The 57,425-nt window shown below is 65.8% G+C and carries 52 protein-coding genes and 1 tRNA gene (2 of these 53 only partly in view); 26 read left to right on the forward strand and 27 right to left on the reverse strand.

Features of this window, described 5'->3' with window-relative positions:
• Positions 1-740, forward strand: the 3' portion of a protein-coding gene (locus HK353_RS08340) for a hypothetical protein (RefSeq protein ID WP_173155097.1). It extends 97 nt beyond the left edge of the window; only the last 740 of its 837 coding nucleotides appear in the window; its start codon lies off the left edge, out of view; it ends in the stop codon at positions 738-740.
• 97 nt (positions 741-837) lie between these two features.
• On the opposite strand, the gene HK353_RS08345 is transcribed toward HK353_RS08340, so the two are convergent.
• The 7 genes from HK353_RS08345 to eat all read right to left on the reverse strand — a co-directional run bounded on the left by HK353_RS08345 (position 838) and on the right by eat (position 9,268).
• Positions 838-2,490: an alanine/glycine:cation symporter family protein gene (locus tag HK353_RS08345; protein WP_173155098.1), complete on the reverse strand. Its 1,653-nt coding sequence runs from the start codon at positions 2,488-2,490 to the stop codon at positions 838-840.
• A gap of 86 nt (positions 2,491-2,576) precedes the next feature.
• On the reverse strand, positions 2,577-3,401 hold the full coding sequence (locus HK353_RS08350) for a type 1 glutamine amidotransferase (RefSeq protein ID WP_173155100.1): 825 nt from the start codon (positions 3,399-3,401) through the stop codon (positions 2,577-2,579).
• A gap of 29 nt (positions 3,402-3,430) precedes the next feature.
• A complete protein-coding gene (locus tag HK353_RS08355; protein ID WP_173155102.1) occupies positions 3,431-4,207 on the reverse strand; it encodes a 3-oxoacyl-ACP reductase in 777 nt (258 codons plus the stop codon).
• 43 nt (positions 4,208-4,250) lie between these two features.
• The gene (locus HK353_RS08360) at positions 4,251-5,618 is read right to left on the reverse strand and encodes an aldehyde dehydrogenase family protein (RefSeq protein ID WP_173155104.1); all 1,368 of its coding nucleotides are present in this window, start codon (positions 5,616-5,618) and stop codon (positions 4,251-4,253) included.
• Positions 5,615-6,385 carry a gamma-glutamyl-gamma-aminobutyrate hydrolase family protein gene (locus HK353_RS17030; RefSeq protein WP_173155106.1) on the reverse strand — a complete coding sequence of 257 codons (771 nt, stop codon included), beginning with the start codon at positions 6,383-6,385 and terminating at the stop codon, positions 5,615-5,617. The genes HK353_RS08360 and HK353_RS17030 overlap by 4 nt, the downstream gene beginning before the upstream one ends.
• Entirely contained in the window at positions 6,366-7,784 is a 1,419-nt protein-coding gene (locus HK353_RS17035; protein ID WP_173155108.1) for a glutamine synthetase family protein, read from the reverse strand. Before HK353_RS17035 ends, HK353_RS17030 begins: the two co-directional genes overlap by 20 nt.
• 47 nt (positions 7,785-7,831) lie before the next feature.
• Positions 7,832-9,268: an ethanolamine permease gene (gene eat, locus HK353_RS08375; RefSeq protein ID WP_173155110.1), complete on the reverse strand. Its 1,437-nt coding sequence runs from the start codon at positions 9,266-9,268 to the stop codon at positions 7,832-7,834.
• 272 nt (positions 9,269-9,540) lie between these two features.
• Here eat and HK353_RS17460 point away from each other — a divergent pair, with 272 nt between their 5' ends.
• Both HK353_RS17460 and HK353_RS08385 read left to right on the forward strand, forming a co-directional pair.
• Positions 9,541-10,203, forward strand: a complete 663-nt coding sequence (locus HK353_RS17460; protein ID WP_342589856.1) for a FadR/GntR family transcriptional regulator — start codon at positions 9,541-9,543, stop codon at positions 10,201-10,203.
• 75 nt (positions 10,204-10,278) lie between these two features.
• A complete protein-coding gene (locus HK353_RS08385) occupies positions 10,279-11,088 on the forward strand; it encodes a MerR family transcriptional regulator (RefSeq protein WP_173155112.1) in 810 nt (269 codons plus the stop codon).
• 70 nt (positions 11,089-11,158) lie between these two features.
• On the opposite strand, the gene HK353_RS08390 is transcribed toward HK353_RS08385, so the two are convergent.
• Complete coding sequence (locus tag HK353_RS08390) at positions 11,159-11,626, reverse strand: DUF2871 domain-containing protein (RefSeq protein ID WP_173155114.1); 468 nt, start codon at positions 11,624-11,626, stop codon at positions 11,159-11,161.
• 145 nt (positions 11,627-11,771) lie between these two features.
• Between HK353_RS08390 and HK353_RS08395 the strand changes: the two genes are divergently transcribed.
• A complete protein-coding gene (locus HK353_RS08395; RefSeq protein ID WP_173155116.1) occupies positions 11,772-12,257 on the forward strand; it encodes a hypothetical protein in 486 nt (161 codons plus the stop codon).
• Between the two features lie 77 nt (positions 12,258-12,334).
• On the opposite strand, the gene HK353_RS08400 is transcribed toward HK353_RS08395, so the two are convergent.
• Entirely contained in the window at positions 12,335-13,915 is a 1,581-nt protein-coding gene (locus HK353_RS08400) for an 8-oxoguanine deaminase (protein WP_173155118.1), read from the reverse strand.
• A 447-nt stretch (positions 13,916-14,362) separates the two neighbouring features.
• Between HK353_RS08400 and HK353_RS08405 the strand changes: the two genes are divergently transcribed.
• Positions 14,363-15,973 (forward strand): nucleobase:cation symporter-2 family protein, encoded by a 1,611-nt coding sequence (locus HK353_RS08405; protein ID WP_173155120.1) that lies wholly within the window; start codon positions 14,363-14,365, stop codon positions 15,971-15,973.
• Positions 15,974-16,105: 132 nt separating this feature from the next.
• On the opposite strand, the gene HK353_RS08410 is transcribed toward HK353_RS08405, so the two are convergent.
• The 4 genes from HK353_RS08410 to HK353_RS08425 form a co-directional block, all read right to left on the reverse strand.
• Positions 16,106-18,319, reverse strand: a complete 2,214-nt coding sequence (locus HK353_RS08410; RefSeq protein WP_173155122.1) for an HNH endonuclease signature motif containing protein — start codon at positions 18,317-18,319, stop codon at positions 16,106-16,108.
• A 325-nt stretch (positions 18,320-18,644) separates the two neighbouring features.
• On the reverse strand, positions 18,645-19,322 hold the full coding sequence (locus HK353_RS08415; RefSeq protein ID WP_173155124.1) for an HAD family hydrolase: 678 nt from the start codon (positions 19,320-19,322) through the stop codon (positions 18,645-18,647).
• A gap of 151 nt (positions 19,323-19,473) precedes the next feature.
• On the reverse strand, positions 19,474-20,223 hold the full coding sequence (locus HK353_RS08420; protein WP_173155126.1) for a M50 family metallopeptidase: 750 nt from the start codon (positions 20,221-20,223) through the stop codon (positions 19,474-19,476).
• Between the two features lie 73 nt (positions 20,224-20,296).
• Positions 20,297-21,403 carry a Gfo/Idh/MocA family protein gene (locus tag HK353_RS08425; protein ID WP_245395867.1) on the reverse strand — a complete coding sequence of 369 codons (1,107 nt, stop codon included), beginning with the start codon at positions 21,401-21,403 and terminating at the stop codon, positions 20,297-20,299.
• Between the two features lie 202 nt (positions 21,404-21,605).
• Between HK353_RS08425 and HK353_RS08430 the strand changes: the two genes are divergently transcribed.
• Genes HK353_RS08430 through HK353_RS08440 form a run of 3 tightly spaced genes read left to right on the forward strand, consistent with a single transcriptional unit; the run spans position 21,606 to position 23,656 of the window.
• On the forward strand, positions 21,606-22,484 hold the full coding sequence (locus tag HK353_RS08430; RefSeq protein ID WP_173155128.1) for a PhzF family phenazine biosynthesis protein: 879 nt from the start codon (positions 21,606-21,608) through the stop codon (positions 22,482-22,484).
• On the forward strand, positions 22,481-23,452 hold the full coding sequence (locus HK353_RS08435; RefSeq protein ID WP_173155130.1) for a methyltransferase family protein: 972 nt from the start codon (positions 22,481-22,483) through the stop codon (positions 23,450-23,452). Before HK353_RS08430 ends, HK353_RS08435 begins: the two co-directional genes overlap by 4 nt.
• A gap of 45 nt (positions 23,453-23,497) precedes the next feature.
• On the forward strand, positions 23,498-23,656 hold the full coding sequence (locus tag HK353_RS08440; RefSeq protein WP_173155132.1) for a DUF1905 domain-containing protein: 159 nt from the start codon (positions 23,498-23,500) through the stop codon (positions 23,654-23,656).
• Between the two features lie 66 nt (positions 23,657-23,722).
• Here the strand turns inward: HK353_RS08440 and HK353_RS08445 are convergent, their stop codons facing one another.
• The 5 genes from HK353_RS08445 to HK353_RS08465 form a co-directional block, all read right to left on the reverse strand.
• Complete coding sequence (locus HK353_RS08445) at positions 23,723-24,139, reverse strand: VOC family protein (protein ID WP_173155246.1); 417 nt, start codon at positions 24,137-24,139, stop codon at positions 23,723-23,725.
• A gap of 184 nt (positions 24,140-24,323) precedes the next feature.
• Positions 24,324-24,797, reverse strand: coding sequence for a VanZ family protein (locus tag HK353_RS08450; protein WP_173155134.1), 474 nt, complete (start codon positions 24,795-24,797; stop codon positions 24,324-24,326).
• Between the two features lie 80 nt (positions 24,798-24,877).
• Entirely contained in the window at positions 24,878-25,345 is a 468-nt protein-coding gene (locus HK353_RS08455; RefSeq protein WP_245395868.1) for a VanZ family protein, read from the reverse strand.
• A gap of 156 nt (positions 25,346-25,501) precedes the next feature.
• Complete coding sequence (locus tag HK353_RS08460; protein ID WP_173155136.1) at positions 25,502-26,581, reverse strand: NAD(P)-dependent alcohol dehydrogenase; 1,080 nt, start codon at positions 26,579-26,581, stop codon at positions 25,502-25,504.
• Between the two features lie 162 nt (positions 26,582-26,743).
• On the reverse strand, positions 26,744-28,534 hold the full coding sequence (locus HK353_RS08465) for a bifunctional 3'-5' exonuclease/DNA polymerase (RefSeq protein WP_173155138.1): 1,791 nt from the start codon (positions 28,532-28,534) through the stop codon (positions 26,744-26,746).
• Positions 28,535-28,693: 159 nt separating this feature from the next.
• Here HK353_RS08465 and HK353_RS08470 point away from each other — a divergent pair, with 159 nt between their 5' ends.
• From HK353_RS08470 to HK353_RS08510, 9 genes are all read left to right on the forward strand, one after another.
• The gene (locus tag HK353_RS08470) at positions 28,694-30,067 is read left to right on the forward strand and encodes an FAD-binding oxidoreductase (RefSeq protein ID WP_173155140.1); all 1,374 of its coding nucleotides are present in this window, start codon (positions 28,694-28,696) and stop codon (positions 30,065-30,067) included.
• Positions 30,068-30,253: 186 nt separating this feature from the next.
• Complete coding sequence (locus HK353_RS08475) at positions 30,254-30,685, forward strand: YciI family protein (RefSeq protein ID WP_173155142.1); 432 nt, start codon at positions 30,254-30,256, stop codon at positions 30,683-30,685.
• 13 nt (positions 30,686-30,698) lie between these two features.
• On the forward strand, positions 30,699-31,937 hold the full coding sequence (locus HK353_RS08480; RefSeq protein ID WP_173155144.1) for an RNA polymerase sigma factor: 1,239 nt from the start codon (positions 30,699-30,701) through the stop codon (positions 31,935-31,937).
• 84 nt (positions 31,938-32,021) lie between these two features.
• Positions 32,022-32,984, forward strand: coding sequence for a mevalonate kinase (gene mvk / locus HK353_RS08485; RefSeq protein WP_173155146.1), 963 nt, complete (start codon positions 32,022-32,024; stop codon positions 32,982-32,984).
• Positions 32,981-33,997 (forward strand): diphosphomevalonate decarboxylase, encoded by a 1,017-nt coding sequence (gene mvaD, locus HK353_RS08490; protein ID WP_173155148.1) that lies wholly within the window; start codon positions 32,981-32,983, stop codon positions 33,995-33,997. The genes mvk and mvaD overlap by 4 nt, the downstream gene beginning before the upstream one ends.
• A complete protein-coding gene (locus tag HK353_RS08495) occupies positions 33,994-35,124 on the forward strand; it encodes a phosphomevalonate kinase (protein ID WP_173155150.1) in 1,131 nt (376 codons plus the stop codon). Before mvaD ends, HK353_RS08495 begins: the two co-directional genes overlap by 4 nt.
• Entirely contained in the window at positions 35,114-36,274 is a 1,161-nt protein-coding gene (fni, locus tag HK353_RS08500) for a type 2 isopentenyl-diphosphate Delta-isomerase (protein ID WP_173155152.1), read from the forward strand. The genes HK353_RS08495 and fni overlap by 11 nt, the downstream gene beginning before the upstream one ends.
• Entirely contained in the window at positions 36,271-37,374 is a 1,104-nt protein-coding gene (locus HK353_RS08505) for a hydroxymethylglutaryl-CoA reductase (protein ID WP_173155154.1), read from the forward strand. Before fni ends, HK353_RS08505 begins: the two co-directional genes overlap by 4 nt.
• Entirely contained in the window at positions 37,371-38,672 is a 1,302-nt protein-coding gene (locus HK353_RS08510) for a hydroxymethylglutaryl-CoA synthase family protein (RefSeq protein ID WP_173155156.1), read from the forward strand. Before HK353_RS08505 ends, HK353_RS08510 begins: the two co-directional genes overlap by 4 nt.
• A gap of 271 nt (positions 38,673-38,943) precedes the next feature.
• On the opposite strand, the gene HK353_RS08515 is transcribed toward HK353_RS08510, so the two are convergent.
• Positions 38,944-39,027, reverse strand: a tRNA-Leu gene (locus HK353_RS08515).
• 512 nt (positions 39,028-39,539) lie between these two features.
• On the opposite strand from HK353_RS08515, the gene HK353_RS08520 reads away from it, so the two are divergent.
• From HK353_RS08520 to pknB, 7 genes are all read left to right on the forward strand, one after another.
• Positions 39,540-40,412 (forward strand): DUF3662 and FHA domain-containing protein, encoded by an 873-nt coding sequence (locus HK353_RS08520; protein WP_173155158.1) that lies wholly within the window; start codon positions 39,540-39,542, stop codon positions 40,410-40,412.
• The gene (locus HK353_RS08525) at positions 40,409-40,918 is read left to right on the forward strand and encodes an FHA domain-containing protein FhaB/FipA (protein WP_173155160.1); all 510 of its coding nucleotides are present in this window, start codon (positions 40,409-40,411) and stop codon (positions 40,916-40,918) included. The genes HK353_RS08520 and HK353_RS08525 overlap by 4 nt, the downstream gene beginning before the upstream one ends.
• 53 nt (positions 40,919-40,971) lie before the next feature.
• Positions 40,972-42,345, forward strand: a complete 1,374-nt coding sequence (locus HK353_RS08530; protein ID WP_342589857.1) for a PP2C family protein-serine/threonine phosphatase — start codon at positions 40,972-40,974, stop codon at positions 42,343-42,345.
• Positions 42,345-43,937 carry an FtsW/RodA/SpoVE family cell cycle protein gene (locus tag HK353_RS08535; RefSeq protein WP_173155164.1) on the forward strand — a complete coding sequence of 531 codons (1,593 nt, stop codon included), beginning with the start codon at positions 42,345-42,347 and terminating at the stop codon, positions 43,935-43,937. The genes HK353_RS08530 and HK353_RS08535 overlap by 1 nt, the downstream gene beginning before the upstream one ends.
• The gene (locus HK353_RS08540) at positions 43,934-45,403 is read left to right on the forward strand and encodes a peptidoglycan D,D-transpeptidase FtsI family protein (RefSeq protein WP_173155166.1); all 1,470 of its coding nucleotides are present in this window, start codon (positions 43,934-43,936) and stop codon (positions 45,401-45,403) included. The genes HK353_RS08535 and HK353_RS08540 overlap by 4 nt, the downstream gene beginning before the upstream one ends.
• Positions 45,400-47,241 (forward strand): protein kinase domain-containing protein, encoded by a 1,842-nt coding sequence (locus HK353_RS08545; protein ID WP_173155168.1) that lies wholly within the window; start codon positions 45,400-45,402, stop codon positions 47,239-47,241. Before HK353_RS08540 ends, HK353_RS08545 begins: the two co-directional genes overlap by 4 nt.
• A gap of 116 nt (positions 47,242-47,357) precedes the next feature.
• Entirely contained in the window at positions 47,358-49,235 is a 1,878-nt protein-coding gene (gene pknB, locus HK353_RS08550; protein WP_173155170.1) for a Stk1 family PASTA domain-containing Ser/Thr kinase, read from the forward strand.
• 91 nt (positions 49,236-49,326) lie between these two features.
• Here the strand turns inward: pknB and HK353_RS08555 are convergent, their stop codons facing one another.
• The 4 genes from HK353_RS08555 to HK353_RS08570 form a co-directional block, all read right to left on the reverse strand.
• Positions 49,327-49,839, reverse strand: coding sequence for a GyrI-like domain-containing protein (locus HK353_RS08555; RefSeq protein ID WP_173155172.1), 513 nt, complete (start codon positions 49,837-49,839; stop codon positions 49,327-49,329).
• Positions 49,840-49,998: 159 nt separating this feature from the next.
• Entirely contained in the window at positions 49,999-50,643 is a 645-nt protein-coding gene (locus HK353_RS08560) for an anthranilate synthase component II (RefSeq protein WP_173155174.1), read from the reverse strand.
• Positions 50,644-50,657: 14 nt separating this feature from the next.
• Entirely contained in the window at positions 50,658-50,825 is a 168-nt protein-coding gene (locus HK353_RS08565) for a hypothetical protein (RefSeq protein ID WP_167443994.1), read from the reverse strand.
• Position 50,826: 1 nt separating this feature from the next.
• Positions 50,827-51,990, reverse strand: coding sequence for a class E sortase (locus tag HK353_RS08570; protein ID WP_342589858.1), 1,164 nt, complete (start codon positions 51,988-51,990; stop codon positions 50,827-50,829).
• 264 nt (positions 51,991-52,254) lie between these two features.
• Between HK353_RS08570 and HK353_RS17040 the strand changes: the two genes are divergently transcribed.
• Positions 52,255-52,908 carry a cell division protein CrgA gene (locus HK353_RS17040; RefSeq protein WP_173155176.1) on the forward strand — a complete coding sequence of 218 codons (654 nt, stop codon included), beginning with the start codon at positions 52,255-52,257 and terminating at the stop codon, positions 52,906-52,908.
• Positions 52,909-53,340: 432 nt separating this feature from the next.
• On the opposite strand, the gene HK353_RS08580 is transcribed toward HK353_RS17040, so the two are convergent.
• Together HK353_RS08580 and HK353_RS08585 are read right to left on the reverse strand one after the other, a co-directional pair.
• A complete protein-coding gene (locus HK353_RS08580; RefSeq protein ID WP_173155178.1) occupies positions 53,341-54,042 on the reverse strand; it encodes a rhomboid family intramembrane serine protease in 702 nt (233 codons plus the stop codon).
• Positions 54,043-54,080: 38 nt separating this feature from the next.
• Entirely contained in the window at positions 54,081-54,623 is a 543-nt protein-coding gene (locus HK353_RS08585; protein ID WP_173155180.1) for a peptidylprolyl isomerase, read from the reverse strand.
• A 175-nt stretch (positions 54,624-54,798) separates the two neighbouring features.
• On the opposite strand from HK353_RS08585, the gene HK353_RS08590 reads away from it, so the two are divergent.
• On the forward strand, positions 54,799-55,539 hold the full coding sequence (locus HK353_RS08590) for a hypothetical protein (RefSeq protein WP_245395869.1): 741 nt from the start codon (positions 54,799-54,801) through the stop codon (positions 55,537-55,539).
• A 149-nt stretch (positions 55,540-55,688) separates the two neighbouring features.
• Here HK353_RS08590 and HK353_RS08595 read toward each other — a convergent pair whose 3' ends face one another.
• Both HK353_RS08595 and argS read right to left on the reverse strand, forming a co-directional pair.
• Positions 55,689-56,945, reverse strand: coding sequence for an MFS transporter (locus HK353_RS08595; protein ID WP_173155182.1), 1,257 nt, complete (start codon positions 56,943-56,945; stop codon positions 55,689-55,691).
• 29 nt (positions 56,946-56,974) lie between these two features.
• Positions 56,975-57,425, reverse strand: partial view of an arginine--tRNA ligase gene (gene argS / locus HK353_RS08600; RefSeq protein ID WP_173155184.1) — the 3' portion only. 1,289 nt of this gene lie beyond the right edge of the window; the window shows 451 of its 1,740 coding nt (coding positions 1,290-1,740); its start codon lies beyond the right edge, outside the window; its stop codon occupies positions 56,975-56,977.

Raw genomic sequence — 57,425 nt, forward strand, 5'->3', positions numbered from 1 at the left:
CGTCACCGCTGTGCTCACTTGTGGGCACATGCGATGACGATGATTCCACCAAATCCAAGGACCGCGCACCTGCGGACGATGTGTCGCCCGGAATGCCGGTGAAGCCCAGTGATCCACCGACCTCGGATCCCACGGAGCCCGCACCGGGCCCCACGGACGAACCGAGCGATGAGCCGACGGAAGAACCTTCCGAAGAACCCACCGATCCGGGCGGTCTGGGCCTCGATGAGCCCAGCGATGATCCGACCGAGGACGAGGATTCGGAGGAAGAGGGCAACGGCGAGTTCCCGTCCGACGCACAGATGGATGAGAACGCGCCGATCTTCACGAAGACTCCGGCCGCAATGGGCTCAGAGGGCCTTTCGTTCAAAGGGCTGAAGAGCATCTCCTTCGTCTCGGTGCCCACCGCCGACGACGGCAGCATCGTGGTGCTGAAGATCCGAGCCGATGAGATCAAGATCACCGGCTTCTCACTCACGGTTCGGCCCCCCAAGGAGCACGAAGGGCTGGTGACGAAGGCCGACACGATGACGCTCAGTGGCGATGTCACTACCTACATCGGTTCGATCACCGCCACGACGAAGGACGGAAAGTCGCTGACCATCGGGCCGGAGACCCCTCCGCCCATGGACGAGGTCGAGCCCGGACTGCTGCGCGTGACGATGGGGCTCGTCGGATCCACCGCCGATTCGATCGCCTACTCGAACACCGATCAGAAGCTCAAGGAAGTCGAAGACTGATCCTCCCTCTCCGAGGCGGCTCCTCCCTCACCATGAAGAGGAACCACCCGACGGGGCCGGGCTCAGCCCAGAAAGGCCAGGCCCGAAGGCCGCGGACTCAGTCCGCGGCCTTCTCGCGTGCCCGCTTCTTCCGACGGAGGGTGTCGCGGACTTCGCGCAGCTTGTCGCGTTTGCGTTTGCGCCCAGCCTCGGCGGCCCTGATCTGCTCCGGGGTGGGCTCGTGGTCGCCCATTCCGACCTGGAGTTCGACGGGGCTGATCTCCCGCATGACGCCGACATCGATCTTCGTGCGCAGACGCAGGATCTCGAGGCGGAGGATGCGGGCCAGGAAGTAGATGCCGAGCAGGTTCGGGAAGGCCATGAGGAAGAAGATCGCATCGGAGAAGGCGATGACCGAATCCAGCGACATCGAGGCGCCGACGATGACGGCGAGGATCCAGAACACCTGGTAGGCCTTGTCTGCGACCTTCGAGTTCTTCGTCAGGTACCCCAGCGCCTGCTGGCCGTAGTATCCGTAGGCGAGGATCGTCGAGAAGGCGAAGAGCACCACCGCGATCGTGAGCAGGATCGGGAACCAGCCCGACACTGAGGCGAACGCCTGCGCAGTCAGGCCGATGCCGTCCTCGGTGCTCTCGGCGTAGAGACCGGTGGTGATGATCGCCAGCGAGGTCAGGGTGCAGATGATGACGGAGTCGATGAGGGGCTCCCACATCGCCACGAATCCTTCCGTTGCCGGCTTCGTCGTCTTCGATGCGGCATGGGCCATGCCTGCCGATCCGATTCCGGCGGCGTTGGAGAACAGCGCGCGCTGGATGCCGACGATCGCCACGCCCACGGCACCTCCGGCGATTCCGCTGGGGCTGAAAGCTCCGGTGAACATGAGCGCGAAGGCGTGTGGGATCTGCCCGGCGTTGAGGATGAGGATGACGATGATCGAGAAGAAGTAGAGGATCGCCATGAGCGGTGTCAGCCTCGACGTCCACTGTCCGATCTTCTTGATCCCACCGAGGATGACCAGGGCGGTGAGGGCAGCGATGATCGCGCCGATGAGCCAGAGTTTGTCGGCGAAGAAGCTGTCCTGGCTGCCGGTGGCCTGAACGATGATCGCGGCCGCCTGGTTCGCCTGGAACAGGTTGCCGGCGCCGATGACGCCGAGCACGGCAGTGAGTGCATAGAACCCGGCGAGGAACTTCCCGAGCTTGGGCCGTCCGATCTCGGCCAGCCCGGCCCGCAGGTAGTACATGGGACCGCCGGAGACGGTGCCGTCTTCGTTGATCTGCCGGTATTTCACGCCGAGGGTCGCCTCGGCCATCTTCACGGTCATGGCGAAGAAGCCGAAGATGATGATCCACAGGGCGGCACCGGGGCCGCCGATGGTGATCGCCACGGCCACGCCCGCGATATTGCCCAGCCCGACGGTGCCGGAGAGTTCGGTGGCGAGCGCTTGGAAGCTCGAGACCTGGCCCGGGTCGGTCTTGCGGGTGAAGCGGCCGCGGATGATGCCGACGGAGTAGCGGAGTCCGGTGATCGGCTGGAAGCGGAGGTAGAAGGTGAGGAAGACGGCCGCGGCCATGAGCCACACGACGATGAGCGGGATCCCGAGCGAGCCGATCTGCAGCTCGAAGAAGACGATATTGCTGAAGGTCTGCGCCGCGGGTCCGAGGAAGGACTCGATGGCCTCGTCGACTCCTGCGGCGGCAAGATCGGGCTCAGCGGCGGTCTGGACGAGATGTTCAGTTATTGAGGTCATATCTGCGGGCGCGAGATTGCGTTTCGTCCGGAGGATTGGTCCGGGACCGGCACCCGTGATCAACGTAACAATCGTTGGACTGATTTTCAGCTTTCGCTCAGGTAAAGCGCCTTTTTCACATGCTTCTCACATATTGAGGGCGCCTCCGGTCTGGACACCTCGGCCGCACGTCGGCCTTCGAGTAATGCGACGAACGACCGAGCCAGCCGCTTCCCATTGTCGACGAGTGCGGAATCGTGAGCCTCGACCTCGGCGATGATCGAGTCCTGGGTCTTGCCGGCCGGCAGGGTCAGGTCATTGCCGTCCAGCCACCGAGAGATCTGCGTGGCATCGGTTTCCGGGTGGAACTGGGTGCCCCACGCGAATTCGCCGAGACGGAAGGCCTGGACCGGAGCGTCGGAACCGGTGATGAGGAGTTCGGCTCCGGGCGGCAGCGCCATCTCCTCCTGATGGAAGAGCACGGAGGGCAGCGACTCCCCTTCAGTCTCCCCAGCACCGGTTGACCCACCACCGGCCAGCGCCCCGAAGACCGGGTCGGATGCCCCAGCCGAAGTGACACCCAGTTCGTAGATCCCGATCTGCGGGTGCGCCCGCCGGGTGATCGGAGCATCGCCTGCCACGGCAAGCATCTCCCCGCCGAGGCAGATGTTGAGGCTAGGGAACTCCCCCGCGATCGACCGGCGAAGCAGATCCCTGACCTCGGGGAACCAGGGATTCTCATCGTCCTCGGTGGGCCCTGCGGATCCGCCGAGGACGATGAGGGCGTCGAACGAACCGAGCTGCGGTATCACCTCGCCGAGGTACGGACGGGCCACGACCACCTCGGCGCCGGCTTCGATCAGCCATTCACCGAACCTCTGCGGTCCGGTGCCACGTTCGTGTTCGATGGCAAGGATTCTCACGGAAGTCATGGCCCCATCTTCTCACCCTCCGTGCGCCTCTATTCGGCGGTGACGTAAGCCGAGGAGATGCCTCCGTCGACCGTGAAGGTCGAGGCGTTGACGAAGGAGGAGTCGTCGCTGCCGAGGAAGGCCACGGCGGCAGCGATCTCCTCAGGTTCGGCGAAGCGCCCACCGGGGCAGTGGACAAGCCTGCGCTGCGCCTGCACGGGGTCCGAGGCGAAGAGCTCACGCAGCAAGGGGGTGTTCACCGGTCCCGGGCACAGTGCGTTGACGCGGATGCCATCCTTCGCGAACTGGACGCCGAGCTCACGGCTCATCGACAGAACTCCGCCTTTCGACGCCGAGTAGGAGATCTGCGAAGTCGCCGCTCCCATGAGCGCGACGAACGACGCCGTATTGATGACCGACCCCGATCCCTGCTTGACCATGTGCTCGAGGGCGTACTTGCTGCAGAGATAGACGGAGGTGAGGTTGACCGTCTGCACCCTCGCCCAAGCCTCGATGTCGGTGGTGAGGATCGAATTGTCGTCGGTCGGGTTGATGCCCGCGTTGTTGAAGGCGACGTCGACGCGTCCGAAGTGCTCGACAGAGTGGGCGAACAGGTTCTTCACCTCCTCCTCATCGGCCACGTTGACTCGCACGAACAGTCCGCCGAGCTCGTCGGCGACCTCGGGTCCACGCACTTCGTCGAGGTCGCCGATGACGACCTTCGCGCCTTCTTCGGTCAGACGGCGGGCACTGGCGAGTCCGATGCCCGAGGCACCGCCGGTGATGACGCAGATCTTGTCCTTGAGTCGGTTTGCCGCAGTGGTCATGATTCTCCTGATGATCGTGGTGATGAGGTGGCAGGTGGATGGGTCAGAGCGCTGGCCGGGTCGCGAAGAAGACGTTCTTGACCTCGGTGAATGCGGACACGGCGTCGGGGCCGAGTTCGCGGCCGAGTCCGGACTGCTTGAATCCGCCGAACGGGGTCGAGTAGCGGACCGAGGAGTGCGAGTTCACCGACAGGTTGCCGGCCTCGACTCCGCGGGAGACCCGCATCGCCCGGTCGAGATCGTTCGTCCAGATTGAGCCGGAGAGTCCGTATTCGGTGTCGTTGGCGATGCGCAGGGCATCCGCTTCGGTATCGAAGGGGACGACAGAGAGAACGGGGCCGAAGATCTCCTCGCGGAAGTCGGCCGTCGCTGTGTCGGGCGGGGTGAGCACTGTCGGCGGAAACCAGAAGCCCGGGCCTTCGGGTGCAGAGCCGGTGAAGGCCACCTCGGCGGCAGCCACATAGCCGGCGACCTTCTCTCGGTGAGCTGCAGTGACCAACGGACCCATGTCCGTGTCCTCGCGGCTCGGATCCGCACAGGCGAAGGACCCGACGGAGGATTCGAGTGCGGCCATGAAGTAGTCGTAGATCCCGCGCTGGACGAGCAGCCGGGACCGGGAGCAGCAATCCTGGCCGGAGTTGTCGAAGACGCCTCCGGGGGCAGCGGCCGCGGCGGCCGCGACATCGGCGTCGTCGAAGACGATGTTCGCGTTCTTCCCGCCGAGTTCGAGAGTGAGGTTCTTCACCTGCGCTGCACAGCCGGCCATGATCCTCTTGCCCACCTCGGTGGATCCGGTGAAGACGACCTTGCGTACGGCCGGGTGGGTGACGAAGCGCTCCCCGACGACGGATCCCTTGCCGGGGATGATCTGCAGAACGCCCTCGGGCAAGCCCGCTTCGAGGGCGAGCTCGCCGATGCGGATCGTGGTCAGCGGCGTGATCTCGGCGGGTTTGAGGACCACGGTGTTCCCGGCTGCCAGGGCAGGGGCGAAGCCCCACCCGGCGATCGGCATCGGGAAGTTCCAGGGGACGATGACGCCGACAACGCCGAGAGGTTCGGCGAAGGTGATGTTCACTCCCCCGTCGACGGGGATCTGCCGACCGAAGAGCCTCTCCGGCACCGCCGCGTAGTATTCGAGGACGTCGCGGACGTTGCCAGCTTCCCATCGGGCGTTCCCGATCGTATGTCCGGCGTTGGCGACCTCGAGCTGGGCGAGCTCTTCGTTGGCCGCGTCGACCTTGTCGGCGAAGCGCCGCAGGAGCCGGGCGCGATCGGCGGGGGCGACGGCGCGCCAGGATTCGAAGGCCCGCGCCGCCTTCTCGATCGCCCGGTCCGTCTGTTCGAGGTCGGCGAGTTCGACGTCGGCGATCGGCTCTTCCGTCGCCGGGTTGATGACCGTGTAGGTGCTCACTTCGGTGCTCTCCTTGTTCCTCTGTCTGTCGCGTGTCGTCGTGCCGCTTGAACGAGGGCACAGACGACTCGGTCGTCATCGGGGTCGTGTTCGGGATGCCATTGGACAGCGAAGAGCCATCCCCCGTCAGCCGGATCTCCTGTCTGATCCGCGGCCGGGTCCGGTTCGATGATCTCGACGAGTCCCTCGGGACTGCGGCCGGTCGCACGCAGACCGGCGCCGAGGCGGTCGATCCCCTGATGGTGATAGCAGGGCGCAGTGGTCGCCTCGCCGAGGATCTCCCTGGCCCGTGACCCTGCTTCCGTGGTCACCGTGACCTCGCCGTAGACGCCGGGGGCCGGCTGATAGTCGGAATGTCCGAGCGACTCGGGCAGATGCTGGATCAAGGTGCCTCCGGCGGCGACGTTGATGACCTGCATCCCGCGGCAGATGCCGAGCACAGGCAGGCGGCGCCGCCGCGCGGACGCCAGGAGCATCATCTCGCCCGAGTCGCGGAACGGGTGAGACACGGTCGTCTCGTGCGGATCTTGACCGTATTCGGACGATCCGACGTCGGCTCCTCCGGCCAACAGCAGGCCGTCGACACGGTCGAGGGCCGCAGGAGCCTGTCCGTGGGGCGGCAGCAGCACGGGGATCGCCCCGGAGGCGGCGACCATGCGCACATAGTCGCCCGGGATGAGAGCCGCCTCGGTATCCCAGACTCCCCACTGGGCCTGCTGCATGTAGCAGCTGATGCCGATGACGGGGTCAGAGGCGTTCGAAGCCACGGAGCCTCTCCCAGTCGGTGACAGTCGCGTTGTATGCCTCGAGTTCGATGTCGGCCGCGTGGACGTAGTGGCGGACGACGTAATCGCCGAACGCGTCCTCGGCGATCTGCGATCCCTCCAACCGGTCGCGGGCACCCTGGAGGGTGGTGGGCAGTCGAGAGGCACCTGCGGTGTAGGCGTTGCCTTCCGTGATCGCGGGCAGTTCGAGGCCTTTCTCGATCCCGTGGAGACCCGCCGCGATGAGAGCCGCGGTGGCGAGGTACGGGTTGAGATCGGCCCCGCCGACTCGGCATTCCACGCGCAGGGAGGGTCCCGAGCCGACGACGCGGAAGGCGCAGGTGCGGTTGTCGAAGCCCCAGGCGACCGCGGTCGGTGCGAACGAACCTTCGACGAAGCGTTTGTACGAGTTGATGTTCGGGGCGAAGAAGTACGTGAAGTCCTCGATGCAGGCGAGCTGACCGGCGATGAACTGCTCCATGAGGGTCGAGAACCCATGCTCGCGGCCTCCGGCCATGACCATATCGCCCTCAGCCGAGCGGAAGCTCAGGTGGATATGGCACGAGGAACCCTCCTTCTGGTCGTATTTGGCCATGAAAGTGATCGATTTCCCGTGCTGGGCGGCGATCTCCTTCGCCCCGTTCTTGTACACCGCGTGGTCGTCGCACGCCTTGAGGGCGGGCTGGTAGCGGAACGTGATCTCGTGTTGGCCGAAGTTGCATTCGCCCTTGGCCCCTTCGACGAAGAGCCCGGCCCCAGCCATAGAATTGCGGATATCGCGCAGCAGAGGTTCGACTCGGGCGGTGCCGAGGAGGGAGTAGTCGACGTTGTACTGGTTCGAGGGCGTAACTTCGGTGTACTTCGAGGCGAAGGCTTCTTCGTAGCTCGAGTCGAAGGTGATGAACTCCAGTTCGGTGCCGACATGAGCGCTCAGCCCATGGTCGGCAAGGCGGGCGAGCTGGCGCTTGAGGATCTGACGTGGGGAGGGCGCCACCTCGGCGCCGGTGGTCGTCAGGAGGTCGCAGTTGACCATCGCACTGCCCGGCTGCCAGGGCAGGAGCCGCAGGGTCGCAAGGTCGGGCTTCATCACCATGTCGCCGTATCCGGTCTCCCAGGAGGAGACCTCGTAGCCGTCGACGGTGTCCATGTCGACGTCGACGGCGAGCAGGTAGTTGCAGCATTCGGAGCCGTGGTCCATGACGTCTTCGAGGAAGAACTGGACGCCGAGCCTCTTGCCCTGCAGGCGACCCATGTGATCGGTGATGGCAACGACCACGGTGTCGATCGTGCCCTCGGCGGCGAATCGGCGGAGTTCGTCGACGGTAAGCGGTTCGGCCTGGATCGACCCTCGGGAGGTCCTCTGCGCCGAGGTGGGCGAGGTGGGTACCGGAATCTCGGTCATGCGGCGTTCCTTTGCTGTGCGGGGTGGTTGAAGGTGGGTCGTGCGGGCTACTTGAGGCCCTTCTCGGCGGCCTCGATCTGTGCGAACTCCTCTTCCGGGGCGCTCGCGACGAGGTGGTGGCGGGAGTAGAACCAGAAGTAAGCGAGCGCGATGAGGAAGACTCCGGCGGCGATGCCGGCGGCGAGGATGTCGACGAAGAAGGTGGCGATGACGGCCACCGAAGCGAGTACGAGGGCGATGGAGGTGGTGACGACGCCACCGGGGGTGCGGTATCCGCGGGGCAGATCGGGTTCTTTGACGCGCAGGCGGATGTGGGAGAGGTTGAGCAGGACGTAGGAGACCGTGGCACCGAAGACCGCGACGTTGAGGAGGACTCCGCCGTTGCCGTCGACGGCGATCGCGAGGATGAAGCCGATGGTGCCGGGAACGATGAGGGCGAGGACCGGGGTCTTGCGTTTGCCCGTCAGGGACAGCCATTTGGGCAGGTAGCCGGCGCGCGAAAGGGCGAAGAGCTGACGAGAGTAGGCGAAGATGATCGAGAAGAAGCTCGCGATGAGTCCCGCCAGCCCGGCCCAGTTGACGAAGGTCGCAAGGACGGAGTTCTCGCCGTAGATCGTGCGCAGGGCTTCGGGCAGCGGATTGTCCGATTCCCCCATCGCCGAGGCGCCTGCGAGTCCGGGGACGAGGAGGAGCATGAGGGCGCCGAAGACGACGAGCACGGCCATTGCCGTGATGATGCCGCGCGGCATGTCCTTCTTCGGGTTCGCCGATTCCTCGGCGGCCAGCGGGACGCCTTCGACGGCGAGGAAGAACCAGATACCGAAGACGAGCGAGGCGAGCAGGCCGGAGACGCCCATCGGCATGAATGCCGATGACCCGAGGGCGCCGGTGGGCTCGATGTCGAAGAGATTGCTCGCATCGAAGTGGCCGACCGCGGCGACCACGAAGACGATGAGGGCGATGACCGCGACAGCGGTGATGACGAACATCAGTCGCAGGGCCTCACCGACTCCCCATAGGTGGATTCCGATGAAGACCGCGTAGGCGACGAGATAGATCGTCCAGGTAGGCACCGATTCGGGCAGAATGCCGAGCGCCTGGACGTAGCCGGCGATGAAGGTCGAGATCGCGGCCGGAGCCATCGTGTACTCGATGAGGATCGCCATGCCGGTGGCGAATCCGCCCAACGGGCCGAGCGCTCGGCGGGCGAAGCCGTAGCCTGCGCCGGCAGTCGGCAGAGTGGAGGAGAGTTCGGCGAGGCCGAAGACCATGCACACGTACATGAGTCCCATGAGGAGGAAGGCGATGAGCAGGCCGCCCCAGCCGCCTTCGGCCAACCCGAGGTTCCAGCCGGAGAAGTCTCCGGAGATGACGTAGGCGACGCCGAGTCCTGCGAGGAGGATCCAGCCGGCCGCGCCCTTCTTCAGCTGTCGCTTCTCGAGGTAGTGCTCATCGACATTGCCGTATTCGATGTTCTTGCTCATGGCTGCCCCTCGGGGTTCTGGTGAGTCTCGATCTAGTCGTGGTCGAACAGTCATCCAATGGATCGTTACCAGACCATTAGACTAAGACGAATGTAATCTGGCTCACAGATGGCTGTCAAGGATTTTCCGCGAGAGTGGAAGAATCGACGAAGATGAGTTGAGCTGCGAGACCAGGAGAGGAGGCAGACGTGGACGGAGCAGAAGAGCCGGGCAGCCCAAGGCCCGCGGTCAGCCCACCCCGCCCGGGAGGTCAGCATGCGCGCGGCGGAAATGTGTTCGAACATACGATTGCGGAGCTGCTGCGCGCGATTCGTCTCGGCAAGTACCTCGTCGGCGACAAGCTGCCGGCCGAGCGCGAACTCGCCGCCCAGATCCGGGTCTCGCGGGCGACCCTGCGGCAGGCGCTCATCGAGCTTCAGACTGCGGGCATCGTCACGTCCCGTCGCGGTCGCTACGGCGGCACCTTTGTGACCCGACTGCCGTCCGCCGACACCGATGAGCGGATCGACCCCGGCGAGCTCGATGATGCCGTCCGGTTTCGCTTGGTTCTCGAGACAGCTGCGGCCCGCATCGTCGCCGAGCAAGACCTCTCCCCGAACGAGGTTGCTGCCCTGACGGCAGCGGAGACGGATTGTCGTACGGTGTTCGCCTCCGCCGAACAGTTCCGCGTGCTCGATGCCAGATTCCACCTCATGATCGCCGAACTCACGCACATGCCATCACTCATCTCCGCCTCGGCGGCCACTCGCGATCGGGTCAACGCTCTGCTCGACCGGATCCCCTTCATCCATACGAACGTCGAACACTCCTGCGATCAGCACCGAGAGATCGTCGACGCCATACTCACCTCTGACCCTGATCGTGCCGCCGATCTCGCCGCACAGCATGCGGAAGGCACTGAGAAGCTGCTGCGCGGATTCCTCGAACAGAGGTGAGACCAGCGGCGAGCGCTCTTGAAGCTGACACCGTGTCAGGTGGTGGACTGTCGATGACGACAACGAGGATCGCACATGAGGATCGGTGAATTCGCGCAGCTGGGGCAGCTGTCGGTGCGCATGCTCCGCCACTATGAGTCGATGGGTCTGTTGGCTCCGGATTCGGTCGACCCGTTCTCCGGACACCGCAGCTATACGGTGGCGCAGCTGCCGCGGCTCAACAGAATCATGGCGCTCAACGCGCTGGGGATCTCGCTGCGGAAGATCGCCGAACTGATTGACGCCGACCTCAGCACGACCGAACTGACCGGCATGCTCAATCTGCGTCGTCATCAACTGCGAGCCGAGCAGTCGGGTGCAGCCGCGAAGCTGGCCGAAGTCGAATTACGGCTGGCACTCATCGAAGGGACTGCTATGAACCATCCGGACTGCATCATCAAAGAACTGCCTGCAGAGAGGGTACTCGGACAGACGGTCGTTCTCGGCGAGCCGCCGTTCGACACTTCTGAGATCGGACCGCTGTTCGGCACCGTTGCCGACCGTCTCGCTGAGGCGGGGATCCGACACGCAGCCGGCGTCGGCATCTACTCCGATGCCGGACACGGGACCGAGGTCACCTGCGGGTATCGCACGGAAGCAGCTCAGGATCTTGCGAATCTGCAGGTCACAGAGCTGGAGGCGTGCACTGCGGCAACTCTCATCCACGAGGGGTCGATGAGCCGCATCGGCGCCAGCTCTCAGCACCTTTCCAAGTGGTGCATCAGTCAGGGGTATTCCCTGACCGGACCGTGCCGCGAGGTCTACCTCGAAACAGATGACGACACCGCAGACACTTCCGGCCAAGCTGGATGGATCGTCGAGCTCCAGCAGACGATCATCCCGTGACGGCGACGCCCGAGGGCGCAGGGTTCCATTCCCTCGTTCAAGGCGAACCGCCTCGGCGACGGTGTCCCGGTCAGCGCGACAGCGAAGTCGCCTCCGCGGCACCGGCCTCAGCCTTATCGGCTACAGCCTTGCCTGTCACGACCTTCTTGCGCAGGGCGAGGAAGAACAGGACGAGGCTGACGGACAGGGCGATGTGGCCGAGGCCGGCGATTCCGGCGATCATGGCGTTCGACTCTTCGCCGAGGACGGTGAACCAGCCGTGCCAGACCATCATTGACGCGGTGAGGATCACGCCGACGTTGTAGAGCCAGAAGAACCACGAGAACAGCTTCGTGCCGGAGAGTCCGAACACCTTGTCGAGGGCGAGGACGATGAGGAGGACGATGAAGCCGAGCGTGAGCAGGTGGGTGTGGACGAGGCCGAGCTGTGTGAACTCACCGGAGGGGAAGTCGTTGGCCTTGGTGAACTCGCGGTAGAACAGTCCCGAGAGGACGCCGATGATCATGTACGTGAAAGCTGCATTGAATATCTTCTTCATGCTTCCACTTCATCAGCACGCGGGCGCGGTTTCCTGACCCACAGGATTGAACTCCATCCCCAACTTTCGATTGATGTTCCATCACACAGGGTTCTGAAGCCCCGAAAATCGGTTCCGGAGCTCGTGATCCCGCTAGCCTGGAGGCATGGCCATGGAGAACTTGCTCGCGAAGATCGACCGCCTCGCCGGCGGCAAGAAGGCCGGCATCATCGTGCCGTCGGACGGCCTCGAGCACCCGAAGACGAAACGCGCCTTCGCGTGGATCACCTGGCTGCTCGTGTTCGAGCTCGTGCTCGGCTTCGGAGCCGTGGTCTACGCGGTGCTCATCGCCAGGGCCGGCGAACCGGTGCCGTTCGCCGTGTGGATGCGCACGATCGTCGTCCTCGGCATGACCGTGACCCTCTTCTACTTCTTCTGGCGCGCAACGAAGGGCTTCTACTGGGGATATCAGCGCCTGCGCCTGTTCACGCAGATCTTCCCCGTCATCACCCTCGTCATGGCCGCGATCCCCGGCCTCTACCCGGTCTGGATGATCACCGAGCAGATCGTGTTCAGCCTGGTCATGATCGGCGTCGGCGACTTCCTCACCGGCGACCACCTGCGCGAGGTGTTCCGCAAGCCCGAGGACTGAGCGGCCGACTGCCTATCTGTGCCCGAGGCCCGGCCGGCCCCGATTCAGGATCGCCGAGGCGACCGCCGCCCCAGTCCTCACCCCGCAACGAGGCGGCGCGCCTCCTCCTGATGTGCGGCGATGAGCGCTTCCTTGTCGAGCGCGAGCCCGTCCGCGCCGATGGCGTGGCCGTCGACGACCCGCCACTGACCGCCGACCATCATGTGATCGGCCTTCTCCGCACCGCAGAGGACGAGCGCGGGGATCGGGTCGTGCGATCCGGAGAAGGCCAGACCGTCGAGGCGGAACATCGCGAGATCGGCCTGTTTGCCGACCTCGATGGTGCCGAGATCGTCGCGGCCGAGTGCCGCCGCCGATCCCTTGGTCGCCCAGTCGAGGACGCGGTCGCAGGTAACCGCCTCGGCGCCGTAGCGCAATCGTTGGATGTAGAGGGCCTGCCGGACCTCACGGATGAGGTTCGAGGCGTCGTTCGACGCGGAGCCGTCGACGCCGAGCCCGACGTTGACTCCGGCGTCCTCGAGTTCGATGGCACGGGCGATGCCCGAGGCCAGCCGCATGTTCGAGGTCGGGCAGTGTGCGATGGAGACCCCGGCCGCGCCGAGGCGGTCGATCTCCGAATCGTCGAAGTGCACACCGTGCGCCAACCAGGTCCGCTCCCCCAGCCAGCCGACGGACTCGAGGTAATCGACGGTGCGCAAGCCGAAGGTCTCGCGACAGAAGTCCTCTTCGTCGATGGTCTCGGCCAGGTGGGTGTGGAGACGGACATCGAGTTCCGCGGCGAGCGCGGCGGACTCGCGCATGAGCTCGGTGGTCACGGAGAACGGAGAGCACGGGGCGAAGCCGATCTGAATCTGGGCGCCTGGGCCCCGCTGGTGATAGGTCTCGACGAGGCGGCGGGAGTCATCGAGGATGACCTGCGAGTCCTGGACGGTCTGCTGCGGGGGCAGTCCTCCGTCGTCCTCGCCCAGGGACATCGACCCGCGGGTGAGCATGGCGCGCATGCCGAGTCTCCGGACGACGTCGACCTGGATGTCGATGGCCTCGTCCATGCCGGTGGGGAACAGGTAGTGGTGGTCGGCGGCGGTCGTGCATCCGGATTCGAGGAGCTCGGCCATCGCCACCGTCGTCGCGAGTTCGAGCGCGCGCGGGGTCAGCCTGGCCCAGACCGGGTAGAGGTTCTGCAGCCACCCGAACAGCGGCAGGTCGGCGACGGGCGCCCATGCACGGGTCAGCGTCTGGTAGAAGTGATGATGCGTATTGATCAGCCCGGGAGTGATGACATGCGCTGAGGCGTCGATGGCCTCGAGGGCAGCCGTGTCACCGACGGTTCCGCCGGCCCCGGATGAGGTGGGTTCGCCCCCAGCGGGAACGAGTTCCACGATAGTTCCCGTGGCCGGGTCAATGACGATTCCCCGCGCCGCCCGGTTCGGATCGACGCCGGCACCGAGGTGGACGGCCAGCGGATCGCGTAGCCACAGTCGCGCTGTCGATGTGTCCCCGGAAGCCGGAGGGTTCCCCGGCAGCGGGGAGTTACCCGGCAGTTGGGAGTTCCTCGATGCACGGTCTCCCGTAGTCAGTGTGCTTGCTGTTGCCGCAAGGCTTCCCGGTGTCGAGAAGCTCCCTGCTGACGGTGTGCCGGTTTCGTTGCTGTCGATCATCGCGTCGCCTTCACTCTTGAACCGTGCGCGTCGAGCGCGCACTATTGGTCAGTAGCGACAGAACTGGGGCTGACGCCACCAGCTCAGGTTTTCCGGCGTCTGCTGCTCCGCCGGTCGGTATCCCATCCGGGATCCCCGACTGTACCCACTGGTCGGCGAGACGGTACGATGATCCAAAACCATCGAATTGAGCGAACGTTCAGTAGATTGTCGAGGGATGAGTACACGACTGCCGTGAACTCTAACATGTGCCGCGGGTCACTAAAATGGCTTGCGGCGAAAATGGTACTCCTTTAGAGTTTTGCGATCAGGAAGTTTCCTTTCGCATAACGGAATCCTGCAACCGATCCCTCGGTCGATCTGATGTCCTCGCACGCTGCACCGGCCACTGAGGTCGGTCAGTCACAGTGAGGTCTTCGCCCGAGGACGCACTCAATGGAGAGATAGATGTCGGTATCCCATCAGTCACCCAGCAACGACCGCAAGTCCGCGGTCGCGAGCAAGCCGGCCCGTCCGGAGGACGAACGGCTTTCAGTCGGCAGCTCGTTCGCATACGGTCTGCAGCACGTGCTCACCATGTACGGCGGAATCATCGCCGTTCCTCTCATCATCGGCAATGCCGCCGGTCTCGACGGCAACGGCATCAGCCTCCTCATCGCCTCCTGTCTGTTCGTCGGTGGTCTCGCCACGATTCTGCAGTCGGTCGGTGTGCCGTTCTTCGGCTCGCAGCTGCCGCTGGTCCAGGGCGTTTCGTTCGCCGGCGTCGCCACGATGACGTCCATTCTGGCCGGCGGCGACGGTCTGCCTGCGGTCTTCGGATCGGTGCTGGTCGCCTCGGTGATCGGTCTGATCGTCGCTCCGGCGTTCGCACTCATCGTGAAGTTCTTCCCGCCGGTGGTCACCGGAACAGTCATCACCACGATCGGTCTGTCACTTATGCCCGTAGCCGCAGGCTGGGCCATGGGCGGGGACGCCGAGGCTGCCGATTACGGCAGCGCGCGCAACATCCTCATCGCCGTGGTCACCCTGGCGATCGTGCTCATCCTCAGCCGGATTCCCGTCGCGATGATCTCCCAGCTGTCGATTCTGCTGGCCATCATCATCGGCACCATCGGCTGCCTCATCTTCGGCTGGGCCGATTTCTCCCATGTGCTCGATCGCGGCATCTTCGCGTTCCCCGAGCCGTTCGCCTTCGGTATGCCGACATTCTCGGCAGCGGCGATCATCTCGATGTTCATCGTCATCATCGTCACCTTCGCCGAGACGACTGCGGACATCATCGCCGTCGGAGAGATCGTCGATACGAAGGTCGACTCCAAGCGCATCGCTTCGGGTCTGCGCGCTGACATGCTGTCGTCGGCGGTCTCGCCGATCTTCAACTCCTTCACGCAGTCGGCTTTTGCGCAGAACGTCGGTCTGGTCGCTATCACGGGAGTGAAGTCGCGCTTCGTCGTCACTGCCGGCGGTGCGATCCTCGTGGTGCTCGGTCTGCTGCCGGTGATGGGCGGGTTGATTGCCGCAGTGCCGACTCCGGTTCTCGGCGGCGCGGGCATCGTGCTGTTCGGCACGGTCGCCGCGTCGGGCATCCGCACGCTGTCGAAAGTCGAGTACGAGGGCAACCTCAATATGATCATCGTGGCGGTTTCGCTGGCCTTCGGCATCATCCCGGTCGTCCAGCCCGACTTCTACAATGCCTTCCCGAATTGGGTCGGCATCATCCTCCATTCGGGCATCTCCTCGGCCACTCTCATGGCGGTGCTGCTCAACCTCGTCTTCAACCACATCGGCGTGAAGACGAAGGACCGCTCCGACCGGTCGGTCTTCGTGGCCGGCACCGGACGAGTCATCCGCAAGGAAGAGCTGCAGCGACTCATCGACAACGAAGCCATCCTCTATGAAGGCGATACCGTCAAGGACGGCAAGATCGTCGATTGCAACGGTGAAGAGGTTCCGGTCGTCACCGAGGAGCAGCACGAGAAGGTCGTCGACGCCGCCCAGAAGGGTGAGGTTCGCACCCAGGAAGACGTCCGCCGCCTCATCGCCGAGGACGGTAACTGAGGCCAGATACGCCAGCTGGACCCGGATACACCGAACTGGCACCGGCCGCCGTCTGCGAAGGCGCGCGTCCGGGGCCTCTTGCGATTTCGGGCCCGCTGTCGGTTCGGGCTGGTCGTCAGAACGGGCGGGTGATCAGAACGGGGGCGGATCTCCGGAGTCCCAATAGTCGTTCCACGGCGGCTCCCGGCCGACGTTCGAGACGGGCTTGGTGCCAGCCGTAGGGGCACACTTGTCCCCTCGTTCACTGGAGCTTGGTTCGGAGTCCCTTGGCTCGGAGGCTGCTGGTTCGGAGCCCCCTGTTGGGGTATGGCCCTCTGGTTCTGGAGGGCGAAATGCATCCGCATTGTCGAGTCGTCCGGCTGGGCCCAGATTTCCGAGGTCGCGAAGCTGCTCCGCGTCGACGGGATTCTGCCGGTCGAGCAGATTCGGCAGTTGGTCATAGTTCTCCAACTGTCGAGCGTGCTCGGCATTGATCGGGTTGTCCGGTGGATACATGGTTGCGATGACTCCGCGGGTGAAGGCGTACTCCACCGCCCCTTCCTCGGTCATTCGGACCGAGAATCTGCGGTCGGTCTTCGCCTGGTGGTCGGGTTTGCACAGCGGATGGAGGTTCTCGAAGATCGTCTGACCGCCTCGGGCTGGATCGGCATGGTCGAAAGGGATGATGTGATCGACTTCCGAGGTCTCCGCTCGCCGGGTGCACCCCGGAGCAGTGCAGGACTGCCATTTGCCAACCAAGGGCGCGCGCACGTCTCCCGGAATGTGGTAGCTGCGTGACCGGGCATCGATCGGTGTCCCGGTGGCGGGATCGGTGAGAATCCGGTGCCAAGTGGGGCTCTCACCTGCGAGAGCCCGCGCCGCGTCGGGCGGCACAGGAGTGCCGTCCGAGAACGTTCCCGGTAGTTCCGACTTTCCCACTGCGGTGAGATACGGAACCGTCACCATCATCTTCGCCTGTTCCCGCACCCACTGTCCGTGGGTGGGCATGACGAGCTTGATGGTGGTCTTCACGTTGACGCCGGTGCTGGCGGCCGCTTCCGCTTCAGTCTGCGCCTCCTGCACTGCACGATCGACCGCGGCTGCCGTGATCGGAGCCGTAGGGTCCGATTCGTCGGCGGCCGAGGAGTCCGAGCCGTCGGCGGCTTCGAGAGCGATCTCGTTGGTGGTGGTCTCACCGGTCGAGGTGTCGTGCGTCGTTACGGCGATGCTCATCTGCGGGGTCGCCCGAGTGGCGATGTCGAACATGAGGGCGGCGATGCTGTCCTGGTCGGCAACCTCGAGGCCGGCGGTGCTAACTTCGGTGAGTGCCGAGATGTTGCCGTTGCGGATCGCTCGGGCGAAGGCCTCGATGCGCAGGTAGAAGGCGTTGAGTTCCACGGCGGGTCCGGACAGGGTCACCGAGGCGGTGCCGTCGGGGTAGTTCATGATGTCAACCCGGCGACGCTTCTTGGCCAGCTCGGCCCGGTCGTCGACAGGCACGATTGCCGCGATCTTGAGATTGAGCGACTTCTTGAAAGTCTCGAGGGTGATATCGGCACGACGGTCGCCCAGGTAGGCATCGAGGCGAGGCAGATACTCGAAGGCGACGTCTTTGACGGCACGGGTCGCGGCAAGCACGTGTTCGATCGTGAACTCACCGGCGAGGCAGCGCTGCAGGAACTTCGGCAGGCCGAACGCCAGTGTGACGGCGTTCGTGATCTCGTTGTAGGCACCGTCGCTTGACGAGCCGAGGACCGTAGTCAATTCGGCGATCTCTTCGCGAGCTGCAAGGTCATGGACCCAGCTGTTGAAGGATTTGTGCAGTCCGAACTTGGGAAAGTTCGGAAGCGGGGCTGCCGGCGGAGCAAGTGGCTGTTCGACGATGCTCTCCTCGGTTGCGCCGTCCTCGGTGGCAGTGCCGGTGGAGGAAGCAGCGTCATCAGACTCGACGACTTCGCGGTCTTCGAGAACGAAGCCGGTGGATGTCCACGGGTCCACGAAGTCGTCCTCCTTGGGCAGCAGTCCGTCACGTGCCGTGATGAAGCGGCCAGCTGTCTCGGTGAACGTTGCATGATAGTAGATCTTGTCGCCCTCGGCGTAACGGAGCTTCTCAATGACATCAGTCAGAAACAGACCCGCGACGGCCTGGAATTCGGCGAGACGAACTCCCGTGCTCAAATGAGCCAGACTGACGACCACGGCCATCGGCGAATCGGGGTCGACGTCGAGACGACGGGGCGAGTCGGGGCCGATCAGAGGAACCTGTGGCGAAGAAGAGGGGTCCGCCGATGTCGCGGGCGAACCGGAGGCTGATTCAGTCGAGGCACGCTCGAGACCGCTGTTGCCCGGATCCTGAGGATCCTTCATCGGTCTCGCCGCCTTTCACGTCGATGTGAATGCCATGACTCTATTTTACTCTCAGAGAGAAGAAATGAATATCACAACTCGATTACAAAGAGAATCTCCATAAGTTTCAATGCCGTTTGTTGTATTTTGATGATATATTTTCGTTCCAGTCGAGGTACAGGCACTCGGCACACGAGGCGCCCTGGATCGCATTGCCCCGGGACGGCGAACACCGGCACCGCCCTCCGTTGTCGGAACAGTCAGCCGGACAGGCACCTACCGATTTCGCTCGCCACTGACCTCGCTATTCGGCCGTTCAGTCATCTGCTCAATCAGATCCAGGCTCCTATTCAGTCAGCAGGCCAGGCAGCTGATCCATCGCGCTGAAGGTCTCGGCCGCACCTGCAGCCAGCAGCGTTTCCGCGCTCTGATGAACCGGAGAATCCGGGCAGAACCCGAGCACATGGGATCCGGCCGCAGCACCGGCGATCACGCCGGTGGGGGAATCTTCGATCACGGCCGCCTCGGCGGGGCCGATCTGCAGAGATTCGGCTGCTGCCAAATAGACGTCGGGTGCAGGCTTCGAATTGGGCTGCTCCATGCCGGAGAAGATCCGACCGTCGAAGGCATCGAACAGACCGATCTTTCGCAGCTGCAATTCGATTTTGGGACGATCCGCTCCCGAAGCGCAGGCGATCCTGCCCGAGTAGACCTCGGCGATGCGGTGAACGGCATCGACGACTCCCGGAATCGCTTGGAGGGATGCCTCGAGCTGGGCATTGCGGCGCCGCCGGAACTCCAGCATCCACTGCTCGTCGATGCGGAATCCGGTGTGCTCCTCGATGACATCAGCCTCGTCGCGGAGCATCTTGCCGACGAATCGCGCAATGCATTCCTCGGCGCTCAGCTGCCAGCCGAGCTCCTGCAGCATCTGGTGGAGCACGCCGTTCGTGATGCTTTCGGAGTCGACGAGGACTCCGTCACAATCGAAGAGGACGGCGGAGAATTTCGGAAGTGGGGCCATACTCCGATTCTGCCACCCGGCACTGACGCGCAATCACGGGCAGCCACGCCGGCTCGTCCCTGGATCTCGCGGACCCGATACAACCGCTGTCGCACTGTGCCGACCGCCACCTCCCCTGCTGTTCCAGCTCAGGAAACTGAGAGAGCCCCGATCACACCGCGCCGAACGACACCGCCGTATACAGCACCCGTGCGGTGGCGAGCGCGCAGACGATGATGACCAGCGCAAACAGCGTCAGCCAGGCACCGGCGGGCAAGGCCGAGCCCTGCGCGAGGATATAGGCATCGGACTGCTGCACGTGGCGCCGGCGCGTATGGACGCGGATGACCTTTACGAGGTCCTTGAGCGACCCGATCGTCAGCGCCGTGCCGAGTGCGGCGACGAAGACCGAGATCCACTCCAACGGCAGGAACACGACGACGAGCTGGGCCGCAATCGCCGTGATCACGGCGATGACCGCGCCCGCGAAGTTCCGGATGAAGATGAGCGCGACCAACAGGATCAGCGCGCCCACTGACAGTGCCAAGGGGGCCCAACCGAAGACCGCCGAGGTGGCCAGAACGAGTCCGAGCACGCCCGGTGCCGGATATCCCCAAAAACCCGCCCATGTGGCTGAGAAGCCGACTCGGCCGAAGGAGTTCATCTGCCCCGAATGATCGAAGTTCAGCGAGATCCCTTTGACCACGCGCCCCGTCATCAGGGCGGCGAATGCGTGGCCGAGCTCGTGGATGAAGGTCACGAACAGTCCGAAGAACCTCCAGATCCCCGGAGTCAGCGTCACGACCAGCGGGATCCCGATGACGAGCACGAGTCCGAGGACGTCGAGCTCGAGCCCGTCCTGCCGCCCGAAGCCCGAGGTGATGGCATCCCACCACGTCGCCGTTGCCTGCTTGAAGTCCATAGCGGCCCAGTGTACGAACCGCTCCTGAGCGGGATCCTCAGGACCTCCTCAGCGATTCGGAAGGTCGCGGTGCCTAGACGGCCAGCGACTCGACATCGACCCAAGAACGTTCGTGTACCGACCGCAGCACGGCCTCCGTCACGAGCACGGCTCGCACCCCGTCTCCCAGAGTCGGCAGCCCCTCCGGTCGCTCGCCGGCGAAGTAGGCATAGGAGTCGGCGACGAAGCCATTGAACGCATCCTGGTATCCCTGCGGATGGCCGGCCGGGACCATACACAGGCGCGCGGCATCGGCGGACAGGGAATCGGGATCGCGGACGAGGAGGCGGCTGTCGGCTCGCTCGCCGAACCACAGCTGTTCGGGCCGCTCCTGCTCGAAGCGCATGCTCGCCTCGGTGCCGGCGATCTCCACGGTCAGTCCGTTCTTGCGTCCGGGAGCCAATTGGGACACCAGCAGTGAACCGATGGCACCACCGGAGAACTCGATCGTCACAGCCACCGTGTCCTCCGTGGTCACCGCGGTGCCGCCTCGGCGAGGGTGAACTGTTCTCGTGGTCGCCACCAGGGACGCTATCCGGTCATCGACGATGAACTCGATGAGATCGACGAGGTGGGAGCCGATATCGGCGAATGCCCGCGAAGGGCCGCCGCGTTCGGAGTCGACCCGCCAGTTCTCGTCGCCGGAGCCGAGCAGCCAGTCCTGGAGGTATCCGGCGTCAACGGTCAGCAGAGTCCCGGCCTGACCCTCGCGGAATCGGGCGCGGGCTTCACGCACCATCGGGTGGTAGCGGTAGACGAATGGAACGGTCCCGCGCAGTCCCGACTCGTCGGCGCGGGCCAGCACGGCATGCGCGGCCGTCGAATCAGTGGCCAAGGGCTTCTCGCAGATGATGTTCGATCCCGCGTCCAGCGCTTGCAGGGACTGTGCCGCGTGGACGTCATTAGGAGTGCAGATGTGGATTGCGTCGAAGGTGCGGCCGAGCAGTTCGTCGGGCGCAGTCGAATTCTCGAAACCGAGCTGGGTCGCCGCTTGTGCCGATCTCTCCGGCCGCGACGATGCGACCGAGTCGAGCACGGCTCCGGCCGACCGTGCGGCTCGACTGTGGACGCGGCCCATGAACCCGCCGCCGAGCATTCCGATGCGAGGACCTCGTCCCCGCGCAGTGTCACCTGAGTGCATGCCTCATTATGCAATCACCGGTCGCACCGAGTCGACCGCATCCATCCGCACCGAGTCGACCGAACCGCCGCCCTCCGCCACTGACACCCCCGCGCCGCCGGGGGCCAATCCACCGGCGCTCCGGCCTGGGCCTTTACACTGTGAGAAGCGCCCGCGCAATCCCCCGCTCGCAGCGTGGTCCGCAACTCGCGAAGGAGTGTCATTGTCACAGCACCGCCGATTCGCCCAGGTCGATGTCTTCTCTGCCGTGCCCTTCCACGGCAACCCCGTCGCGGTCATCGTCGACGCCGATGGCCTCGATGAGGAGCAGATGGCCCGCATCGCGAACTGGACGAACCTGTCCGAGACCACCTTCATCCTCCCGCCCGACGACCCCGCAGCCGACTACCGTCTGCGCATCTTCACCCCGCACCGAGAGCTGCCCTTCGCCGGCCACCCCACGCTCGGTTCGGCCGCGGCCTGGCTCGACGCCGGCGGCGCCCCGAAGCACGCGGACCGCATCGTCCAGGAGTGCGGTGCCGGTCTCGTCGACATCCGCAGATCCCCTCGCCGAGGCGGCCCGACCGACCCAGCGACAGGATCCTCCGAAACCCTCGCCTTCGCCGCGCCCGATCGCCTGCGCTCAGGACCGCTCGACGACGCGTACGTCGACCAGATCGCGGCCGCCCTCGGCGTCGATCGCTCCGAGATCCTCGGACACCAGTGGGCCGACAACGGCCCCGGCTGGGCGGCCGTGCGACTGTCCAGCGCCGACCAGGTGCTCGCGCTGACGCCCGACTTCTCGGCGATCCCCGATGCGAAGCTCGGCGTCCTCGGCGCCCACCCAGAGGGGGCAGACCACGAGTACGAGATCCGCGCCTTCGTGCCGGGAGTCGGCGTCGCCGAGGATCCGGTGACCGGCAGCCTCAACGCCTCCGTCGCCCAATGGCTCATCGGTGAGAACCTGGCCCCGAACAGCTACACCGCGACCCAGGGAACCGCGCTCGGCCGCTCCGGAGTCATCTCCATCAGCGCCGAGGACGACGAGATCTGGGTCGGCGGAGACACATACATCTGCATCCGCGGGACGGTGCACACATGAATCGACATCTCACCGAAGTGAACAAACCGAAGAAACGTCTGCGCATCTTCCACGGCCGCATGTACTTCGCCCTCCAGGCCCTCGCCGGAGCGGCATGGTGGCTGGGCACCGCGATGATTCCCGGGGTGGCGGACGCGACTCTCGGCAGCATCGACCCGCTGCTCATCGCGATCGTCGACATTCCGCTGTTCGTCATCGGTTCTGCCCTGGCCGCACTCAACTTCCGCTGGGCGGTGTGGATCGCCACCGGGTGGACCGTGCTCGTGGCGCTGGGCATGGTCATCTACGCAACCGCCACCACCGAGGCGGGACTCGGCGCCGTCCTCATGATCCTTGCCGCAATCGGCAGCCTCCTTGCCGGTGTGCTCATGATCGTCGGCCGCATCCCGTCCGAGAAGCTCCTGGTCGGACCCTTCGCGTTCCACAGTTCGCACACCCGCATCCGATCCCGCCTGCTGATGCACACCACCATCCAGATCGTCGTGTTCTGGGGCGTCTTCCTCATAATCATCCCGGTCATCATCAATGCCTTCGAAGACCGCTGGAACCTCTCCTACAAGTTCCCGATCCTCCTGGTCGTCGTCGGCTTCGCCCTGCTCGCCGTCTCCAGCGTCATCGGCGTGTGGTCGGCCCGAGCGATCGCGAACTTCGGCTCCGGCACCCCGCTGCCCTCGCAGATGGCCCACCACCTCGTCGCCCGCGGCCCCTACGCCTTCGTCCGCAATCCGATGGCCATCGCCGGCGTCGTCCAAGGCATGGCGATGGGTCTGCTCATCGGCTCGTGGCTCGTCGTCGTGTATGCGCTCATCGGCTCCCTGCTGTGGAACTGGCTCATCCTCCCCCACGAGGAGACCGACCTGATCGAACGCTTCGGCGACGAATACCGCGACTATGCCAAGCGGGTCCGCTGCTGGTGGCCGACCTTCTCGACCGCCGGATCGTCGCCCGACCTTGTCGACGAGGACTGATCGGCCTACGCTCGGTCAAGACCATCCACTCACCGAGGAGGCTGCATGGTCACGTTCACCACTGAACTCCTGGAACTCGGCAACAACGTCGGCATCGAAGTTCCCGAGGACATCGTCACGATCGAAGGCTATTCCTATCCCTCGACGAACGCGGTGATGGGTGGGAAGTACCTGCTCCCGCTCGCCAAGGAACACCGGGAGTAGATCGGTGTCGCCGGCGGTGAGACCCGCGATCGCCGGATCAGGAAGATCGTCGACTCGCTCGGCTGATCACCCTGCGTCGTGCAGGGTCACCGCATAGCCGTCGAGATCCGCGAAGGCGAAGGTCAGCCCGAAGGGGCTGGGAGCGGGCGCCCGGAGGATCTCCACCCCCGCCTCGGCGAGGGAATCATGCAGCGCCTGCGCATCATCGCACCTCAGCCACAGCGCCATCCCGTTTCCCGGACGGTCGCCGGAGTCGAGGTCGACGCCGGGCAGCGGTTCGCGCACGGCGAAGGGGATCGGCGAAGTCGTGAAGACGACCGCTCCGGGAGGAGCAGCCGGGGCACGGGTGAGGCCGAGCCGCGATTCGTAGAACTGTGCGGCCGCCTCCACGTCTCGGACCTGCAAGGCGATGAAGTCCGGACCGGTCGCTCGTGCGACGGTTCCAGCACCGGTCGATTCCGTGGTGGCCGATTCTGTGCCCATCTTCTCTGTGCTCATTGACGTGTTCATGGCGTCCTCCTCATCTCACGGCAGCTCGCCGCCTCGCGGCCGACGCCCCTGTCGGACGATGGTCACCGAGGCGCTCGGCCGGTGCATCGCGGCCCTCGAAGAAGCCGAGGACGGCTGAGGGCCGGGAGACCGGGGCCCCGGACTGACCTGATCGGACCTACACCGGCGCGAGTTCCTTTTCGGATTCCCGCCTCGACGGCCCCTTCGGCCATGCGGCCAGGCAGCACAGGCCGAGGAGCGCGCCGATGCCGGCGCCGAGAGTGTTCGTGACGAGGTCGCTGAGCGTGGCGAAGCGGGACTGAGTGAGCACGGTGCCCTGGAAGATCTCAATGGCGGCGCTGAAACCCGCCCCGAAGAGGAATCCGAGCCACCAGCGTCGCCGTCCGAAGTGCAGGGCCGCGAGGAAGCCGAAGGGAATGAACATCGCCACATTGCCGAGCTTCTCGACCCGTTCATAGGTCAGCCAGGCGGTTTCCCGGTGAGCGGCGAAGAGGTCGAGTGCGTGCCCGATGAGAGTGTCCGGGCCGGTGCCCATCTGCTGCGGGGTCAGCGTGATGGCGGCGATGAAGAGTGTGTAGAGGACGAGAAGGGCCAGCGGCGCACCGACTGTGCGCTGATCACGATCGGTCATCACCGACCAACTTACGACCGATTCCTGGGCACATCCTCAGATGCGGATATGAACCGGCTCACACCGGACCTCAGCCACTCTCACCGAACCTCATGGTCGACGGGGACTCTGTCCATCCTCGGTGGCCAGATCTTCATGACGATGAGTCCGACCACCGATCCGATGCCGGCACCGAGGCTGTTCGTGACGAGATCACTGATCGTGGCGAAGCGCGTGGGTGAGAGCAGGGTCGCCTGAGTTCCCTCGATGAGGCAGGTGAACGCGATGCCTGCGACCCAGCCGACCCACCAGCGGCTGCGGCCGCACTGGAGGGCCACAAGCAGGCCGAAGGGAATGAACATTCCGACGTTCGCGAGCTTCTCGAGGATGTCAAAGCTGATCCATGCGCTCACCCGGTGGGAGGCGAGGAACTCGAGCAGTCCTGCGATGAACGACCCGGGGCCCGTGTCCAGCTGATTCGGCGTGAGCGTGACGAGGCCGATGAAGACCGTGTAGAGGATGAGCAGCGCCAGGGGCACCGTCCGCAGCTGTCGCCTCGTGCCCGTCATCGTTCCCCTGTCCTCGGCCTCCAGTCGCTCGGCCCGGTCTCATTGTGCCCGTCTGCGGCATGAGGGTCGAGGGATTCCCGCATCGATTGCGGGAATCACCCCGACCATTGCGGTCTCACGCCCGGGATTCAGACAAGCAGAATCGGACGAGCTGAATCAGGCGATTGCCTCGACGTCATCGAAGCTCGCGGTGTCGATGACGACGCGGAACTGCACGTCTCCGGCCACGACTCGGTCGTAGGCGGCGTCCGCCTCGGTGACGGGGATCGTCTCGATCTTCGCGGCGATGCCGTGTTCGGCGCAGAAGTCGAGCATCTCCTGGGTCTCGGCGATGCCGCCGATGTTCGATCCGGCGATCGCCTTGGCACCGCCGATGACGGCGCCGAAGGAGAACTCCTGCTTCTCCGGCGGGAGGCCGACGACGGCCATAACCCCGCGCGGCTTGAGCAGCCCCAGGTAACGGTTGACGGGGATGTCGGCGCTGATGGTGTTGAGGATGAGGTCGAACTCGCCGGCGTGGTCGGAGAAGAAGTTCTCGTCGGTGGTGGCGAGCATCCGCTTCGCACCGAGTTCCAGCGCCGCGGCTTCCTTCTTCAGCGTGCGCGAGAGCACGGTGACCTGCGAGCCCATGGCCGCGGCTATCTGGACACCCATGTGGCCGAGTCCACCGAGTCCGAGCACGGCGACCTGCTTGGGAGCGCCGTTCTTCAACTCAGCGGCACCCCAGCGGTTCAGCGGTGCATAGGTGGTGATGCCCGCGCACAGCAGCGGGGCGGCGACGTCGAAGTCGAGCGCATCGGGGATTCGGCAGACGAAGCGTTCGTTGACGACGACCTTCTGCGCGTATCCGCCCTGGGTGATCGTGCCGTCGACGTCTTCGGCGTTGTACGTGCCGACGCTGCCGTTCAGGCAGTTCTGCTCCTGACCGGCCCGGCATTCCTCGCATTCGCCGCAAGAGTTCACCATGCAGCCCACGCCCACGCGGTCGCCGACCTTCCAATCAGTGACATCGGAACCGACTGCCTCGACGACGCCGGCGATCTCGTGGCCGACGGTGAGCGGGAAGTGCGCCTCGCCCCATTCGTTGCGGATGGTGTGGATGTCGCTGTGGCAGATGCCTGCGGCCCTGATGTCGATGACGACGTCATCGGGTCGGGGGTCCCGGCGTTCGATCGAGGCCACGCGGAACGGCTGATCCGCTCCCGTCTTCTGCAGTGCCTTGACGCTGATGCTCATGTGATCTCCTTGGACTTGCGTATCCGTTGCTGGGCCACATCGTCCAGCGCTTGCGGCTCGCAGTCTATTCCATGCACATGGACTTATTCTTCGTGAATCCGCTCAGTCCCTTATTCGGTGCCATCGTCCCGCTCAGTCCCTCGTTCGGCCCCATCGAACGGCTCAGTCCTTGATCGCCCGCTCACCGATGCTCAGATCGAGGGGGAAATCGACGGGGGCAGCTCCGAACATCAGTCGACCCGCCGAGGCGGCCGCCGCCCTGATCGCCTCCGCCGCCGCCTCGGCCTGCTCGGTCGGGGCATGGACGATGACCTCATCGTGGAGGAAGAACACGAGGTGAGCACGGCGGGAGAACACCGGTCCCGAGGCGGCCGCCTCAGATGTGTCCTCGATCTCCGGCAGCCGCGCCAGGCGCAGCCGCAGGTCAGCCAGCCAGGCCAGCGCCCATTCGGCCGCGGTGCCCTGAACGACGAAATTGCGGGTGAATCGTCCCTGGTCACCGGCGGCCCGCCGGGCCCTCTGCTCATCGGCACCGGTGGCATCGAAGCGGTTCGCGGCCCTCTGCAGTCTCTGCCACCCTTCGCCAGGAGGTGGGGAGGTCCGCCCCAACCAGGTGGACACGACTCCTCCCTGTCGTCCCGCCTCGGCGGCGGAATCGACGAGGTGCATGGCGGCGGGGAAGTTCTGCCGCAGACGCGGCACCAGGGCTCCGGCCTCCCCGGTCGTCGACCCGTACATCGCCCCGAGCACCGCGATCTTCGCCTCTTGCCGGGTGGCCACGACGCCGGCGTCGACGAGCCCGGAGTAGAGATCGCGGCCGAATCCGGCCGCGGCCATCGCCCGGTCTCCGGACATGGCGGCGAGCGCACGGGGTTCGAGCTGGGCGACATCGGCGGAGACGAGCCGCCATCCCTCGTCGGCACGCAGGGCCGGACGCAGCTGCCGCGGGATCTGCAGGGCCCCTCCCCCGCTGGCCGCCCACCGTCCGGTGACGACTCCGCCGGGCACATAGACCGGACGGTAGCGGCCTTCATCGACCCATTCATCGAGCCAATGCCACCCGTTGGCACTCAGCAGCCGCGCCATCTTCTTGTACTCGAGCAGGGGCGCGATCGCCGGATGTTCACTCCTCTGCAGCTCCCATTTCGAGGTCGAGGCGACATTGATGCCGGCATTGCGCAGCGACGCGAGCAGCCGGTTCGGCGAATCGAGGTTGACCCGCGGATCCTCGAGGGCCGCGCGGACTTCCTCGGCCTTGGACAGCATCTTCTGAGGCTTCCCGTCGCGGATCGGCCGGGGACCGAGCAGTTCGGTCAGTATCCGATCGTGTTCGGCTTCGTCCCAGGGCACCCCCGCCGCACGCATCTCTGCGGCGACGAGTCCTCCCGCCGATTCCGCGGCCAGCAGCAGCCTCAGGCGTCCCGGATCGCTCGCGGTCTCGATCGCCGCGGTCTGCCGGGCATGTTCAGCCAGGGCCGACTCGAGATCGTGCGGAACCTGTGGGATGAATCCTCGCCCGGCATCGACGTCGAAGAGAGCGGCCGCCTGTTCGGGTGCGGCAGCGTCGGCGGGCGCGGCGTCCCATTCAGAGGCTGTGCGCACCGCCTCCGGTGCGGTGACGAGCTCGGAGCGGGCGAGGATCGCATGAGCCAAGCGCAGATCGTGGCAGCGCTCAAGACTCGCCCGGGCGGCCAACAGCGGCGGGCACCATTTCGCGGTATCGCTGAGGACCCAGCGAGGGCGGGCCCCGCCCGGCTCGCTCGGATCTACCCCGGCCCCGTCCTCACGGTCACGGACGAAATCGGGCAGGTCCGCCTCGGCGAGGTCGATCCGACCGATCTCCCGACCTGCGCTGTCAAGGTCGACGATCCCGATCCGCTGCCCCTCGAACCCGGTTCCGGGCACGGTTCCGAGCACGCAGGCGGTGGGCCGCTGAACGGGGGCGGAGGTCATGGATCCAGCCTACGCCGCAGGCTCGCTCGGACAGCCGCTCAGACGATCTCCCGCTCGCCTGTCCGCACCCTGACCCTGACCGCCTGCGGCGAACGTGATCCTGGTAACGTCGTGAGCGAATTCCGGGTGCCGAACTCCGCTCGAAAGGTCAGACGCAACATGGACGTTGTCTCCTCCCTCATCTCCGCTCTGCCGGCCACGGCCGTCATCACCGATCCCGATTCGATGGACGCCTACCGGTGGGACCGTGCGCACGACCCCGACGCCGGGGTGCCTGCCGCCGTGGTCCGCGCCACCTCCACCGAGGAGGTCCAGACGGTGGTCCGCATCGCCGCCGAGGCGAAGGTCCCGATCGTGCCCCGCGGCGCCGGATCCGGTCTGTCGGGCGGCAGCTCCGCGGTCGCCGGCGGAATCGTGCTGTCCCTGGACAAGATGCGCGAGATCAGCATCGATCCCGTCACCCGCATGGCCACGGTCCAGCCGGGCGCCTTCAACGCCGAGGTCAAGGCCGCCGCGGCCGAACACGGCCTGTGGTATCCGCCGGACCCCTCGTCCTTCGAGTTCTGCTCCATCGGCGGCAACATCGCCACGAACGCCGGCGGCTTGTGCTGCGTCAAATACGGCGTGACCACGGACTATGTGCTCGGAATGACCGTCGTCCTCGCCGACGGTCGGGCCGTGGAACTCGGCGGGCCGCGGCTCAAGGACGTCGCCGGTCTGCCGCTGACGAAGCTGTTCGTCGGCTCGGAGGGGACCTTGGGCGTGATCACCGAGGTGACCCTGCGGCTCATTCCCGCCCAGCTGCCCCCGACGACCGTCGTCGCGATGTTCCCGAAGCTCGCCGATGCCACGAACGCCGTGCTCGAGATCGCGAAGGCCATGCGCCCCTCGATGCTCGAGTTCATGGACAAGCCGTCGATCAACGCCGTCGAGGATGAGCTGAAGATGGGTCTCGACCGTGAGGCCGAGGGCATGCTCGTCATCCAGTCCGACGAGCCCGGCGAGCACTGCACTGTGCAGGCGACGATCATCGAGGAGATCTGCAACAGCAACGACGCCGCCGAGTGCTATCTCACTGCCGACCCCGATGAGGGCGAAGCCTTCGTCACGGCCCGCCGGATCGCGATCCCGGCCGTGGAGAAGAAGGGTGCTCTGCTGCTCGAGGATGTCGGCGTTCCACTGCCGAAGCTCGGCGATCTGGTCCTCGGCATTGAGAAGATCGCGGCCGACCGCGGCGTGACGATCGCCGTCATCGCGCACGCCGGCGACGGCAACACGCACCCGCTGCTCGTCCTCGATCCCAAGGATGAGGAACAGCAGAAGCGCGCGCAGATCGCCTACGGCGAGGTCATGGATCTGGCCACAGGGCTGGGCGGGACGATCACCGGTGAGCACGGCGTCGGCCGACTCAAGGCACCGTGGCTCGCGCCCTACCTCGGCGAGGACGTCATGGAGCTCAACCACCGGATCAAACAGGCCCTCGATCCGGACAACATCTTCAACCCGGGATCGGTCTACACCGGACTCGTCTGAGGCTCCGACCGTCGGGACCGGTTCGGGTGGTTCGGGACCGCCTCGGCGGTCCGGACTGGGGCCACAGCCGCCTCGGCGGAGGGGATTCGTGGAAGAATTCTGCACAGCTGTCGAATCGGCGTCGATTCGATCGTCTTCTCTGTGAGCGACCGAAATTCGGTCGCCGCACACAGAACGGAGCGAACCATGCGCTATTCACTGATCTTCCACGCACCCGAGCCCGGAGCCGACGGCCCCGCCCCCACCGAAGAGGACTTCCAGGAGATGATGCGCCTCATGGACGACTTCGGCCAGGCGCTGACCTCGGCCGGGGTCTTCGTCGCCTGGGAGATGCTCGCACCCCATTCCGAGACGAAGACCGTGACCCGGAGGACCGGGGAGGTCGTCATCGAGGATGGGCCCTTTGCCGCGGCGAAAGAAGCCCTGGCCGGGATCGTCGTCATCGACGTTCCCGACATCGAGGCGGCCCTGGCCTGGGCCGAGAAGTTCCCCGGCACGAGCTACGGCACCATCGAGGTCCGACCCGCGGCGACCTCGTTCGTCGACGGCACCTGGACCCGACCGGGCGACGAGCCGACGCGCCCCGGCGACTGCCCGTCCCGCCCGGACGGCTCCTGATGATCGCTCGCCGATGACCGAGTCCGCCGATCCTGCCGAACGCGCGATGATCCTGTCCCAGGACGGCTGGGGCAGGATCATCGCGCTCATCGCGGCCGCCGATGGTGATATCGCCGGCGCCGAGGATGCGCTGTCCACCGCCCTCGAACGTGCCGTGACCGCGTGGCGGGCCCACGGACCGCCCGCCAATCCCGAGGGCTGGCTCTACCGGGTGGCGCTCAATGCCCGCCGGGACGTGTGGAGATCGGCGGCGGCACGGACCTCGACGCCCCTCGACGAGGAGACGATCGACCGCATCGACGGCGGCACCGACCCCGCCCATCACGACCCTGACGCCCTGCCCGACCGCCGGCTCGAACTCCTCGCCGCCTGCGCCCACCCGGACATCGATCCTCCCGCCCGGCCGCTGCTCATGCTCTCGGCGGTGATGGGGATGACGGCAAAACAGATCGCCGCGGCCATGGCCCTGCCCGTCGCCACCGTCTCTGCCCGTCTGACCAGGGCGAAGAAGCGCATTGCCGGTCTCGGTGTCGCCTTCGGCAGTCCCGACCGTCTCGACCTCGAGTCCCGTCTGCCCGATGTGTTTGAGACGATCTACGGGGCATTCGCCATCGAATGGGCTCAGGCGGCCGCGCAGCCACGGGAGGGCATGATCGGCGAGGCCCTGTACCTGTCCCGCCTCGTGGCCGAACTCTGCCCCGGTGACGGCGAATCCCACGGGCTGGCCGCCCTCATCCACCTCTCCGCCGCCCGGTTCCCCGCTCGTCGCAGCGGCGACGGACGATTCGTCCCCCTGACCGACCAGTACCCGGACCGCTGGGACGGAACACTCACCGAGGCGGGCGAGCGCCACCTCGCCTGGGTCCACCGCTGCGGACACGTCGGCCGATTCGGGCTCGAGGCGGCCATCCAACTCCTCCATATGGCCGGAATCCGCACCGGATCCACGGATTGGCCGATGCTGCTGCGCCTCCACGACGACCTCGCGCAGGTAGCACCAAGCCTCGGCGGGTCGGTCTCACGGGCCGCCATCCTCGCCGAAGTCGAGGGCCCCGAGACGGGACTGGCAGCACTCGACGCGCTCGCTGCCGACTCGCCTCGTCTCTCCGCCTTCCAACCCGCCTGGGTGCTGCGGGCTCACTTGCTCACCCGGCTCGGCCGCACAGACGAGGCGGCCACCGCCCGCCGGCGGGCGCTCGACCTGACCACCGACCCGGCCGAACGCGAGTACCTCTCGGTAGGACTCACCTGAGACGGACGTCACCTCGTCTTCGGGATGGGCGGGGGTACGGCATATGATGGTGAAATCAATCCACAGACTCCGAAACCATTCTGCATGCACAATTCCTCTCAGACCGAACCCGCCCAGGGCACGTCCCAGGGCTTCGCCCACGCAAAGGCGATCCTGTTCGGCGAACACGCGGTTGTCTACGGCTCTCCGGCCGTCGCAGTGCCACTGCACGGGCTCGGAGTCCAGACCGACATCCGCCGGTCCCCGCATCAGGAGACCCGGATCGAGAGCCAGCTGTTCTCCGGAAATGCGCAGACCGCTCCGGAGCCGATGGGCCCCGTCGTCGCCGGTCTCAACGCCGCATTGAAGGCCGTGGGAAATCCCGATGCCGAGGTGGAGCTGCTCATCCGTTCGGCGATCCCCCACAGTCGCGGCCTGGGTTCGAGTGCAGCCGTGGCCACCTCCGTGGCCCGCGCGGTCGCGAACCTGCATGCGACGGTCTTCGACGAGAACACCCTCCACGAGATCGTGCAGGCAGCCGAAACCGTCGCCCATGGCCGACCCAGCGGAATCGATGCCTGGGCCGTGGCCAAACCCGCCCCCATCCGCTTCCAGACCGGGTGCGCCCAGACCATCGACGTCGGTCAGCGCCTCGTCTTCGTCCTCGCGGACTCCGGTCATCACGGGTCCACCGCCGAGGCGGTCGGCGGGGTCCGTGCCCGCCGTGACGCCGATCCTGTGCGCATCGGGGGGATGATCGACCGTCTGGCCGAAATCACCGATTCCGCCGTCGACAACATCCGCTCCGGTGATCGTGGGGCGATCGGCACGCTGATGAACGAAGCCCATGGACTGCTCGGCAGCCTCGGCGTGTCGACCCCGACTCTCGATTCCCTCGTGGATGCCGCCACGGCGGCCGGAGCCTGGGGTGCCAAACTCACCGGCGGCGGACTCGGCGGCTGCGTGCTGGCCCTGGCCGAGGACGATGATTCGGCCGAGGAGCTCGCCGAGGCCCTGCGGAAGGCGGGAGCACCCCGCACCTGGACGACGGAGGTCAGACCGACATGAGAACGACGACGGCGCGGGCCTACCCGAACATCGCCCTGGTCAAGTACTGGGGCAAGGCCGATGAGGAGCTCATCCTGCCCGCTGCGGGCAGTCTGTCGCTGACGCTGAACCATTTCGAGACCACGACCACCGTGGTGCCCGCCCCGGACGCCGAGAACGATGTCCTCGAACTCGACGGCGCACTCGCCGATGCCGGTCAGACGGACCGCATCTCCACTTTCCTCGACCATGTCCGTGGCCTGGCCGGACGCGATGATCGGGTCCTCGTCCGGTCCCGCAACTCCGTGCCCACGGGGGCGGGGCTCGCCTCCTCGGCGTCGGGCTTCGCCGCTCTGGCAATGGCCGCCGCCGCGGCTTTCGACCTCGACCTCGACGCCGAAGATCTCAGCCGGCTGGCCCGTCGCGGTTCGGGGTCGGCATGCCGCTCGATTCCCGACGGCATCGCCGTCTGGCACGCCGGCGACGACGCCTCCTCCTTCGCCGAGACCGTTCCCGCGCCGGATATGCGGATGATCATCGTCACCGTCAACCGAGCCAGGAAGGCCGTGTCCTCCCGCGAGGCGATGCGCCTGACCGCCGCCACCTCCCCGTTCTACTCCGGCTGGGTGTCCTCGACCGAGGACTACCTCGAGCAGATGGTCGCCGCGTGTGCGGCCGGGGACTTCACCCGCATCGGGGAGATCACCGAATCCCACGCCCTGCGCATGCACGGACTCATCCAGTCCACGGTGCCGCCGATCCGGTTCCTCAATCCGACCAGCCATGCGATCTTCGACGCCGTGGCCGAGGCCCGCGAGTCGGGGATCGAAGCCTATTCGACCGCCGACGCCGGCCCGAACGTCGCCGTCATCGTCCGTCCCCATGACGCCGAGGCGCTGGCCGAGAAGCTCTCCGGCTTCGGCGACGTCCGCGTCGTCGGACCGGGACCGGGAGCCCACCTGCTCACCGACGCTGACGCAGTCCCGCCCGCAGACGCAGTGAACCAGGCTGCGGGTGAGGGCAACCGGGCATGATCGAGACCCGGGCACCCGGCAAGCTGTTCATCGCCGGCGAGTACGCCGTCGTCGAGCCCGGACAGCCCGCCGTGCTCATTGCCGTCGACCGGTGCATCACCGTCCGGCTGACCGAGAGCGAAGGCGCCGGCCGCATCCATTCGAGCGAATACGGTCAGGCTCCCGTCGTGTGGCGGCGCGAAGACGATGGTGAGCACATCATCGTCGATGAGCGTCCCTTCGACTATGTGCTCTCGGCGATCTCCACCCTTGAAGAGCTGCGCTCCGACCGGGGTGCCAGCCCCCGCTACTTCGATCTCGAGATCTCCAGCGAACTCAATGACTCAGATGGCCGGAAGTTCGGACTCGGCTCCTCGGCGGCGGTGACGGTGGCGACGATCGCCGCTCTCGATGAGTTCTATCGCCTCGGGCTGACCCTGACCGAACGCTTCAAACTCGCCGTCCTGGCGACCATCGCGATCTCCACGAAGGCCTCCGGGGGCGATCTTGCCGCGAGCACCTTCGGCGGCTGGATCCGCTACTCCTCCCCTGACCGTGCAGCCCTGCACGCTCATCGCGAGGCCCACGGGGTCGTCTCCGCCATGAGCTGCTCGGAATGGGCCGGCTGCTCGGCCAGACGGGTCACACCACCGAGCTCGCTCGACCTCCTCGTCGGCTGGACCGGATCACCGGCGTCGACCGAACACCTCGTCACACGTGTCCACACCCCGCGCGAGCAGGCATCCGAATCCTCTGCCGGATCGACCGCGGCAGCGCAGAAAGCGCGCCCGCTCGTGTCCTTCGCCGCAGAGTCCCACACGCTCGTCGACGACCTGGTGGCGGCCTTCGACGCCGACGATGCCGAGGCGAGCCTGACCACGATCCGCTCCGTGCGTACCCTGCTGCGGCGACTGAGCGACTCCACGGGCAGCCTCATCGAAACCGAGGCCCTGCACGATCTGTGCGAGATCGCTGAAACCCACGGTGCCGCAGCGAAGCCCTCGGGGGCCGGCGGCGGTGACTGCGGAATCGCCCTCGCCCACTCGCACACCGAAGCACAGACCATTCTCAGCGGCTGGGAAGCCGCCGGAATCCGACCCCTGGACCTCGGTGCCCACCGAGAGGAAGGCGAGATCGATGAGTTCTGAGACCCCGGCATCCGTCGAGACACCGGAGACCAAGGCCTCACGGGCCTCCCGCAAGGACGACCACGTACGCCTCGCCTCGGCGCAGCAGACGGAAGGCCCCCGACGCACCGACTTCGACGACCTCGAATTCGTCCACCATGCGCTCTCCGGCACGAACCCCGAACTTGTCGACCTCAGCGTCGAACTGGGCGAGTGGACCTGGCCGACGCCTTTCTACGTCAACGGCATGACCGGCGGAACGGAGACCACGGCGAAGATCAACCGGGACCTGGCCATCGCCGCCGCCGAGACCGGCCTGCCCATGGCCTGCGGATCGATGAGCGTGGCCCTCGAAGACGCCGAGGCGGCGAAGGGCTTCACCGTCATCCGCGAGGAGAACCCGGACGGCTTCGTCATGGGCAACCTCGGTGCCGGTCGCAGCGCCGATGATGCCCGCCGGGCCGTCGAGCTGCTGAACGCCGATGCCCTCCAGCTGCACATCAATCCGGTGCAGGAGACCGCGATGCCCGAAGGCACCCGCGACTTCTCCACCTGGCTGTCCGGCCTCGAGGACATCGTCGCCGCCTGCCCCGTTCCCGTCGTCGTCAAGGAGGTCGGATTCGGCCTCAGCCGCCGGACGCTGCAGCTGCTCGCCGATATCGGAGTCCAGTACGCCGACGTCTCCGGCGCCGGGGGCACGGACTTCCTGCGCATCGAGAACGATCGCTCACCGGCCGAGGACTTCTCCATGCTCACCGGCTTCGGTCAGTCGGCCCTGGCCTGCCTGCTCGACGCCCCATCCGAGTGGACCACCGAGACGACGATGGACGACGGCGTCTCGAACCGCGTGCTGCTGGCCTCCGGCGGCGTGCGGAACCCCTATGATGTCGTGAAAGCACTGGCCTGCGGTGCTCGCGCCGTCGGCGTCGCCGGCACTTTCCTGCAGACCGTGCTCGACCACGGTCCGGGGGGACTGGTCGAACTCGTGCGCACCTGGCAGACTCAGACCTCGGCTCTGTTCGCCCTGCTCGGGGCGCAGCGGTCCACGGACCTCACGGCCACGGACCTGCTCACGCGGGGCCGCCTCGGCGAGTTCGCCCGCCTGCGCGGAATCGACGTCACCGCGCTCTCGCACCGATCCGACGTCCTTTCGAGGAGGAATCAGCTGTGAATCAGCAGACCACGATCACCGGGATCCCCACTACGTGGGTCGGTCCCCTGCGGGTCAGCGGCGAAGCGCTGGCGCCGAGTGGCATCCACACCGAGGTGGCCGTGCCCCTGGCGACGTACGAGACCCCGCTGTGGCCCTCCGTCGGCCGCGGGGCGTCGATCTCCCGTGAGATCGAGGGTGGGATCCGCACCGTCATCGTCGATGAGCGGATGACCCGGTCCGTGCTGTTCGTGGCCGAATCCGCGATCGGCGCTTCAGCCGCCGCGCAGGCCATCCGTCACCGCACCCGCGAACTCGAATCCGTCGTCGAGGCCGGGTCCAGCCACTGCCGGCTCATCGAGATCCACCCCGAGATCGTCGGGAACCTGCTCTTCGTCCGCTTCGCCTTCCGCACGAACGACGCCTCGGGGCACAATATGGTCACCCAGGCCTCGGATTCGCTCATGGACACCATCCTGTCCTGGCAGCTGGGCCTCGACTACGGCTCGGTGTCCGGCAACTACTGCTCGGACAAGAAGGCCACCGCGGTCAACGGGATCCTCGGACGCGGACGCAATGTCGTCGCTGAGATCGTCCTGCCCCACGAGGTCGTCGAACGTCGCCTGCGTACGAGCGCTGAGAAGATGGTCGAACTCGTCGTGCGCAAGAACCTCGTCGGATCGACGATCGCCGGCGCCCTGCGTTCGGCGAACGCCCACTATGCGAACATGCTGCTCGCCTTCTACCTGGCCACCGGTCAGGATGCGGCGAACATCGTCGAAGGCTCGCAGGGCATCACCTATGCGGAGAACCGCCCCGAGGGCCTGTACTTCTCGACGACGCTGCCGCACCTCATCGTCGGCACCGTCGGCAACGGCAAGGATCTGCCGCATGTCGACGAGGCGCTGGAGCGTCTCGGCTGCCGTGAGGATCGTGAGCCGGGAGCGAATTCGCGTCGTCTGGCCGCGCTCATGGCCGCGACCGTGCTCTGCGGTGAGCTCTCACTGCTCGCCGCTCAGACGAACCCCGGTGAGCTGATGGACACTCACCGCCAGATGGAACGCAAGGCTGATGAGCAGCGCGCTGCCGAGACTCAGCGAGAGGACGGCGAGGCCGCATGACATCACAAACTGCTGCGGGCACTGCACCGATCGGCATCGACGACATCGAACTGGCCACCAGCCATCATGTCGTCAGACTCGATGACTTCGCCGAGGCGAACGGCACCGATCCGAACAAGTTCCGCCTCGGCCTCGGCCAGGACGAGTTCAGCTTCCCGGCACCCGATGAGGATGTTGTGACCATGGCCGCCGCGGCCGCCGCACCCATCATTCAGCGCAGCGGGACCGAGGGCATCCGTACTCTGCTGTTCGCCACCGAATCGGGCACCGACCAGTCGAAGGCCGCCGGCATGGCCGTGCACTCGCTGCTCGACCTGCCGTCGCAGATGCGCGTGGTCGAGGTCAAGGAAGCGTGCTATTCGGCGACTGCGGCTCTGCAGGCCGCCGTCGGCATCGTCACGCGCTCTCCCGGCCAGCGGGTGCTCGTCATCGCCTCGGATGTCGCCCGCTACGAGCTCGACACCCCCGGCGAGCCCACGCAGGGTGCCGGTGCGGTGGCGATGCTCGTGTCCGCGGATCCGAAGCTGCTAGAGATCGAACCGGTCTCGGGTCTGAACTCGGCAGATGTCGACGACTTCTGGCGCCCGAACGACTCAACGACCGCGATCGTCGACGGGGCCCTCTCGGTCACCGCCTACCTCGATGCGCTCACCGGCGCATGGTCCGATCTGGCCGCGCAGGGCGGACCGGCCATCGCCGAGATCGACCGCGTGCTCTACCACCAGCCGTTCACGAAGATGGCGAAGAAAGCACAGGTCCACCTCGCCGGACTCACGGGTGAGGATCTCGATACGGAGATCGTCGCGGGCGCCGATGCCGGCTCTGCCGGTGCTGGCACGGCTGCCGCCAACTCGGCCGCTGCCTCGGGCCCGGCCGCTGCCGCCGGTGCCGATAACTCCGTTGCCACCGGTCCACGCGATACGGGGCTGGCCACAAGCACTCTGTACAACCGGCGCCTCGGCAATTCCTACACCGCTTCGCTCTATGCCGGACTGTGCTCACTGCTCGATCACGATGAGGATCTTGCCGGCAAGCGCATCGGACTGTTCAGCTACGGATCGGGCAGCGTCGGCGAGTTCTTCACCGCCCGCGTCGTCCCCGGCTACGAACAGCATTCGCACCGACTAACCGTCATCGAGGCCCTTGACGCGCGGGTTCCGCTCTCCATCGACGCCTATCGCGCGCTCCACGCCGCCGAGCTCTCCAGCGCCGAGGACGTCACGACCCCGAAGGTGACCGCGGGACCGTTCCGCTTCGCCGGGATCAAGGGCCGCGCCCGCCACTACGAGCGCGCCTAGCTCCCGATCCCAGCTCCTGAAGCTGGGTCCATGCCGGCTCTGCGCCGCAAATGGTACTGGTTTCTCTGAGCTGCCCACGTTCTTCCGTGTGCATCTCAGAGAAACCAGTACCATATTCGCGTTCGGCCCAGTTTGGGGCGAACAGCCCATGTTTGAAACTGGGCTGCTCAACTCAAACTGGGCCCTTCGCGAGTTTTCAACCGACAGCAGGCACGAAGAAGCCCCTCACCTCGACCCTGTCGGGACCCGGTGAGGGGCTTCTCGTTCGCTGTGCGCGAGGGGGGACTTGAACCCCCACGACCTTGCGGCCACTGGCACCTGAAGCCAGCGCGTCTACCAATTCCGCCACTCGCGCGAACAAGGTAAAACTCTAGCATCGGAGTCGTCGAAACTGAAAACCGAGGAAGCCGAATCGACGCAAACGTGTCCACCTTCACATTTTGGCCCCGCGCGGTCACTCACGCTGTGTCGCCGGCGCGGACCACGTGCATTCCGCACGGTCACTCGTCTTCGCCCTTTGCAGCCATACACCCTCGCCCCTCGCAGCCCCACGCCCTCAGCCTTCCCAGCGCCCGCCCTCGCCCCGCGCGGCCGCCCGCTCTCACCCCGCGCGGCCGCACCCGCTCGCCCCGCGCACGGGCCCACCTGCACCGCGCGCACTGCCTCGTTCTTCCCTGGACGCGCGCAGGGAATCCCGGCACAGCTTGGCCCCGCAAACACGCGTGACGTGAGTTGAGAGCCTCACCGCGTTAGGATTGGGTGTTGATGTGCCCAGAGTGCACGTGATCAGGACCACCTGGTCAGAGCGCTCAAAGATGCTAGGCGAAGAGTTCGTTCGGCAACGGCAACACCTGATGAGGAGGTGCCATGGGGTTACTCGATCGCTTCGAGAAGGGGCTGGAGAACGTCGTCAACGGCGCCTTCGCCAAGGCTTTCCGATCCCAGGTCGAACCCGTCGAGCTCGCCGGAGCCCTGCGCCGTGAGGCCGACAACAAGGCCGCCGTGGTCTCCCGCGGTCGCACCCTGACGGCCAACCACTACGTCATCGAGCTCTCGCAGACCGACTACGACCGACTCTCCGGACTCGAGTCCGAGCTGCGCTCCGATCTGCGCCAGGTCGTCGGTGACCACGCCGTCGAACAGGCCTACAGCTTCGTCGGTCCAGTCTCCGTCGAATTCGCTCTCGCCGACGACCTCGACACGGGAATGTACCGCGTCGTGTCCTCGACCCAGCGTCCCGACGGATCTCCCGCCGCTCAACCGGCCAACCGCGGCGGCTACGACCCGATCTCACGGGCGAATCCGATCGTCGGCGAGTCCCCGAACTCCGGTTCCCGACCCGCGACCCCGCGCCGCACCCCCGAACCCGCCCGTTCGGCTCCGCCCCCCGCCGCGACCTCGCGACCGAACACTGCCTCCCGGCCAGCACCGGCGCCGACACCTGCTCGCACCATCGAAGCGAGCGTCACCATCGACGGTCGCACACAAATGCTGCGCCAGGGCACGAACACCTTCGGTCGATCCTCGTCGAGCTCGGACTTCGTCATCGACGATCCCGGCGTCTCACGTCGTCATTTCGAGATCGTCGTCGAAGGCGATCGGGCCGTGGCCAATGACCTCGGTTCGACGAACGGCACTCTGCTGCACGGACGCAAACTGACATCGGCGACCCTGTCCGACGGCGATGTCCTCCTCGCCGGAGAGGCCGAGGTCCACTACGACGAGCGGGATGCCAAGTGAGCGAATTCACCGTCACCGTCTTCCGGTTGGCATTCTTCGTCATCCTCTGGCTCTTCGTCCTCGGAGTCGCCGGAGTCCTCCGCCGCGACATCTTCGGCCCCCGGAAGGCCCGCGCCGGAAAGAAGTCTCGCCGAGGCGGCTCCCAGTCCGCACCGCCGCCACCGTCGCGGCCGGCTCCCGCACCTCGTCCGGCGGCCGCCCCGGTCGCCCACGCCCATCCGGGCACCATCCGCATCACCGACGGCCCCTTGGCCGGGCAGACGCTGATGCTCTCGGGAGCGCCCGTGACCTTCGGACGAGCTCCCGACAACACGATCATCATCAACGACGACTTCGCCTCCAGCCATCATGCTCGGATCTCGGCGAAGAACGGCGCCTGGATGCTCGAAGACCTCGGGTCGACGAACGGCACCATCGTCGACGGCGCACGCATGACCGGACCCATCCAGCTGGCCATCGGCACCCGGATCACCATCGGACATACGACCCTGGAGACCCAATCGTGACGACCGGCGGTACCATCACTCTCCGTTCGGCAGCCCGGTCTCACACCGGGCTGGTGCGTAAGAACAACCAGGACTCCGGCTATGCGGGACCCAATCTCCTGCTCATCGCCGACGGAATGGGCGGTCACGCCGGCGGAGATGTCGCCTCGGCGATCACCGTGTCCCGCCTGGCCGAACTCGACCGCGAACCCGGAGGCGAGGACGCCCTCGAACTCCTCCGCACCTCGATCCTCGAAGCCAATGACCGCATCTGCCGTGGTGTCGGCGAACAGCCCGAACTCGCCGGAATGGGTACCACCGTCACCGCTGTTCTGCGCGCGACCGGCAACCGCTTCGCTCTCGCCCATATCGGCGACTCGCGCGGCTATGTGTTGCGCGACGACAAGCTCCAGCCGATCACCCACGACCACACGTTCGTGCAGATGCTCGTCGACGAGGGCCGGATCACCCCCGAGGAGGCCGAGACCCATCCCCAGCGCTCGGTGGTGATGAAGGTCCTCGGCGATGTCGGGGCCTCTCCCGACCTCGATCTGTCCCTCCGCGAGGCCCAGGTCGGCGACCGCTGGATGCTGTGCTCGGACGGTCTGACCGGATTCGCCGATATCGACGACATCACCCGCGTGCTCAAAGAGGTGGCCGACCCCGACGAGGCCTGCCGTCAGCTCATCGACCTGGCATTGGCAGGAGGCGGCGCAGACAATGTCACCGTCGTCGTCGGCGATGTCCTCGAAGGCGAAGTCGAGACCACCGAAGGCGTGTCCGTCGGTTCCGTCCACCTCAATCCGCGCTACGCCGCGATCGGTGCGAATCCCGACACCGAGGCGGCCGTCGACACCGAAGCCCATGAGACGTTCCCCGACGGCGATGTCTCCGCCGACACCGCACCGATCCACACCCTCGACGGCGAGGACCGCGAAGCTCGGGACGGCACCACTCAGCCGCTGCGGACCAACACCGCTGCCGAGGCAGAAGAGGAGGCCGACCTCGATGATGAGGTCGAGAAAAGGTCCTACCTCGGATGGATCATCACCGCCATCGTGATCGTCGCGCTGGCTGTCGGCGGATTCTTCGCCTTCAACTACGTCAGCCACCAGTACTATGTCGCCGACGACGACGGCAAAGTCTCCCTTTACCGCGGTCTCGACACGACGCTCGGGCCCATCGAACTCAGCCGCCTCGTCGACACCACCGATATCGACGTCGGCAACCTCAACAGCTACTCCCAGGACCGGCTCCGCGGTTCGATTCCCGCCGGGTCACGCGACGAGGCCGATCGCATCATCGACAATCTGCGCAAGGAATCCGATCGCTCCTCCGGCATGTCCGGCGATGTCGAGGACTCGACGAGTCCGAGCGACCCCGCTCCCTCACCTCCGGATTCGAAGTCTGCCGACCCCAGCGACGCCATCACCCGGGAGTCGCAGTGATGAACCAGTCTCCCTCGCAGACCGCGCGCCCCAGAACCTACCGGTTGGCCGAGCTCGGTCTCCTGGTCCTGGCTATTGCCGTCGCCACCAGTGCCTACGCCCTGGTCGGCCTCGGCGTCGAAGACACCATCCCGGCCAATGTCTACGGCTATGCCGCATGGCTGGCGGCCCTCGGCGTCATCCTCCACATCATCGTGTGGATCAAGGCGAAATACGCCGATCCCGTGCTCGTGCCGATCGCGGTGCTGCTCAACGGCCTCGGCCTTGCCATGATCTACCGCGTCGACCTCGGCCGCAAGGAATACCTCGGTTCGGCGATGACCCAGCTGGTGTGGATGACACTGGGGGTGGGCTTGGCCATCGCGGTGATCTTCGTCATCCGCGACCACCGCTGGCTGCGCCGCTACACCTACGTCTCCGGCTTCGGCGCTCTGGTCTTCCTCCTGCTTCCGCTCATCCCGGGCATCGGCAAGACGATCAACGGTGCGCGCATCTGGATCGGCGTCGGCCCCCTGTCCTTCCAGCCCGGCGAGATCGCGAAGATCCTGCTCGCCATCTTCTTCGCCGGCTACCTCGTCACCTACAAGGACCAGCTCGTCGCCGCCGGGCCGAAGATCCTCGGCATCCGGTTCCCCCGCCTGCGCGACTTCGGGCCCATCGTCGTCGCCTGGGTCGCAAGCGTCGGCGTCCTCGTCTTCGAACGCGACCTCGGCACCTCCCTGCTCTTCTTCGGCCTCTTCGTCGCCATGCTCTACGTGGCCACGTCGAAGGTCTCGTGGATCATCCTGGGCCTCGGATTCTTCTCTGCCGGCGCGGTTGCGGCGACCTTCCTCTTCTCCCACGTGGGACAGCGTGTGTCCGGTTGGCTCAATGCGCTGACCGCCGAGGAGTACAACAAGACTCCCGGCGGTTCCTACCAACTCGTGCAGGGCCTGTTCGGCATGTCCAACGGCGGACTCATCGGCACCGGCTTCGGCGAGGGCCGACCGAACATGGTTCCCTACGCCGAATCCGACTTCATCTACGCCAGCTTCGGTGAGGAGATCGGCCTGGCCGGGCTCTTCGTCATCCTGCTGTGCTACCTGTTCATCTTCCAGCGCGGAATCCGCACCGCTCAGCAGCTGCGTGACGGCTTCGGCACTCTGCTGGCCACGGGCCTGTCGTTCACGATCGCCCTGCAGGTCTTCGTCGTCGTCGGCGGCGTCACGCGCCTCATCCCGCTGACGGGTCTGACCACGCCGTTCCTCGCACAGGGCGGTTCCTCGCTCATCGCGAACTGGATGATCATCGGCCTGCTGCTGCGGATCTCGGACAATGCCAGGCGCCCCGTAGAGGAATTCCACACCGGAGTGCTCAGAATCACCGAGGATCCCGAGCCCGTTCCCGCGGGTGCTCGCGCCAACGACACGGCCGCCTCGGCGCTCACCGTCGACGAGGATGCCCCCACGACGAACCTGCCGCCGGCGGACTCCCGCGTGTTCGACGACGAAGCCCCGACCACGAATCTGCCGCCCGCGGGCGAACGGGCCCGCGGCCAGGCACCGAACGACACCGATGCCACCGACCAACGACCCACCGGAGGTGAACGATGAAGAAGCCATTGACGCATATCGCCGTCGTCGGATTCGTCATGTTCGCGCTCCTGTTCGGGTCGACGAGCTGGGTGCAGTACGTAACTGCGGATTCGCTGAACAACAATCCGCTGAACAACCGGCGGATCCTCGACCAGCTGGCCCGTGATCGCGGTCCGATCCTCGTCGACGGCACCCCGATCGCCTATTCGGAGCCCGTCGACGACAAGTACAAGTACCAGCGCAAATACGGTTCGGACAACCTCGATCCGCGCGCCTACGCCTCGCTGACCGGCTACTATTCCGTCGTGTCCGGGGCCTCGGGGATGGAACGTGCCTCCGGCGACTACCTCTCCGGCGATTCCGACGCCCTGTTCTACGACAAGGTCGGCAGCTTCTTCACCGGTGAGCAGCCCCGCGGCGCCGCCGTCGAGCTGACGATCGACCCGAAGGTGCAGCAGGCGGCGTGGGACGGGCTGGGCAACCAGAACGGCGCCGCCGTGGCTCTCGACCCGAAGACCGGGAAGATCCTGGCCATGGCCTCGACCCCGGGCTGGGATCCCAATGCACTGGCCAGCCACGACGCGACCGAAGCCAGCCAGGCCTATAAGAACCTCGAAGCCGCCGACGGCAAACCCGCCTACAACCGCGCTATCGGCGGCAACCTGTACCCGCCCGGCTCGACATTCAAGGTCCTCGTCGCAGCGGCCGCCCTGGAATCCGGGGACTACGAGCCCGATTCGCAGCTCAACGGACCCGCCACGCTCGATCTGCCGCAGACGACGGCGACGATCGGCAACTCGCATCCCGGTGCCTGCCGCAACGGGGGCAAGCCGACCCTGGCCGATTCGCTCGCCGAATCCTGCAACACCTCATTCGCCTCCCTGGGCATGGACCTCGGAGAAGACGCAATCGCGAAGCAGGCCGAGAAGTTCGGCTTCGGCGAGGATCTCGAGATCCCTCTCAATGTCACCCCGTCCTCCTTCCCGTCCGACCTCAATCCGCCGCAGCTGGCTCAGTCCTCGCTCGGTCAGTACGAGGTCAGGTCGACTCCGCTGCAGATGGCGATGATGACCGCGGGAATCGCCAACGGCGGCAAGATGATGAAGCCCCAGCTCGTCGACAGGGTGCTCAATGCGAACACCCTCGAGCCGATCTCCGAGACCCGATCGAGCCAGATGTCCCGCCCCGTGTCCGGAGATACGGCCGACAAGCTCACCGACATGATGACCGGTGTGGTCGAGAACGGCACCGCCTCGGTGGCGAAGATGGGCGATACGAAGGTCGCAGCGAAGACCGGCACCGCCCAGCACGCCACGGGCGCGGCACCCCATGCCTGGTTCATCTCCTTCGCCCCCGCCGACGACCCTCAGGTCGCGGTCGCGGTCGTAGTCGAGAACGGCGGAAACGCGGGCAACGAAGCTTATGGCGCGACGGTCGCAGGACCGATCGCGAAGAACATGATGGAAGCGGTGGTCGAGAAATGAGACCCGTCGAAGGCACCCTGTTGGGCAACCGTTACAAACTCACCTCCCGCATCGCCGTCGGCGGCATGGGAGAGGTCTGGAAGGGTGTGGACTCCGTGCTCGGCCGCGAGGTCGCGGCGAAGATCCTCAAGGACGAGTACCTCTCCGAATCGACCTTCCTCGCCCGCTTCCGTGCCGAAGCCCAGAACATGGGCCGAGTCTCCGACCCGGGAATCGCCGGCGTCTACGACTACGGTGACGAGCAGGGGTCGCCCTACCTCGTCATGGAATACGTCCCCGGTGAGGCTCTGTCGGCCATCATCGAGCGCAGTGCACCCCTGTCCGAGACCGACACGCTCTCCATCGTCACACAGGCCGCTCAGGCCCTTGGCGCCGCACACAAGGTCGGTGTCATCCACCGTGACATCAAGCCCGGCAACATCCTCATGACCCCGGACTTCCGGGTCAAGATCACGGACTTCGGCATCGCCCGAGTCACCGATCAGGCACCGCTGACGAAGACCGGGCAGGTCATGGGCACCGCCCAGTACCTCGCCCCCGAACAAGCCACCGGAAAGGGTTCGGGACCCGGTTCCGACCTCTATGCACTGGGCATCATCGCCTATGAGGCCCTGGCCGGTCAGCGTCCTTTCACCGGAGACTCGCAGGTGGCAATCGCCATCGCCCAGGTCAATCAGCAGCATCCGCCGCTGCCGGACACGGTCTCCGAACCGCTGCGCCGTTTCGTCGACTGCCTGCTGGAGAAGAAGCCCGAACGCCGTCCCTCGGATGCCTTCAAGGTCGCCAAGGCCGCCGAGGCGCTCTCGGCCGGGGACATCGCCGGCGCGGAGGAGCTCGTGCCGCAGATGCGCCACGGAGCCGCGGCGTCCGAAGCCCTGACCCAGGTCTTCAACAACCCGGAACCGGCGGCCACGACGAAGACCCTGCCCGTCACCGCCTCGAACGATGCGACCCAGGTGTACCCGAACGGTGCCGCCGCCGGAGTCGTCGGCGCCGGTGCGGCCGGTGCCGGAGCCGACGCGGCGGCGAATACGGGACAGATCGATCCCAACGATTCGCAGAATCAGGATCTGGAGAAGGACAAGCAGTCGAACAAGGGCCGCGTCCTCATCTGGATCCTTGCGATCATCGCCCTCATCGCGGTCGGTTCCCTGCTGTGGTTCTTCCTCGGCGGAGGCAATGCCGAACCCGAACCGGAACCGTCGACCTCGGCGCCCACTTCGGAGGCGGCGAAGACGATCGAGATCGATAAGAACGATTACATCGGACTCACGGAATCCTCGGCGACGCAGAACCTCGAGAACAAGGGACTCGAGGTCGAGACGACCGACATCAACTCGGATCGGGCGGCCGGAACCGTCGCCGACGTCGGCGAGGGCGACAACGGTTACACCTTCGAAGAGGGTGACACCGTCACCCTCTACATCTCCGCCGGTCCCGCCGAGCAGCCCGAAGAGCCCGCCTCGGACTCCGGATCCGATTCGGGTCTGGGCAATGACTCGGAGTCGAGCTCGGATTCCGGTTCCTCATCCGGTTCCTCATCCGATTCGCAGGATCAGGGTTCGGACTCCGGTGACAACGGCTCGTCCTCCGACCAGGACTCCTCGAGCTCGTCGAGTTCGTCGTCGGACTCCGAGACCTCGAGCGAATCGGACTCGTCATCCTCGACGGACACGTCCGGAGAGTCGGATTCCTCGAGCTCCGGCGATTCGGCCGACACCTCCGGCGGCTCCAACCCGAACAGCGGCAATGACGGGGCGGGCAGCAATCAAGGCTCGTCGAGCGGTTCGAGCGCGGAGGCTGGCGGCAACCCGAACGGAAACAACGGCAATGAATAGACATTGAGCGATTCAGAGCAGCGATCAGCAGAAACGAAGAGTTTGAGATACTGAAACTCGACCCGGTTCAGGTGAGAATGAACCGAGAGACCGGGTGAGACAAGCGGAGGACATACATGAGTGAACCCAAGGTGCTGTCGGGGCGTTACGAAGTTCGTGCGCTCCTCGGCCGTGGGGGCATGGCAGAGGTGCATGAGGGCGTCGACAACCGTCTCGGGCGTCGCGTAGCCATCAAACTTCTGCGCTCCGATCTCGCCCGCGATCCGTCTTTCCACACGCGACTCAAGCGCGAGGCCCAGTCTGCGGCCGGTCTCAACCATCCCGGAATCGTCTCCGTCTACGATTCGGGTGAAGAGGAATTCGTCGAATCCGGCGGATCCTCCGTGTCCGTGCCGTTCATCGTCATGGAATACGTCGAGGGCCAGACCCTGCGCGAAGTCCTCAATGAACACGGCACACTCACCGTCGACGAGGCGCTCAACGTCATCGCCGGAGTTCTCGCTCCGCTCGAGTACTCCCACCGCAACGGCATCGTCCACCGCGACATCAAACCCGCGAACGTCATGCTCACCCCCGAAGGTGACATCAAGGTCATGGACTTCGGGATCGCGCGAGCGCTCAAGGACAATTCGGGACTGACGCAGACGCAGTCGGTGGTCGGCACCGCCCAGTACCTCTCCCCCGAGCAGGCCCGCGGCGAGGTCGTCGACGCTCGCTCCGACCTCTATTCGACCGCCTGCCTGCTCTATGAGCTCCTGGCCGGCCGTCCCCCGTTCGTCGGCGACTCCCAGCTGGCCGTGGCCTACCAGCACGTCGGCGAGACCCCGCAGCCGGCGAGCTTCTATAACCAGAACATCCCGCCGGCCGTCGACCGGCTCCTCCTCCACGCTCTGCTCAAGGACCGCGACGCCCGCTATCAGGACGCCTACACCTTCCGCGAGGACGTGCTCGCCGCCCGCGACGGTCGTCCAATGAGCTTCGAGGACGATGTCGAGGCCACGCAGGCGTATCCGATGATGGCCCCGCCCATGACCGCTCCGATGGCTCATGCCAACGAGGCCGAGCCCACTCCCGAAACCGGGCCCGTATCGGCGATCATGACCAATCAGGAGGAGCGTCCGCCGCAGAAGCGCTCCCGCGCCTGGATCTGGATCGGCAGCATCTTCGTCCTCCTCGCCCTGGCCGCCGTGGCCCTGTGGGTGTACGAGATCAACAAACCCGAACCGATCGTTGAGGTCCAGGTCACGGATGTGGCGAACATGGATGCCGATGAGGCCGAGTCCGCGCTCATCAAACAGGGCCTGAGAGTCGACCGCGACGAGAAGTACAGTGCGGAGGTCGATGAGGGCAAGGCGATCGAAACCGACCCGCCGGGCGGTCAGAGCGTAGAGAAGGACAGCGTGGTCAAGCTGGTCATCTCGTCGGGCCCCGAGTCAGTGAAGGTCCCCGGTGTCTCCGGCAAGACCGAGGAAGAGGCGCGGAAGATCATCAACGACGCAGGCCTCCAAGCCGGCACCCACATCTCCCAGAATTCCCCGGACGTGGAGAAGGGCGTCGTCATCGAGACCAAGCCCGGTGACGGTCAGGAAGTCGACGTCGATTCGAATGTCGATCTCGTCGTGTCCTCGGGCATGGTCGAGGTCCCCGATGTCGCGGGCAAGACCGCGGAGGAAGCCTGCAAGATCCTCGAGGGCGATGACTACCAGCTCGGCTGCAAGACAGAAGAGGTCGAAACCGCCGATCACGACGAGAAGAAGGTCTTCGAACAGTCTGCCACTGCGGGAAGCGAGATCAAGCAGGGCAGTGAGATCACGGTGAAGGTGGCCAAGAAGCCGCCGGAGCCGTCGCCGTCAATCCCGTCCGTCCCGGGTGGCATCCCGACCGCTCCCGGCGACGATGACGGCGGAAACGAAGACGACAAGGATGATAAGGACAATGATTCGATGGGCGGAGGGCTCTTCGACGACTGGTCCGAAGGCATCATCGGCAACTGAGATCGCAGCGCACAGCGGCCGGGTCAGTCATCGACTGGCCCGGCCGCTGTCGTCTCCGAAGAGAGTCTGTGGGCGTCGGTGACGCTGGTCCTCATTCCAGGGTGAGGAACAGGTCGGTGCGAATGTCGGCGGGATCCGCCTCGGGGCTGGGTTCGGTGACATAGAGTTCGATGAACGGCAGTCCCGGTCGATGCCCGGCCGCCATCGCGTCCTTGAGCAGCTGCGCCCAGGACTCTCCGAGCCCGTCGTATCCGCCGAGGTGGCTGCGCACGGCCATGGAGCCGCCGGGCAGCTCCGCGGGGATGACGATATGGCCGCCGGCGATCGGCTGCGCATTCGTCAGCCCCGCCGACGTGGGGATCCCGACCTGCAGATCCACCGTTTCGCTCGGCTGTCGAGTGTAGAGGGCGAAGGCCGGTCCCGCGGGTTCGAGTCCCGCCTCGGAGAGCACCGGGAAGAGTCCGGAGAACGTGGCGTCGAAGAGTTCCGGCAGGTCTGACATGTGCACTTCGCGCGCCTCGACGACAGCCGCCGGGGTGGCCGGGACCTCGATGACGGTCAGTTCGGTGAACGGTTCGTCGCGCAGATAGGTCGGTTCTGACATCGTCGGTGTCTCCTGTTCGTCGGCAGTGCACGGCTCCTGAGGCCATGCACGGATCCCGGCGCGGGTTCGGATCATCTGAGCACAGGGATCACTGTGCTCACGATCATAACGATGGGCCGCCTCGGCGAGAACCCTGAGAACAGGGATCGGCGGGAATTCTCAGGCGATCGCGGTCGCCAGCGGCGACATGCCCGCCGCCGCCTGGGCGGCACCTTCGAGACCGCACACCTCGAGCCAGTTGCCGAGCATGAGGTATCCGTGTTCTGTGAGCACGGACTCGGGGTGGAACTGGACGCCGAACAGGGGCTTCTCCCGGTGTTCGATGGCCATGACGATGCCGTCGTCGGTGCGGGCGGTGACGGCGAACTTCTCGAGGTCGAGGGTCTCGTCGACGATCGCCAGCGAATGGTAGCGGGTGACGGTCAGCGGGCTCGGGCAGCCGAAGAAGATGCCTTCGCCGTCGTGGGTGATGACCGAGGTCTTGCCGTGCATGAGCACGGGAGAATGGGTGACCTCGGCGCCGAACACCTCGCCGAGTGCCTGATGGCCCAGGCAGACGCCGAACACGGGCATGCCGGCCGTCTCCGCCCAGGACAGCAGGGGCGGGCAGACCCCGGATTCTGCGGGCACGCCGGGCCCCGGGGACAGGAGCACGCCGTCGTAGGCGCTCACGGTCTCCGCGATCGCAGAGGCGGGGATGTCGTCATTGCGGACGACGTCGACGTCCGCTCCGAGCTCGCGCAGATAGGACACGAGCGTGTAGACGAAGCTGTCGTAGTTGTCGATGACGAGGATCTTTGTCATTGCTCTCCGTTGCGTCATTGTCCGCCTTCGGTCACTGTGGCGTTGTTGAAGGGCATGTACGGGGCGATCACGGGGAAGACGTACTGCATGAGCAGCAACACGACAGCCGCGATGAGGATGAGGGCGAGGATGAGCTTGACCACCCAGTTGCCCGGGAGGATCCGCCAGATGAATGCGTACATATCAGGCACCGCCGTTCTTGCTGACCTTGTCATAGGCCTTCGAGTCCTTGATATTGTCCGGTGCTCCGTCACTGGCCGGCGTCCAGTCCGTGAGTTCGGCGTAGGCGACGTAGCGTTCCCGGGCGGAGAACATCGGGTTGCAGGCCGTCATCGTCAGGATCCGGTCCTTGCCCTTGAAGTCGGGGGCGTCGGGCACGGGCGAGAGCACTTCGACGGCATCGGGGAGGATGATGTCGAAGTTGCGGAAGGTGTAGGTGTAGAAGCCGTCCTTCGTCTGGACGATGATCTCATCGCCTGGGCGCAGGTTCGCGATCTGGTTGAGCGGCTTGCCGTAGGTCACGCGGTGGCCGGCGATGGAGAAGTTCCCGACTTCGCCCGGCATCGCCGAGTTCGGGTAGCGGCCCACGCCCATCCGGTTGAGCACGGGTTCGAGGTCGACGCCCTCGGCGACGGTGCGGTAGTAGTCGTCGCCGAAGCGCGGGATGTAGAAGATCCCGAAGGCCTCGTTCTTGCCCACGGGATCGGAGACCACGGGTTCGTCCGGGTCGTCAGGCAGCTCGTTCGGATCCTGGTTCGCCCAGTCTTGGGTGAGTTCGTCGGCGAGCACTTCGTTGTCGCGGTTGGCCTGGATGTCCGTCCACCACAGCTGCCAGACGACGAAGAGGATGAGGACGAGACCGGCCGTGATGCACAGTTCGCCGAAGGTGCGCACGGTCCCGCGGATCGGGCCCAGCGGTTCCTTCTCCACGGGCTGACGTCGGCGCTGGCGGCGGGTCTGAGGCCGGCCATGAGGTTGGGGTGCGGCCTGCGGTTGCGGTACGGCCTGCGGTTGGGGTTGATCCTCGCCGAGGCGGCCGTGCGTCTGCGATCCACCGTGACCCTGCGGCGCCGCGGGCATGGCCTGTGTGGCCTGCACGTGGGTCGGCTGGGGCTGGTCGTAGACGGGCGGGGCGTCGGAGTAGACGGCGGTCGGTTCGCCCTGGGCCGCAGCGGCTTCGGCTTCCCTGCGTCGCAGCTCGCGTCGGCTGGGCAGCGGCTGATCGCCGGAAGCACGGGAACCGTCCGCAGGCGGACCGGCGGAGTGACCCAGCTGTTGGTCACCGTAGTCAGATGGAGCCTGCCGTCTCTGAGCAGGACGGATAGTGGGTCGCGAGGGCGGATTCACGCCCGGCTCGTTACCCGAGGAGGAACTATTCACCACTTCTGCTCCGTGACTGTCACTGCATTGTCGGGGGCCGTCGAAGAAGACAGGCGGGGACACCCCTATGCACTTTATCGTATGGGAATCATCGTTCGGGGCGCGCTCGGGGCGCTTTCAGGGTAGTCGGAGTTTTTCACTGTGACCCCCGCCCCGAGTAGACTGGTCTGCGATCGTCCCCAACCATTCATTCGGCGACCCCAACGACGGTCGGCCGACAAAGGAGTACTTGTGGCCAAGTCCAAAGGACGCCCCCAGCGCACTTCTCGCACTTCGTCGGCGGCCAAGGCGAAGCAGGCCGAATCCGCAGAAGCGGTCGAAGCGACCGAGATCGAGGAGCTCGAGACCGAATCGCTCGACACCGATGTCGCCGAGGCTGCTGACACCGAGTCGGACGCGACGGAGTCTGCTGCGGATGATCTGAAGGACGATTCCGCGGATGAGGACGCAGAGGACTCCGAGAAGGCTTCCGCGAAGGACTCAGCGACCGCGGCCGCCGGGAAGAAGACCAAGGCGTCGAGGGACGAGAAGTCGTCGAAGACCTCCGACTCGAAGGCCTCTGATTCCAAATCATCGGCCTCCAAGACAACCGGCTCGAAAGGTGCGGCCGCCAAGCGCACGTCCCGTTCGGGCAATCCCGCCAAGCGCCCGCAGGGTCGCAAGACCGCGAGCTACACCTCGACCTCGGGCCAGCAGACCATCAAGCCGAACCCGAGCTGGTTCCTGCCGGTCCTCATCGGCCTGCTGCTCATCGGCCTGATCTGGCTCGTCACCTTCTACATCACCCAGGGTGCTTTCCCCGTCGAAGCGTGGGGCAACTGGAACATCCTCATCGGCTTCGCCTTCTTCGTGGCGGGTCTGATCATGTCCACACGCTGGCGGTAGCCGACCCCGGCCGCACACGCTGACGATTGTCTGGTCGTTCCGCGGTGATTCCGAGCTCGGAATCACCGCGGAACGACCAGACAATCTGCATTCACCGGTCCACGTTCGCACCAGCAGCGGCGCTCCACTCGCTCCGACAGCCGCGCCACGGCATCAACAATCCACAAGCGCCGAGTTATACCCAAGCCGGGTGCGTCACTTGTGGAAAACTTATTTTAGGCCTCTGACCAGTCTAAACACACGGGTGTAAGTTATCCACCTTGTGGATAGAGCTTGTGGACAGAGAATTTTCCACTGCAGAGTGCACACAAAACGGCTTTTGTCTGGTAACAGTCTGATAGCACCTGTGCGACTTCGCCCAGCCGACGAAAACGTCGCACTCTGCGACTGAGTCCAGGGCCTCAGCCGAGCTTCGAGCTCCGAGCTCCAAGCTCAGGGCAGAGCTGAGAGGCCGGCCAACTTCCACGCTCCGCCGGCCGCCATGAGCACCACCAGACCGACCGAGGTCGACGTGAACACAAGCGTCCGTGGGCGCTGCGGCCCGAGCAGCCCCGCACACCCGAGTACGAATCCGGTGATCAGACCGCCGAGGTGGGACTCCCACGACACCCCCGCGACGAGGAATCCATAGCCGAAGTTGAGCGCGACGAAGACGAGCACCCCGGTGATATTCCGGTCGAGGTGACGGGTCGGGGCCAGGAGAACACCGACGAGCGCAAACACCGCACCCGAGGCACCGATGTGGTTCGTCACCCAATCGACGCTGAAGGGGTCGGCCAGCAGGAGCACCATGGCCGAACCACCAGCGGTCCCGATGATGTAGACGGCTAGGAATTTCGAGTGCCCTAACGCCCTTTCAACGAAGGATCCGAAGAAGAACAGTCCGATCATGTTCGCCAGCAGATGGAACGGGGAGGGCTCTTCGTGGACGAGGGCGACCGTGAGCGCCCGCCACGGCTGTTCGAGCGTGAGTGCGGGAACGAAGCTCAGTCGGCGCAGCAGGTCGAGGCCGGGAATGAGCTCCGCGAGGAACGCCACGATGGTGACGATGAGGAGAGTGCGGGTGATCAGCGGCGGGGCTGCAGAGAGGGCCCGGCCGGTTTCCCGTGCCGAGCCCTCTTCAGGTGTGTCCATCACACCATGGTACTCAGTGGTCCTTCAAGGACCGTGACTCACTTCGCGGTGACGTCGACCTTCTCGATGACGACCGGCTCGACCGGCTTGTCCATCGCCGCGGTGCGCACACCCTCGATCTCGTCGACGACCCGCTGCGAGGCTTCGTCGGCAACCTCACCGAAGATGGTGTGCTTGCCGTTGAGCCAAGGGGTCTCGGCGGTGGTGATGAAGAACTGCGAGCCGTTGGTGCCGCGTCCCATCTGCTTGCCGGCGTTGGCCATGGCCAGCAGGTACTTGCGGTCGAACTGCAGTTCGGGGTGGATCTCATCATCGAAGGTGTAGCCGGGTCCGCCGGTGCCTGTGCCCAGCGGGCAGCCGCCCTGGATCATGAAGTTCGAGATGATGCGGTGGAAGCCGAGGCCGTCGTAGAAGGGGCGCTTGGTCGGCTCGCCGGTCGAGGGATCGGTGAACTCACGCTCCCCCTGGGCGAGTTCGACGAAGTTGGCCACGGTCTTCGGAGCATGATTGCCGAAGAGGTTGATGGTGATGTCACCGTGGTTGGTGTGCAGGACTGCGGTATGTGTCGAAGCTGTAGTCATGGCTTCATTCTTCCACGCCGAGGCGGCGAATGCAGTTTCGCATCAGGTCCATTGCCCAACCTGTCAGGCGATCCGCAGACAATTCGATGACATCCGCTGTCCACAGGGTTGCCCCTAGGCCGTAGACTGGTCAGTGATCACCTGACCACCGACATCTAAGGATTGGGAACTGTTTATGTCGAAGAAGCCCACTCGAGATCAGCTCACTTCGAAGCTCGATTCCGCGAAGCAGACGTCGCTCCGAGTCCTGGCAGATGCCAGCGAGAACGCGGCCCCGAAGCTGCGTGAGGCCGCAGACAGGGCTCGCCCCCAGGTCGAGGCGCTTGCCGGCAAGGCCGAAGAGTTCGCTGAGAAGGCGCGTCCGCAGGTCGAAGCTCTCGCCGACAAGGCCAATGATCGAGTCCACGACTGGGCCGACAGGCTCGAGGCCTACCGACCAGAAGCCACCGAACGCGCCGGCAAGTTCGCATCGAACGCCGCGACTTCGCTGTCCGCTGCCGAGACCCCGAAGCTCATCGATGACCTGGCTGTCCGCCTCACCGGCGACAAGAAGGCCATGAAGAAGGCCCGCAAGGCTCTCGCCAACGCTGGCAAGCGCATCGAGAAGGACACCGCTCGCAAGTCCGGTGGCGGAAAGGCCGCACTTGTGTGGACCCTCGTCATCGGTTCGGCCGCCGGAATCGGCTACTACGTGTGGAAGAAGGCCCAGCCGGTCGAAGATCCCTGGTCGACCCCGCTGCCGAACAACCGTCCCGCCGATGCCCGTCCGGTCGGTTCCACCCCAGCTTCGCGCCAGGCCGCGGCCACCGAGGTCTCGCAGACTGCTGTGCCCTCGACCAAGGCTGAGGCCGCGGACGAGGTCCCCGCTCCGAAGCCGGCTTCGCAGTCGGCTGAGGGCTCCGACGCCAAGCACTGAGTCACTCAGGCGAATCATCGTCACCGAGGCGGCCCACCATCGTGGTGGGCCGCCTCGGTGTTTATGTGCGTGTCGACTCCTTCTTGCTACCTGACGGCGGCCCAGCAACCTGGCGCGAGGTTGCTGGGCCGCCGTCAGGTAGCAAGAGCCTATTCGGGGTCGAGGACCTCGCGCCCGCCGCGGGGGAAGCCTCCAGCTCGGCGGGCGGCCACGAGTCCGGTGATCGTGAACACGAGGGTAGCGGTGAGGATGAGCAGCAGCGGTGCCGTCCACCCGCCGGTCGCGGTGTGGAGCCAACCGGCGAACGGCGGGGCCAAGGTCGCTGCGAGGTAGCCGCCGAATTGGACGCGTGCCGATGCTGACGCGGTCTGGGCGTCGCTGCCGGCGGTGCGGGCGATGATCGAGAAGATCGCGGTGAACCCGCCGCCCTGGGCGATGCCGCCGGTGGTCGCCCACAGCCAGTACGAACCGGGGGCTGCCAGCAGGCCCACGGGCAGGGACAGCCAGAGGACTGCGACGATCGCCACGGGCACCCACGGCTTCGTCTTCACTGCCAGCAGCGGCACTCCGAAGGCGCCGGGGATCGCCGCGATCTGGAACAGAGACGCCGTGCCTCCGGCGGCAGTGGGGGCGAGCCCGATGGTGTCGCCGAGGTAGCTCGGCAGCCAGGTCGTCGTCACGTAGTAAGCAGTCGACTGCCCGGAGAACGTGATGATGAGCAGGGCGATGATCACTCGGAAGGAGGCGGGAGCTTCGGCCCACGACTGCTTCGCAGCGGGGGCGGCCGCCTCGGCGAGTGAAGGGTCAGTCGAATCGACGGCCTCCGCGGCGGCAGCGCGGGCAGCCTCCCCCTCGCGGCGCACGCGCACGCGGATGAGCACCATCCAGAAACCGAGCCCAGCGAGGGCGAGAACACCCCATGCGGCCAGCGCCCAGCGCCAGCCGAAGGCTGCGGCCAGCGGGCCGGTGCCGATGAGGGTGGCCATCGACCCGACGTTCATCATCGCCGAGTACAGGCCGGTGACCATCGACACCTGTTCCCACGGGACCTCGCGGCGGATGATGACGGGGACGACGATATTGCCCAGGGTGATCGCGAGGCCGATGATTCCGGTGCCCACGAGCACGAGCCAGGACGGACCGACCGACCGCAGAACTGTGCCCAGCAGGACACCGGACAGACAGGCGAGAACCGTGGCTTCGGCCCCGAGGCGGGTGATGAACTTCCCCGCCAGCGGCGTGGCCAGCGCAAACAGCAGAACCGGCAGACCAGTGAGGAGACCGAGTCCGGCGGCGCTGAATCCCGTGCCCTCCTGGATGTCGGGCAGGATCGCCGTCGGCGCGATGATCGGGGTGCGCAGGTTGAGGGCGAGGATGACGATGCCCAGAACGATCCAGGGCAGCATCCTCTTGGCAGAAGGCCGCTGAGGCGAACTCACATCCGCTCGGGAACGCGGATGCCGAGCACCCCTAGACCGGCCTGGAGGACCTCGAGCACGATCGCCGAGAGCCGCAGACGGGAGTCGCGCAGCTCTTCGGTCTTGGCGATGAGCACCGGGCACTGCTCGTAGAACGAGGTGAATGCCTGGGCGAGATCGAACAGGTAGGTGCACAGGCGGTGGGGCGTCGACCCGGCGGCCACCTCGGCGACCACATCGGCGAAGCCGAGGATCGACAGGGCCAGCTCACGTTCGGCCGTCTCGCCGAGGCTGATCGCCGCGTTCGCGACCTGGGAGGCATCGACGCCTTCGGCCTCAGCTTTGCGTCCGATCGAACGGATCCGGGCACCGGCGTACTGGAGGTACGGGGCGGTGTTGCCGATGGGGGCGAGCATCCGGTCGAGGTCGAAGGTGTACGAGGTGTCGTGGGCGACGGAGAGGTCGGCG

Origin of the sequence: Brevibacterium permense (assembly GCF_013280495.1) — a bacterium.
Taxonomy (GTDB): Bacteria; Actinomycetota; Actinomycetes; order Actinomycetales; family Brevibacteriaceae; genus Brevibacterium; species Brevibacterium permense.

Bases quoted from the DNA above. Each gene is read 5' to 3' on its own strand.
- HK353_RS08410 (WP_173155122.1), bottom strand. From the start codon at position 18,319: ATGAAGGATCCTCAGGATCCGGGCAACAGCGGTCTCGAGCGTGCCTCG.
- HK353_RS08545 (WP_173155168.1), top strand. From the start codon at position 45,400: ATGAGACCCGTCGAAGGCACCCTGTTGGGCAACCGTTACAAACTCACC.
- HK353_RS08595 (WP_173155182.1), bottom strand. From the start codon at position 56,945: ATGCTGCCCTGGATCGTTCTGGGCATCGTCATCCTCGCCCTCAACCTG.
- HK353_RS08405 (WP_173155120.1), top strand. From the start codon at position 14,363: ATGTCGGTATCCCATCAGTCACCCAGCAACGACCGCAAGTCCGCGGTC.
- HK353_RS08480 (WP_173155144.1), top strand. From the start codon at position 30,699: ATGACCGAGTCCGCCGATCCTGCCGAACGCGCGATGATCCTGTCCCAG.
- HK353_RS08435 (WP_173155130.1), top strand. From the start codon at position 22,481: ATGAATCGACATCTCACCGAAGTGAACAAACCGAAGAAACGTCTGCGC.
- HK353_RS08450 (WP_173155134.1), bottom strand. From the start codon at position 24,797: ATGACCGATCGTGATCAGCGCACAGTCGGTGCGCCGCTGGCCCTTCTC.
- HK353_RS08540 (WP_173155166.1), top strand. From the start codon at position 43,934: ATGAAGAAGCCATTGACGCATATCGCCGTCGTCGGATTCGTCATGTTC.
- HK353_RS08560 (WP_173155174.1), bottom strand. From the start codon at position 50,643: ATGACAAAGATCCTCGTCATCGACAACTACGACAGCTTCGTCTACACG.
- HK353_RS08420 (WP_173155126.1), bottom strand. From the start codon at position 20,223: ATGGACTTCAAGCAGGCAACGGCGACGTGGTGGGATGCCATCACCTCG.
- eat (WP_173155110.1), bottom strand. From the start codon at position 9,268: ATGAGCAAGAACATCGAATACGGCAATGTCGATGAGCACTACCTCGAG.
- mvaD (WP_173155148.1), top strand. From the start codon at position 32,981: ATGAGAACGACGACGGCGCGGGCCTACCCGAACATCGCCCTGGTCAAG.
- HK353_RS08415 (WP_173155124.1), bottom strand. From the start codon at position 19,322: ATGGCCCCACTTCCGAAATTCTCCGCCGTCCTCTTCGATTGTGACGGA.
- HK353_RS08470 (WP_173155140.1), top strand. From the start codon at position 28,694: ATGGACGTTGTCTCCTCCCTCATCTCCGCTCTGCCGGCCACGGCCGTC.
- HK353_RS08465 (WP_173155138.1), bottom strand. From the start codon at position 28,534: ATGACCTCCGCCCCCGTTCAGCGGCCCACCGCCTGCGTGCTCGGAACC.
- HK353_RS08475 (WP_173155142.1), top strand. From the start codon at position 30,254: ATGCGCTATTCACTGATCTTCCACGCACCCGAGCCCGGAGCCGACGGC.
- HK353_RS08460 (WP_173155136.1), bottom strand. From the start codon at position 26,581: ATGAGCATCAGCGTCAAGGCACTGCAGAAGACGGGAGCGGATCAGCCG.
- HK353_RS08400 (WP_173155118.1), bottom strand. From the start codon at position 13,915: ATGATCGACAGCAACGAAACCGGCACACCGTCAGCAGGGAGCTTCTCG.
- mvk (WP_173155146.1), top strand. From the start codon at position 32,022: ATGCACAATTCCTCTCAGACCGAACCCGCCCAGGGCACGTCCCAGGGC.
- HK353_RS08580 (WP_173155178.1), bottom strand. From the start codon at position 54,042: ATGGACACACCTGAAGAGGGCTCGGCACGGGAAACCGGCCGGGCCCTC.
- HK353_RS08345 (WP_173155098.1), bottom strand. From the start codon at position 2,490: ATGACCTCAATAACTGAACATCTCGTCCAGACCGCCGCTGAGCCCGAT.
- HK353_RS08510 (WP_173155156.1), top strand. From the start codon at position 37,371: ATGACATCACAAACTGCTGCGGGCACTGCACCGATCGGCATCGACGAC.
- HK353_RS08495 (WP_173155150.1), top strand. From the start codon at position 33,994: ATGATCGAGACCCGGGCACCCGGCAAGCTGTTCATCGCCGGCGAGTAC.
- pknB (WP_173155170.1), top strand. From the start codon at position 47,358: ATGAGTGAACCCAAGGTGCTGTCGGGGCGTTACGAAGTTCGTGCGCTC.
- HK353_RS08455 (WP_245395868.1), bottom strand. From the start codon at position 25,345: ATGACGGGCACGAGGCGACAGCTGCGGACGGTGCCCCTGGCGCTGCTC.
- HK353_RS08440 (WP_173155132.1), top strand. From the start codon at position 23,498: ATGGTCACGTTCACCACTGAACTCCTGGAACTCGGCAACAACGTCGGC.
- HK353_RS08385 (WP_173155112.1), top strand. From the start codon at position 10,279: ATGAGGATCGGTGAATTCGCGCAGCTGGGGCAGCTGTCGGTGCGCATG.
- HK353_RS08390 (WP_173155114.1), bottom strand. From the start codon at position 11,626: ATGAAGAAGATATTCAATGCAGCTTTCACGTACATGATCATCGGCGTC.
- HK353_RS08425 (WP_245395867.1), bottom strand. From the start codon at position 21,403: ATGCACTCAGGTGACACTGCGCGGGGACGAGGTCCTCGCATCGGAATG.
- HK353_RS08350 (WP_173155100.1), bottom strand. From the start codon at position 3,401: ATGACTTCCGTGAGAATCCTTGCCATCGAACACGAACGTGGCACCGGA.
- HK353_RS08590 (WP_245395869.1), top strand. From the start codon at position 54,799: ATGTCGAAGAAGCCCACTCGAGATCAGCTCACTTCGAAGCTCGATTCC.
- HK353_RS08585 (WP_173155180.1), bottom strand. From the start codon at position 54,623: ATGACTACAGCTTCGACACATACCGCAGTCCTGCACACCAACCACGGT.
- HK353_RS08395 (WP_173155116.1), top strand. From the start codon at position 11,772: ATGGCCATGGAGAACTTGCTCGCGAAGATCGACCGCCTCGCCGGCGGC.
- HK353_RS08535 (WP_173155164.1), top strand. From the start codon at position 42,345: ATGAACCAGTCTCCCTCGCAGACCGCGCGCCCCAGAACCTACCGGTTG.
- HK353_RS08555 (WP_173155172.1), bottom strand. From the start codon at position 49,839: ATGTCAGAACCGACCTATCTGCGCGACGAACCGTTCACCGAACTGACC.
- HK353_RS08565 (WP_167443994.1), bottom strand. From the start codon at position 50,825: ATGTACGCATTCATCTGGCGGATCCTCCCGGGCAACTGGGTGGTCAAG.
- HK353_RS08355 (WP_173155102.1), bottom strand. From the start codon at position 4,207: ATGACCACTGCGGCAAACCGACTCAAGGACAAGATCTGCGTCATCACC.
- HK353_RS08445 (WP_173155246.1), bottom strand. From the start codon at position 24,139: ATGGGCACAGAATCGGCCACCACGGAATCGACCGGTGCTGGAACCGTC.
- HK353_RS17035 (WP_173155108.1), bottom strand. From the start codon at position 7,784: ATGACCGAGATTCCGGTACCCACCTCGCCCACCTCGGCGCAGAGGACC.
- HK353_RS08520 (WP_173155158.1), top strand. From the start codon at position 39,540: ATGGGGTTACTCGATCGCTTCGAGAAGGGGCTGGAGAACGTCGTCAAC.
- fni (WP_173155152.1), top strand. From the start codon at position 35,114: ATGAGTTCTGAGACCCCGGCATCCGTCGAGACACCGGAGACCAAGGCC.